Source organism: Salinispora cortesiana (genome assembly GCF_000484695.1).
Lineage (GTDB): Bacteria > Actinomycetota > Actinomycetes > Mycobacteriales > Micromonosporaceae > Micromonospora > Micromonospora cortesiana.
Window position 1 is genome coordinate 57,208 of sequence record NZ_AXVR01000004.1, and the last position, 57,671, is coordinate 114,878.

Annotated in this window: 49 protein-coding genes and 2 pseudogenes (1 of these 51 running past the window's edge); 19 read left to right on the forward strand and 32 right to left on the reverse strand. The window is 71.4% G+C overall.

What is annotated here, in order from left to right; genetic code table 11:
- Window positions 1–91 precede the first annotated feature (91 nt).
- The 3 genes and pseudogenes from K228_RS0103520 to npdG all read left to right on the forward strand — a co-directional run bounded on the left by K228_RS0103520 (window position 92) and on the right by npdG (window position 1,865).
- Window positions 92–511: a VOC family protein gene (locus tag K228_RS0103520; RefSeq protein WP_025617164.1), complete on the forward strand. Its 420-nt coding sequence runs from the start codon at window positions 92–94 to the stop codon at window positions 509–511.
- Between the two features lie 104 nt (window positions 512–615).
- Window positions 616–1,020 (forward strand): annotated as a pseudogene (locus K228_RS0103525) (helix-turn-helix transcriptional regulator); the annotation flags it as partial.
- 146 nt (window positions 1,021–1,166) lie between these two features.
- Window positions 1,167–1,865 (forward strand): NADPH-dependent F420 reductase, encoded by a 699-nt coding sequence (npdG, locus tag K228_RS0103530; protein ID WP_025617166.1) that lies wholly within the window; start codon window positions 1,167–1,169, stop codon window positions 1,863–1,865.
- 159 nt (window positions 1,866–2,024) lie between these two features.
- On the opposite strand, the gene K228_RS0103535 is transcribed toward npdG, so the two are convergent.
- The 3 genes from K228_RS0103535 to K228_RS0103545 form a co-directional block, all read right to left on the reverse strand.
- A complete protein-coding gene (locus K228_RS0103535; protein ID WP_025617167.1) occupies window positions 2,025–2,513 on the reverse strand; it encodes a hypothetical protein in 489 nt (162 codons plus the stop codon).
- A 227-nt stretch (window positions 2,514–2,740) separates the two neighbouring features.
- Entirely contained in the window at window positions 2,741–3,586 is an 846-nt protein-coding gene (panB, locus tag K228_RS0103540) for a 3-methyl-2-oxobutanoate hydroxymethyltransferase (protein ID WP_025617168.1), read from the reverse strand.
- A 155-nt stretch (window positions 3,587–3,741) separates the two neighbouring features.
- Window positions 3,742–5,538 (reverse strand): NAD+ synthase, encoded by a 1,797-nt coding sequence (locus K228_RS0103545; protein ID WP_025617169.1) that lies wholly within the window; start codon window positions 5,536–5,538, stop codon window positions 3,742–3,744.
- A 226-nt stretch (window positions 5,539–5,764) separates the two neighbouring features.
- On the opposite strand from K228_RS0103545, the gene K228_RS0103550 reads away from it, so the two are divergent.
- A complete protein-coding gene (locus tag K228_RS0103550) occupies window positions 5,765–7,114 on the forward strand; it encodes a glutamine synthetase family protein (RefSeq protein ID WP_033776485.1) in 1,350 nt (449 codons plus the stop codon).
- A gap of 184 nt (window positions 7,115–7,298) precedes the next feature.
- Here the strand turns inward: K228_RS0103550 and K228_RS0103555 are convergent, their stop codons facing one another.
- On the reverse strand, window positions 7,299–7,799 hold the full coding sequence (locus K228_RS0103555; protein WP_025617171.1) for a hypothetical protein: 501 nt from the start codon (window positions 7,797–7,799) through the stop codon (window positions 7,299–7,301).
- 164 nt (window positions 7,800–7,963) lie between these two features.
- Window positions 7,964–8,893, reverse strand: coding sequence for a S66 peptidase family protein (locus K228_RS0103560; RefSeq protein ID WP_025617172.1), 930 nt, complete (start codon window positions 8,891–8,893; stop codon window positions 7,964–7,966).
- Window positions 8,894–8,919: 26 nt separating this feature from the next.
- On the opposite strand from K228_RS0103560, the gene K228_RS0103565 reads away from it, so the two are divergent.
- The gene (locus tag K228_RS0103565) at window positions 8,920–9,714 is read left to right on the forward strand and encodes a type 1 glutamine amidotransferase (protein WP_025617173.1); all 795 of its coding nucleotides are present in this window, start codon (window positions 8,920–8,922) and stop codon (window positions 9,712–9,714) included.
- A complete protein-coding gene (locus K228_RS0103570; protein WP_025617174.1) occupies window positions 9,711–12,758 on the forward strand; it encodes a bifunctional [glutamine synthetase] adenylyltransferase/[glutamine synthetase]-adenylyl-L-tyrosine phosphorylase in 3,048 nt (1,015 codons plus the stop codon). The genes K228_RS0103565 and K228_RS0103570 overlap by 4 nt, the downstream gene beginning before the upstream one ends.
- Before the next feature lie 64 nt (window positions 12,759–12,822).
- Here K228_RS0103570 and K228_RS0103575 read toward each other — a convergent pair whose 3' ends face one another.
- Window positions 12,823–14,442, reverse strand: coding sequence for a hypothetical protein (locus K228_RS0103575; protein WP_025617175.1), 1,620 nt, complete (start codon window positions 14,440–14,442; stop codon window positions 12,823–12,825).
- A 105-nt stretch (window positions 14,443–14,547) separates the two neighbouring features.
- Between K228_RS0103575 and mptB the strand changes: the two genes are divergently transcribed.
- Window positions 14,548–16,050, forward strand: a complete 1,503-nt coding sequence (mptB, locus tag K228_RS0103580) for a polyprenol phosphomannose-dependent alpha 1,6 mannosyltransferase MptB (protein WP_025617176.1) — start codon at window positions 14,548–14,550, stop codon at window positions 16,048–16,050.
- Window positions 16,051–16,115: 65 nt separating this feature from the next.
- Here the strand turns inward: mptB and glnA are convergent, their stop codons facing one another.
- Complete coding sequence (glnA, locus tag K228_RS0103585; RefSeq protein WP_025617177.1) at window positions 16,116–17,540, reverse strand: type I glutamate--ammonia ligase; 1,425 nt, start codon at window positions 17,538–17,540, stop codon at window positions 16,116–16,118.
- Window positions 17,541–17,803: 263 nt separating this feature from the next.
- Here glnA and K228_RS0103590 point away from each other — a divergent pair, with 263 nt between their 5' ends.
- A complete protein-coding gene (locus tag K228_RS0103590; protein ID WP_025617178.1) occupies window positions 17,804–18,199 on the forward strand; it encodes an RDD family protein in 396 nt (131 codons plus the stop codon).
- Window positions 18,200–18,273: 74 nt separating this feature from the next.
- Here K228_RS0103590 and K228_RS0103595 read toward each other — a convergent pair whose 3' ends face one another.
- From K228_RS0103595 to K228_RS0103645, 12 genes and pseudogenes are all read right to left on the reverse strand, one after another.
- Complete coding sequence (locus K228_RS0103595) at window positions 18,274–18,963, reverse strand: DUF4191 domain-containing protein (RefSeq protein WP_025617179.1); 690 nt, start codon at window positions 18,961–18,963, stop codon at window positions 18,274–18,276.
- Between the two features lie 95 nt (window positions 18,964–19,058).
- Complete coding sequence (locus K228_RS0103600) at window positions 19,059–20,669, reverse strand: hypothetical protein (protein WP_025617180.1); 1,611 nt, start codon at window positions 20,667–20,669, stop codon at window positions 19,059–19,061.
- Window positions 20,670–20,784: 115 nt separating this feature from the next.
- Window positions 20,785–21,834 (reverse strand): lipoyl synthase, encoded by a 1,050-nt coding sequence (gene lipA, locus K228_RS0103605; RefSeq protein WP_080671529.1) that lies wholly within the window; start codon window positions 21,832–21,834, stop codon window positions 20,785–20,787.
- 107 nt (window positions 21,835–21,941) lie between these two features.
- Window positions 21,942–22,583 carry a lipoyl(octanoyl) transferase LipB gene (gene lipB, locus K228_RS0103610; RefSeq protein ID WP_025617182.1) on the reverse strand — a complete coding sequence of 214 codons (642 nt, stop codon included), beginning with the start codon at window positions 22,581–22,583 and terminating at the stop codon, window positions 21,942–21,944.
- Window positions 22,584–22,658: 75 nt separating this feature from the next.
- Complete coding sequence (locus K228_RS0103615) at window positions 22,659–24,482, reverse strand: DUF6311 domain-containing protein (RefSeq protein ID WP_025617183.1); 1,824 nt, start codon at window positions 24,480–24,482, stop codon at window positions 22,659–22,661.
- Window positions 24,483–24,584: 102 nt separating this feature from the next.
- Window positions 24,585–25,496, reverse strand: coding sequence for a TIGR01777 family oxidoreductase (locus K228_RS0103620; protein WP_025617184.1), 912 nt, complete (start codon window positions 25,494–25,496; stop codon window positions 24,585–24,587).
- 45 nt (window positions 25,497–25,541) lie between these two features.
- Window positions 25,542–25,838: pseudogene (locus K228_RS0103625) on the reverse strand (aldo/keto reductase); the annotation flags it as partial.
- Window positions 25,839–25,865: 27 nt separating this feature from the next.
- Window positions 25,866–28,085 (reverse strand): FUSC family protein, encoded by a 2,220-nt coding sequence (locus K228_RS0103630; RefSeq protein WP_025617186.1) that lies wholly within the window; start codon window positions 28,083–28,085, stop codon window positions 25,866–25,868.
- 105 nt (window positions 28,086–28,190) lie between these two features.
- Window positions 28,191–28,319, reverse strand: coding sequence for a hypothetical protein (locus tag K228_RS30015; RefSeq protein WP_281171552.1), 129 nt, complete (start codon window positions 28,317–28,319; stop codon window positions 28,191–28,193).
- 119 nt (window positions 28,320–28,438) lie between these two features.
- On the reverse strand, window positions 28,439–28,774 hold the full coding sequence (locus tag K228_RS26765) for a hypothetical protein (RefSeq protein WP_155251555.1): 336 nt from the start codon (window positions 28,772–28,774) through the stop codon (window positions 28,439–28,441).
- Between the two features lie 161 nt (window positions 28,775–28,935).
- The gene (locus K228_RS0103640) at window positions 28,936–29,415 is read right to left on the reverse strand and encodes an HAD domain-containing protein (RefSeq protein WP_025617187.1); all 480 of its coding nucleotides are present in this window, start codon (window positions 29,413–29,415) and stop codon (window positions 28,936–28,938) included.
- A gap of 22 nt (window positions 29,416–29,437) precedes the next feature.
- Window positions 29,438–30,640: an IS110 family RNA-guided transposase gene (locus K228_RS0103645; protein WP_025617188.1), complete on the reverse strand. Its 1,203-nt coding sequence runs from the start codon at window positions 30,638–30,640 to the stop codon at window positions 29,438–29,440.
- A gap of 381 nt (window positions 30,641–31,021) precedes the next feature.
- Here K228_RS0103645 and K228_RS0103650 point away from each other — a divergent pair, with 381 nt between their 5' ends.
- A complete protein-coding gene (locus K228_RS0103650) occupies window positions 31,022–31,288 on the forward strand; it encodes a winged helix-turn-helix domain-containing protein (RefSeq protein WP_025617189.1) in 267 nt (88 codons plus the stop codon).
- Between the two features lie 53 nt (window positions 31,289–31,341).
- Window positions 31,342–31,569 (forward strand): GntR family transcriptional regulator, encoded by a 228-nt coding sequence (locus K228_RS0103655; RefSeq protein WP_029723344.1) that lies wholly within the window; start codon window positions 31,342–31,344, stop codon window positions 31,567–31,569.
- A gap of 54 nt (window positions 31,570–31,623) precedes the next feature.
- On the opposite strand, the gene sucB is transcribed toward K228_RS0103655, so the two are convergent.
- On the reverse strand, window positions 31,624–33,417 hold the full coding sequence (gene sucB, locus K228_RS0103660; RefSeq protein WP_025617191.1) for a 2-oxoglutarate dehydrogenase, E2 component, dihydrolipoamide succinyltransferase: 1,794 nt from the start codon (window positions 33,415–33,417) through the stop codon (window positions 31,624–31,626).
- A gap of 66 nt (window positions 33,418–33,483) precedes the next feature.
- Window positions 33,484–34,872, reverse strand: coding sequence for a dihydrolipoyl dehydrogenase (gene lpdA / locus K228_RS0103665; protein WP_025617192.1), 1,389 nt, complete (start codon window positions 34,870–34,872; stop codon window positions 33,484–33,486).
- A gap of 179 nt (window positions 34,873–35,051) precedes the next feature.
- Between lpdA and K228_RS0103670 the strand changes: the two genes are divergently transcribed.
- Window positions 35,052–35,378: a hypothetical protein gene (locus tag K228_RS0103670; RefSeq protein WP_025617193.1), complete on the forward strand. Its 327-nt coding sequence runs from the start codon at window positions 35,052–35,054 to the stop codon at window positions 35,376–35,378.
- A gap of 74 nt (window positions 35,379–35,452) precedes the next feature.
- Here K228_RS0103670 and K228_RS0103675 read toward each other — a convergent pair whose 3' ends face one another.
- Window positions 35,453–37,018, reverse strand: a complete 1,566-nt coding sequence (locus K228_RS0103675) for a leucyl aminopeptidase (RefSeq protein ID WP_025617194.1) — start codon at window positions 37,016–37,018, stop codon at window positions 35,453–35,455.
- 161 nt (window positions 37,019–37,179) lie between these two features.
- On the opposite strand from K228_RS0103675, the gene gcvT reads away from it, so the two are divergent.
- Complete coding sequence (gene gcvT, locus K228_RS0103680) at window positions 37,180–38,304, forward strand: glycine cleavage system aminomethyltransferase GcvT (protein WP_025617195.1); 1,125 nt, start codon at window positions 37,180–37,182, stop codon at window positions 38,302–38,304.
- A 56-nt stretch (window positions 38,305–38,360) separates the two neighbouring features.
- Here gcvT and K228_RS0103685 read toward each other — a convergent pair whose 3' ends face one another.
- The 3 genes from K228_RS0103685 to cobU form a co-directional block, all read right to left on the reverse strand.
- Window positions 38,361–39,656, reverse strand: coding sequence for a DUF2314 domain-containing protein (locus K228_RS0103685; RefSeq protein ID WP_025617196.1), 1,296 nt, complete (start codon window positions 39,654–39,656; stop codon window positions 38,361–38,363).
- 65 nt (window positions 39,657–39,721) lie between these two features.
- Window positions 39,722–40,495: an adenosylcobinamide-GDP ribazoletransferase gene (locus K228_RS0103690; RefSeq protein ID WP_025617197.1), complete on the reverse strand. Its 774-nt coding sequence runs from the start codon at window positions 40,493–40,495 to the stop codon at window positions 39,722–39,724.
- A complete protein-coding gene (gene cobU / locus K228_RS0103695; protein WP_025617198.1) occupies window positions 40,485–42,470 on the reverse strand; it encodes a bifunctional adenosylcobinamide kinase/adenosylcobinamide-phosphate guanylyltransferase in 1,986 nt (661 codons plus the stop codon). The genes K228_RS0103690 and cobU overlap by 11 nt, the downstream gene beginning before the upstream one ends.
- 163 nt (window positions 42,471–42,633) lie before the next feature.
- On the opposite strand from cobU, the gene K228_RS0103700 reads away from it, so the two are divergent.
- Window positions 42,634–42,834 carry a hypothetical protein gene (locus K228_RS0103700; protein WP_018216464.1) on the forward strand — a complete coding sequence of 67 codons (201 nt, stop codon included), beginning with the start codon at window positions 42,634–42,636 and terminating at the stop codon, window positions 42,832–42,834.
- Window positions 42,834–43,631, forward strand: a complete 798-nt coding sequence (locus tag K228_RS0103705; RefSeq protein WP_025617199.1) for a site-2 protease family protein — start codon at window positions 42,834–42,836, stop codon at window positions 43,629–43,631. The genes K228_RS0103700 and K228_RS0103705 overlap by 1 nt, the downstream gene beginning before the upstream one ends.
- A gap of 119 nt (window positions 43,632–43,750) precedes the next feature.
- On the opposite strand, the gene K228_RS0103710 is transcribed toward K228_RS0103705, so the two are convergent.
- From K228_RS0103710 to nadA, 5 genes are all read right to left on the reverse strand, one after another.
- A complete protein-coding gene (locus K228_RS0103710; RefSeq protein ID WP_025617200.1) occupies window positions 43,751–44,749 on the reverse strand; it encodes an aldo/keto reductase family protein in 999 nt (332 codons plus the stop codon).
- A gap of 117 nt (window positions 44,750–44,866) precedes the next feature.
- Window positions 44,867–47,296 carry a WG repeat-containing protein gene (locus K228_RS0103715; RefSeq protein ID WP_080671532.1) on the reverse strand — a complete coding sequence of 810 codons (2,430 nt, stop codon included), beginning with the start codon at window positions 47,294–47,296 and terminating at the stop codon, window positions 44,867–44,869.
- 1,384 nt (window positions 47,297–48,680) lie between these two features.
- Entirely contained in the window at window positions 48,681–49,277 is a 597-nt protein-coding gene (locus K228_RS0103720; protein WP_025617202.1) for a DUF3043 domain-containing protein, read from the reverse strand.
- A gap of 95 nt (window positions 49,278–49,372) precedes the next feature.
- Window positions 49,373–50,821 (reverse strand): UDP-N-acetylglucosamine 1-carboxyvinyltransferase, encoded by a 1,449-nt coding sequence (gene murA, locus K228_RS0103725; protein ID WP_025617203.1) that lies wholly within the window; start codon window positions 50,819–50,821, stop codon window positions 49,373–49,375.
- Between the two features lie 115 nt (window positions 50,822–50,936).
- Complete coding sequence (gene nadA, locus K228_RS0103730; protein ID WP_025617204.1) at window positions 50,937–52,139, reverse strand: quinolinate synthase NadA; 1,203 nt, start codon at window positions 52,137–52,139, stop codon at window positions 50,937–50,939.
- A gap of 66 nt (window positions 52,140–52,205) precedes the next feature.
- Here nadA and K228_RS0103735 point away from each other — a divergent pair, with 66 nt between their 5' ends.
- From K228_RS0103735 to K228_RS0103745, 3 genes are all read left to right on the forward strand, one after another.
- Window positions 52,206–53,342 (forward strand): glycerate kinase family protein, encoded by a 1,137-nt coding sequence (locus K228_RS0103735; RefSeq protein WP_025617205.1) that lies wholly within the window; start codon window positions 52,206–52,208, stop codon window positions 53,340–53,342.
- Between the two features lie 137 nt (window positions 53,343–53,479).
- A complete protein-coding gene (gene erpA, locus K228_RS0103740; protein ID WP_018216456.1) occupies window positions 53,480–53,842 on the forward strand; it encodes an iron-sulfur cluster insertion protein ErpA in 363 nt (120 codons plus the stop codon).
- Between the two features lie 155 nt (window positions 53,843–53,997).
- Window positions 53,998–54,975, forward strand: coding sequence for a carbohydrate kinase family protein (locus K228_RS0103745; protein WP_025617206.1), 978 nt, complete (start codon window positions 53,998–54,000; stop codon window positions 54,973–54,975).
- 34 nt (window positions 54,976–55,009) lie between these two features.
- Here the strand turns inward: K228_RS0103745 and K228_RS0103750 are convergent, their stop codons facing one another.
- Window positions 55,010–55,240: a sulfurtransferase TusA family protein gene (locus tag K228_RS0103750; RefSeq protein WP_025617207.1), complete on the reverse strand. Its 231-nt coding sequence runs from the start codon at window positions 55,238–55,240 to the stop codon at window positions 55,010–55,012.
- Window positions 55,237–56,388 carry a cysteine desulfurase family protein gene (locus K228_RS0103755; RefSeq protein ID WP_025617208.1) on the reverse strand — a complete coding sequence of 384 codons (1,152 nt, stop codon included), beginning with the start codon at window positions 56,386–56,388 and terminating at the stop codon, window positions 55,237–55,239. Before K228_RS0103755 ends, K228_RS0103750 begins: the two co-directional genes overlap by 4 nt.
- Before the next feature lie 192 nt (window positions 56,389–56,580).
- On the opposite strand from K228_RS0103755, the gene ctaC reads away from it, so the two are divergent.
- Window positions 56,581–57,552: an aa3-type cytochrome oxidase subunit II gene (gene ctaC, locus K228_RS0103760; RefSeq protein WP_025617209.1), complete on the forward strand. Its 972-nt coding sequence runs from the start codon at window positions 56,581–56,583 to the stop codon at window positions 57,550–57,552.
- 10 nt (window positions 57,553–57,562) lie between these two features.
- Window positions 57,563–57,671 carry the 5' end (the start) of a cytochrome c oxidase subunit 4 gene (locus tag K228_RS0103765; protein WP_025617210.1) on the forward strand. Its footprint extends 317 nt past the window's final position, so 109 of the gene's 426 nt are visible here — the first part of the coding sequence; the start codon lies at window positions 57,563–57,565; its stop codon lies off the right edge, out of view.

The following is a 57,671-nucleotide window of genomic DNA, read 5'->3' on the forward strand; positions in this document are numbered from 1 at the left end:
ATCTCCGCAATTTCTCCGTACGCTGTACAATGTACAGCGTACGACGTACGACGTACGAGGTATTTCGGATCATCGCGAGAAGGGCTCTTCCATGAAGGTCACCTCCACTGCCGTATCACTCAATGTCGAGGATGTCCCCGCCGCTGCCGCCTTCCTGACCGAGCACTTCGGGTTTCGTCAGGAGATGGCCGCGGACGGGTTTGCCTCGCTGACCCGCGACGACGCCGGTGTCCACGTTGTCTTCCTGCGGCATGGGCTCGCCACCCTCCCCGATGACCAGCGTGACGATCATGCCCGCGGTGTGATCCTGGCGTTCGTGGTTGATGATCTTGAGGGCGAGCTGGCGCGGCTGCAGGCCGAGGGCGTCAAGATCACCATGCCGCTGACCACCGAGGAGTGGGGCGAGCGCGCCTTCCAGGTCCGCGATCCGAACGGTGTCATCGTCCAGCTCGTCGACTGGAACGGTGCGGCGGAGCTTGGTCCCGCACCGCGTGGTGACGCCGACCGGTAGCCACCGCAGCAGTCCGGGATGACCTGATCGAATCTGGCATAGCTTGTCGGGTTGGTGCTGCCCGCGTGGCCCTAGCGTCGTGGGCGCAAGGGAAGGAGGGCCAGGTGCTGAAGCGGCTCAACGATGTCATGGCCCACCTCGAGCAGCAACTCGACCAGCCGGTCGACGTAGCCGAGCTGGCCCGGATCGCCGCGACGTCGGAGTACCACCTGCGGCGGCTGTTCTCCGCGCTGGCAGGGGTCGGTCTGTCCGAGTACGTCCGCCGTCGGCGACTGACCGTCGCTGCGGCGGAGGTGCTGTCGGGGGAGCAGTCGCTGCTCGACATCGCGGTGCGGTACGGCTACGGCTCCACCGAGTCGTTTGGCCGGGCGTTTCAGGCCGTGCACGGCGTCAGCCCAGGCGAGGCCCGCCGTACGGGGACGATTCTGCGCGCCCAGCCCCGGATCTCCTTCCGTCTCACCGTCGATGGGAGTGGCAGTATGGACTACCGAATCATGGACAAGGATGGTCCGGAGATCTCCCGTACCAGTGTCGCGGCGGACGGCGCGACCGCGGAGTCCGAACTGTGGATTCCGGTGGAGCGGGCCTGACCCCAGCGGGGATTGTCACAGCATCGACTGCTGCTCGTGCATCGGTGGTTTGCGAGGATGTTCGCATGGCTTACGACGCGAGCAACCTACCCGATGTGTCCGGGCTAACTGTCGGTATCGTCGGCGGCACGGGCGACCAGGGGCGTGGTCTCGCCTACCGGTTTGCCCGTGCTGGCCAGACCGTGCTGATCGGTTCCCGCTCGGCCGAACGCGCTGCCCAGTCCGCTGCCGAGATCGCCGCCCTGCCCGGGGTGCTCGCCGGCGCGAGCGTCACCGGGGCCGCCAACGAGGAGGTCGCCCGGCGCAGCGATGTGGTGGTCATCGCGGTGCCGTGGGACGGCCACGCCAGCATCGTCGGCGCACTCGCCGAGCCTCTGGCTGGCAAGATCGTGGTCGACTGCGTCAACCCGCTCGGCTTCGACAAGCAGGGCCCGTATGCCCTCACCGTGGCGGAGGGTAGCGCCGTCCAGCAGGCCGCCGCGCTGCTGCCGAAGTCCCGGGTGTGCGCGGCGTTCAACCACGTCAGTGCCCCATTGCTGGCGGATCCGCAGATCGAGCGGATCGAGCTGGACGTGCTGATCTGCACCGAGGAGCGGGAACTGGCCGGCATCGTCGGTGCCCTCGCCGCCCGGATCCCCGGCATGCGTGGCATCTACGCCGGTCGCCTGCGAAACGCCCACCAGATCGAGGCTTTCACGGCGAACCTGATCGCCATCAACAAGCGGTACAAGGCCCACGCCGGCATCCGCGTCACCGACCTCTGACGGTGGTGCGGGTCCGGACACATCCGCCCTCCACCGGGGTGGCGTTCGGAGGTGGGCGAAACGTGATGCGGCCCGCTGGGCTTCCAGCGGGCCGCATCAGTATCCTGCCGCGCCATAGCTAGCCGGCGCGTTCGTCGGTTAGCCCCGGCTGCCGTCGGCTCAGAAATCGACGGGAACACCGACCGCCTGGCAGGCCTCGATGAAGGTGTCGGTGGCCTTGTCGAAGGCGGGGTTGTCGGCGGCCTCCGGGTCCGCGGCGGCAGCCGCCTTGCCGGCCTCCTCGCTGTACGCCGTCAGCGCGGCGACGACCGCACTGTCGTCGGCTCCGGTGGCCGCGATGGTGGCGAACTCCGTCGCCAACCCGGTGAAGACTTCCTGGAACATCTCCGGCGTCGGCTCCTGGCCCGCCGACAAGGCGTCGAGCAGGTTTTGCTGGAGCTCCATACCAACCTTGTTGGCCGCTTCGCAGAGCTCCTTGTCGCCCTCGGCGGCAGCGGCCGCAGGTGGCGCCGAGGATGAGGCCGTCGTGGGGTCGGTGGTCGATGGCGCGGACGCGGTTGGCTCCGCTTCCTCCTCGCCGCCGCAGGCGGTGAGCGCAAGGACGGCGGCAGGGACCAGCAGAGCTCGGAAGAGTGTCTTCTTAAGCACGAAAAGGAATCTTACTCGGTTGGTCGCCAGTGGAGGTCGGCCAGGGGTGTGGGCTTCCCCTTCCAGCTCCTTGGCCGCCAGGATCGCGTGTGGATGGTCCGCCGGGGTTGCGGGTGGTGGTGGGCGTGCATGGCGGCGGTGACCTCGCTGTCGGCGCTGCCGGTGGCGGCGACCGAGTGGCTGGTCGGCGGTGGCCCGGGGTGGACCGGGCCACCGTCAAACCTCGGTCAGAAGGTGTGCTCGGCGGTGGGGAACCCGCCGTCGCGGACCTCGTCGGCGAAGCGCCGGGTCGCCTCGCCCAGGGTGTCGGCGAGGTTGGCGTAGCGCTTCACGAAGCGGGGCATCCGGCCGGTACGGAGGCCCGCCATGTCCTGCCAGACCAGCACCTGGGCGTCGGTGTCCGGGCCGGCGCCGATGCCCACGGTCGGGATGGTCAGCTCGGCGGTTACCTGTTTCGCCACGTCACCGGGGACCATCTCCAGCACCACCGCGAAGGCCCCCGCCTCGGCGACCGCGTGGGCGTCGGCGAGCACCTCCTCGGCGGTGTCGCCTCGGCCCTGGACCCGGTAGCCGCCGAGGGTGTGTTCCCGTTGTGGTGTGAAGCCGATGTGCGCCATCACCGGGATGCCGGCTCGGACGATCGCGGCGATCTGCTCCGCACAGTGCCGGCCACCCTCCAGTTTGACCGCGTGGCAGCCGCCTTCCTTCATGAAGCGTACGGCGGTGCGCAGGGCCGCGGTCGGACCCTCCTCATAGGAGCCGAATGGCAGATCGCCGACGACCAGCGTCTGCCGGGTGGCCCGGACCACGGCCCGGACCAGGGGCAGCAGCTCCTCGGGGGTCACCGGTAGCGTCGTGTCGTAGCCGTAGACGTTGTTCGCGGCCGAGTCACCGACCAGCAGCACCGGGATGCCGGCGGCGTCGAAGATCCCCGCCGTGTACTGGTCGTACGAGGTGAGCATCGCCCACCGCTCGCCACGCTCCTTCGCGGCGAGTAGGTCACGGACGCGGACCCGTCGGGTCGCCGGTCCGCCGTAGAGGGCGGTCACCTCGGCTGGGCTGGATTCCAGCATGGTTCTCTCCTTCCTCGAGGCCGCGTACGCGGTCCCCGGGCTCTGCCGCGATCGTCGCACCACACGGCGGGTCGCGGCAGGGGGCAGTGCAGGATGTCACTCCCCGGGTCTGTCACCCCGCCCCGACCAGGAGGTGTCACCCCGCTCCGAGCCACTCATTCGCTCCCGAGGCGCTCGGCGACTCCGGCCGCTCGGCCGTCCTCGCGCCAGCGGTTGGTGATTGGCAGGCGGCGGTCCCGCCCGAAGGCCTTCATCGAAATTTTGGTGCCGGGAGCGGACTGGCGCCGCTTGTACTCGGCGGTGTCCACCATCCGCAGCACCTGGTCCACGAGCGCCGGGTCGTGGCCAGCCTCGATCAGCCCATCCCGGCCCAGGTCGCCGTCGATGTAGCCGATGAGGATCGGGTCGAGCAGGTCGTACTCCGGCAGCGTGTCGGAGTCCAGCTGGCCGGGGCTCAGCTCGGCCGACGGGGGCTTGTTGATCGAGCTCTCCGGGATCGGTGGGGTCTCGCCGCGGTGGACCGCCTCGGCGTTTCGCCACCGGGCGAGATGCCAGATCAGGGTCTTCCAGACGTCCTTGACCGGGTTGAAGCCGCCGACCGAGTCGCCGTACAGGGTGGAGTAGCCGACCGCGAGTTCGCTCTTGTTGCCGGTGGTCAGCACCAGGTGGCCCTCCTGGTTCGACAGGGCCATCAGGATCACCCCACGGACCCGGGCTTGGAGGTTCTCCACCGAGAGGCCGGAGAGGGAAAGGTTGGCCAGGAACGTGTCGACGATCGGCTGGATCGGCTCGACCCGGTAGTCCAGTCCGGTGCGCTTGGCCAGCTCCGCCGCGTCTTCCCGGGAGTGCTCGGAGGAGTGCTGGCTCGGCAGCGACACCCCGACCACCCGGTCCGCGCCGAGCGCGTCAACGGCCAGTGCCGCCACGACCGATGAGTCGATGCCGCCGGAGAGGCCGAGCACCACTGAGGGAAAGCGGTTCTTGTCGACGTAGTCACGCAGGCCCAGCACGAGCGCCTGCCACACCTCCGCCTCGTCGGCCGCCGGGTCGAGGAGTTCCCCGGCCGCCGAGCTGTCGGTGGGGGCGGCCGGCAGCGATTCGATGCAGCGGTGGAGCACCCGCATCCCGTCGGCCAGTTCGATGTCGGCGGGCGGACCGTCGGCGGCGGCAGGGAGTTCCACGTCGTGCACCAGCAGGTGCTCGACGAACTGCGGCGCCCGGGCGAGCAGTTCCCCCTCCGCCGTCACAATCATGGAGTCGCCTTCGTACACCAGCTCGTCCTGGCCGCCGACCATGTTGACGTACGCGATGGTGGCCCTGGCCTCGGCGGCGCGGCGGCGGACCAGCGGTAGCCGGACGTCGTCCTTCTTCAGCTCGTACGGCGAGCCGTTGATGTTGATCACGAGGCCGACGCCGGCCTGCCGGGCGGCGGCGAACGGGCCCCCGACCTGCCACAGGTCCTCACAGATGGTCAGCGTGACATCCACTCCGCCGACCCGTACCACGGACAGCGTCTCGCCCGGCACGAAGTAGCGGTCCTCGTCGAAGACGCCGTAGTTCGGCAGGTGGTGTTTGAAGTAGGTGGCCACGGTCTTCCCGCCGTGCAGCAGGGCTGCCGCGTTCCGCGCCCCGTGCCCCGGCTCGGCGTCGCCGTTGACCTGTGGTGGGCCGTCCGCGTCCAGGTAGCCGACCACCACCGGCAGGTCGCCCAACCCATCGGCGGCGAGGTCGGCTGCGAGTCGGTCCAGCGCCGCCTTTGACGCTTCCATGAAGGAGCGGCGGAAGACCAGGTCCTCGACCGGGTAGCCGGTCAGGGTCAGCTCCGGGAAGGCGACCAGTTGGGCGCCGGCGTCGGTGGCGCGTCGGGCCCATTCCCGAATGATCGTGGCGTTGCCGACGAGGTCACCGACAATCGGGTTGACCTGGCAGAGTGCGAGACGCAGGGTGGTCATGTCCCTATCTTGCCGCAGCGGTCCGAGCCGGGTGTGGCGCGTGCTGGGAGACGGGTATGGCGCGTGCTGGGAGAGGGGTTCCCGGCCGGTTGTGGTGGGGATGGGACAGGCCGGTGCGGGCGCGAGAAGGTCGCGTAACGTCGGCGTAACGAGGCCGGTGGAGACTGATCGGTCAGGCCGGGTCGTCCGCGGCCGAAAGCGGACAATAGGGCAGTGAGGGGTGGAAGTGGACCGTCAGCAGGAGTTTGTCCTCCGTACGCTGGAAGAGCGGGACATCCGGTTCGTCCGGCTGTGGTTCACCGACGTGTTGGGCACGCTGAAGAGTGTGTCGGTGGCCCCCGCGGAGCTGGAGTCCGCCTTCGCGGAGGGCATCGGGTTCGACGGTTCAGCGATCGAGGGATTCGCCCGGGTCGTCGAGTCTGACATGGTGGCGATGCCGGACCCGACCACCTTCCAGGTCTTCCCCTTCGAAGGCGGGGTCAGCGGCGAGAGCGCCCGGATGTTCTGCGACATCCTGCTCCCCGACGGCAGCCCGTCCTGGGCCGACCCGCGTCACGTGCTGCGTCGGGCGCTGTCCCGGGCAGCGGAGAAGGGCTTCACCTACTACACCCATCCAGAGATCGAGTTCTACCTGCTGGAGGATGGGGTGTCCGACGGCTCGGTGCCGATCCCGGTCGACACCGGTGGCTACTTCGAGCACACCACCCACGCGGTCGCCCGGGACTTCCGCCGACAGGCGGTACTCGCGCTGGAACGAATCGGAATCTCCGTCGAGTTCAGCCACCACGAGGTCGCTCCCGGTCAGCAGGAGATCGACCTGCGTTACGCCGACGCGCTCAACACCGCCGACAACATCATGACGTTCCGGCACGTGGTCAAGGAGGTGGCGCTCTCCACCGGCGTGCAGGCCACCTTCATGCCGAAGCCCTTCACCGACCAGCCGGGCAGTGGCATGCACACCCACCTCTCGCTGTTCGAGGGGGAGCGCAACGCGTTCCACGACGCCGGTGACCCGATGAAGCTTTCCAAGGTGGCCCGCGCGTTCATCGCCGGTCTGCTGGTGCACGCCCGGGAGTACACGGCGGTCACCAACCAGTGGGTCAACTCGTTCAAACGGCTCTTCCCGCAGGCCCTGCCGAACCGGGTCACCGAGAGCCCCGCGTACGTCTGCTGGGGACACCTCAACCGCTCCGCGCTGGTCCGGGTCCCGGCGTACGGAAAGCCGAACTCGGCCCGGGTCGAGGTCCGGTCGCCCGACTCGGCGACCAACCCGTACCTGGCCTTCGCGGTGATGCTCGGCGCCGGCCTCAAGGGCATCGAGGAGGGGTACGAACTGCCGCCGGGCGCCGAGGACGACGTGTGGTCGCTGACCAGCGCCGAGCGCCGGGCAATGGGGTACGAGCCGCTGCCGGAGAACCTCGCCGAGGCGATCGACGTGATGGCCGGCTCCGAACTGGTCGCCGAGGTGCTCGGCGAGCACGTCTTCGACTTCTTCCTGCGCAACAAGCGGTCCGAGTGGGAGCAGTACCGCCGCGAGGTCACGCCGTACGAGCGGCAGCACTACCTCTCGCTCTGATCTCCGGCCCCAGCTGGCCCTGCTCCTGGCGTCGGCCGGCGTGCTGACCCGGCTGATTCGGATCCGACCGGGACTCGACGATGGCCGCGGTGCGGGCGAGGTGGCGCGGCTCGTCGCCGCGAACGGGCGGCGCGCCGGGGTTACCGGCGCGCCGCCCGTGAGATCCGCCGTCGGGCGGGGTGAACTACTTAGCCACGGAGCCGCCCGGCCCGCCGTGCCCGCCCAGGCCCCGGAGAACGCCGGCCTCGGCCGCCGTGGTGATCGCGTCGGCCTGCTCCTGGGTGAGCTCGCCGTCCTCGACCGCCTGCGCCAGACGCTGCGCGAGCGCCTCCTGCCGGTCGGCGGAGTCCGGGCGTTCTCCCCGCTCGGGCCGGTCGCCTCGCTCGGGCCGGTCGGCCGCCCGCTGTTCGTGCAGCTCCTCCAGCGCCGTGGCTACCTCGTCCACGTCAACGCCGAGCTTCTCGGCGAGCGCCTCGGCGAACGCGGCCTGCCGGTCGGAGCGCTTCTGCTCCTTGTCGGTGCCCTTCTCGGCGTCGGCGTCGGCGTCGGCGCTGGCGCTGGCGTTCGGCGAGGGCGAGGTGCTGTCGGCGGCCATGGCCATGGTCGGTGCGGCTACGCCGACGCCGAGCACACCCGCCGCGGCGAGTCCGGCCAGCAGGTGCTTCCTACGAATCGTGCGGGACATGGTGATCCTCCAACTCGTCGGGGTGGTGCGTTACGTGACCGACAGTGACCGCGCCCGCTGGAGGAACCCCGTGGCGAAGCTATGAGCCAGCTGGCAATCTGGGCGACTGCCGGGCGGTCGGTGAACCGACCATCGCGCCGGCGGGTCGGCGGCGGACAGCTGGGTCAGCGGACCGCCGGGGCGACGGTGAGAGTGCCGGCATCCGCGTCCAGGAGCGCCTCGGTGCCGACCGGAACGGTGAGCTGGCCCACCCCGTGCCCGATCGGCAACCCACCGAGGACGGGGACGCCGAGGTCCCCCAGGCGGTCGGTGAGCACGTCGGCGACGTCCACCGCCCACCCGTCGGCGCAGTCGGTGAACTGCCCGACCGCTACCGCGGCCAGCCCGGCCAGCACCCCGGCCCGGCGAAGTTGGGTGAGCATCCGGTCGATCTTGTAGGGGGGCTCCTGTACCTCCTCGAGTAGCAGCACCGCCCCGGTCAGGTCCGGCAGGTCCACCGTGCCGATCGACGCCACGATCAGGCAAAGGTTGCCACCGAGTAGCCGACCACTGGCCCGGCCCGGGACCCGGACGCGGAAGGTCTCCTCCTCCTGCCGGGCGGCCACCGTCACCGGTTCGGTAGTGGTCAGCGCGGCGTGCAGCGACTGCGCGGAGTCCAATGCCGTCCGTTCGTCCCGCCACGCCGCGCCGGGGCCGTGTAGCCCCGCCAGTCGGGCACCCCGCCAGAGCGCGAACTGGAGGGCGGTGATGTCGGAGAAGCCGGCCACCACCTTCGGGTCCCGGCGTACGGCCGCCATGTCGATCGCGTCCACCATGCGCTGCGCACCGTACCCACCCCGGGTGCAGATGATCCCCCGGACGGCGGGGTCAGCGAACGCGGCGTTCAGGTCCGCCGCCCGTAGCTCGTCCGCGCCGGCGAGGTAGCCCCGCCGGGCGTACGCGTTCGGGGCGGGCACCGGCCGCAGACCCCAGCCGGTGAGCAACTCGATGCCGCGGGCGACCCGCTCCGGCCGGGTGGGCCCGGACGGCGACACCAGAAGCACGGTGTCGCCCGGACACAGCGCGGGCGGACGGAGTACCTCGTCGGTGATCACAAGAGTCGAGCCTAACCAGCCTGCTAGTGGTCGCACGGGATAGCCTCGACGGCGTGGCAACCGCGTTGGTGATCGAGAATGACCCGACCGAAGACGCGCGTCGGCTCGGGGAGTGGCTGACCGAAGCCGGGCTGCAGCTGCACCTGGCCCGGCCGCACGCCGGCGACGAGCTCCCCGCCGACCTGGACGGATACGCGGCACTGGTCGTCCTCGGCGGTGGGCAGCAGGCGTACCCACTTCCCGACGGCGAGCCGTCGGCGTCCTGGCTCCCGCAGGTGGAGGCGCTGTCGCGCAAGGCGGTCCGGCACCGGGTGCCGACCCTGGCGATCGGCCTCGGCGCGCAACTGCTCGCGACCGCGCATGCCGGAACGGCCGAGCGCAGTCAGTCCGGGCCGGAGGTCGGCCCCGCGGTGGTGGGCCGCCGGGACGCCGCCGAGACGGATCCGCTCTTCAAGTACGTGCCGCTGATCCCGGACGTCTTCCAGTGGCACGCCGACGAGATCACCGAGCTGCCGGTCGGGGCGACCCTGCTGGCCGCCTCCACCCGCTACCCGCATCAGGCCTTCCGCCTCGGCGACCGGGCCTGGGGCCTGCAGTTCCACATCGAATGCGACACCGCGATGGTCGCCGACTGGGCGGCGGATTCGACCCTGCTCGCCGAGCTGGGCTACGACCCGGAGGTGGTCGTCGCCGCCTGCGCCGCGGTCATGGTTGATGTTGAGGAGGTCTGGCAGCCGTTCGCGGCGCGGTTCGCCGCCCTGGCCCGCGGTGAGTTGGACGTGGGGGCCCGCCGTAGCCTGCCGCTGCTCGGGCACGAATGAATCGGCCGACCCGGGCCGCGGGACGGCTCGCCCGCTACGGCTTCGGCACCAGCGACAACAGCGCCCGCGCCAGCGACCTGCTCGGCCCCACGGGCCTGGCACTCTGGCAGCCGGAGCGGCAGGAACCCGTGGACCAGCGCGCGGCGGAGCTACTCGCCGCGCTGTCGCGGGCCGCCGATCCGGACCTGGCGTTGCGCCAGCTGCACCGGATGGTGGAGGCCGAACACCGGGCCGCGGAAGCCGGTGAGACAGCCAATGGCGCTGACCCGGTGGGGATCGGGGACGCATCCGAGCTCCTCGCCGACCTGTACGACGACCCGGGGCTGCGGCGTCGGTTGGTCGCCGTCCTCGGCGCCTCCTCGGCGCTCGGCGACCACCTGGTCGCCAACCCGGGCCAGTGGGCTGACCTCCGGAGCACCGTGGACGGACTGGCACCCACCGCTGACGGCCGGCTCCAGCTGACCGGCGGGGACGGTTCGATCGCCCAGCTGCGGTCGGCGTACCGGCTGGCGTTGCTCCGGATCGCCGCGGCGGACCTGACCGGCAACCGGGGTGTGGAGCAGACGATGGCCGCGCTCTCCGCGCTGGCCGACGCGACTCTCACCGCTGCCTACGATCTCGCGCAGGATGAGCTGCCGGAGGATACGCCCCGACCACGGCTGGCCGTGGTGGCGATGGGCAAATGCGGCGGCGGCGAGTTGAACTACGTCTCCGACGTCGACGTGATCTTCGTCGCTGCCGAGGACGACGACCTTTCCGCCGCAACCACGATCGCCACCCGCCTGATTCACGTCTGTGGGCTGGTCGCCTGGCCGGTCGACGCCGCGCTGCGCCCAGAGGGGAAGCGGGGCCCGCTGGTGCGCACCCTCGCCAGCCACCTCGCCTACTACCGGCGGTGGGCCCGGACCTGGGAGTTTCAGGCGCTGCTCAAGGCGCGGCCGGCCGCCGGCGACCTCGCGCTGGGCCAGGAGTGGATCGAGCAGCTCGCGCCGCTGCTCTGGCGGGCCGCGGAGCGCCCGGAGGCGGTCGAGGATGTCCGGGCCATGCGGCGCAAAATCATTGATCACATCCCGCCAGCGGAACAGGAGCGTGAGATCAAGCGTGGTCCGGGTGGGCTGCGCGACATCGAGTTCGCGGTGCAGTTGCTGCAACTGGTGCATGGCCGTGGCGACGAGGCGCTGCGGGTGCCGGGCACCATTCCCGCCCTGCGGGCGTTGGTCGACGGCGGATATGTCGGGCGGGTGGATGGGGAGGCGTTGCTGCGCGGCTACCATTTCCTGCGCGCCGTCGAGCACCGGCTGCAGTTGCAGGGGCTGCGTCGTACCCACACCGTACCCATCGACCCGGACGCGTTGCGCTGGTTGGCGGGAGCGCTCGGCTACTCGGCGGCACCGGGGCGCAGCGCCGTCGAGGCGTTCCGAATCGAGCGGGTCACCCACGCCACCGAGGTGCGCCGGCTGCACGCCAAGCTGCTCTACCGGCCGCTGCTGGAGTCGGTCGCCCAGGTGCCCGCCGCCGGGCTGCGACTCACCCCGGCGGCGGCCCGCAACCGGCTGGAGATCCTCGGCTTCGCGGACCCGGCCGGGGCGCTGCGCCACCTGCAGACCCTCACCGGCGGGGTAAGCCGCACCGCGGCCATCCAGCGCACCCTGCTGCCGGTGTTGCTCAGCGAGTTCGCCGACGCTCCCGAGCCGGACCGCGGGCTGCTCAGCTATCGGAAGGTCTCCGAGAAGCTCGGCAGCACCCCCTGGTATCTGCGGCTGCTGCGCGACGAGGGGCCGGTGGCCCGCCGGCTGGCGCGTGTGCTCTCCTCCTCCCGGTACGCAACCGACCTGCTCGCCCGCGAGCCGGAGGCGCTGCGCCTGCTCGCGCAGGAGAGTGAGCTGGCGGCGCGGCCCCGCACGGTGCTCTGCGAGGGCTTCGCGGCGGCGGCGGCCCGACACGCCGGCGACCCGGTGGAGGCGATCCGGGCGGTCCGCGCGCTGCGCCGTCGGGAGCTACTCCGCCTCGCCTGTGCCGACGTGCTGAGCCGGGCCGGCTCGCTGGCCCCGTCGCCGCCCAACGTGCAGGGGCGGGCCGCTCCGGCCCTGACCGACGTGGGCGCGGTCGGTGCCGCGCTGGCGGATGTCACCGACGCCACCCTGGCCGCCGCCCTGCGCGCTGCCCAGGCGTCCCAGCCGCTGATGCCGGGTCTGCGCTTCGCCGTGATCGGCATGGGCCGGCTCGGCGGGTACGAGTCCAACTATCTCTCCGACGCCGACGTGGTCTTCGTCCACGATCCGCCGGCCGGGATGGACGAGAGTGCGGCGAGCGCCGCCGCGCGGGCGATCGCCGAGGAGCTACGTCGACTGCTCGGGATGCCCGCGCCCGACCCGGCGCTCGGCGTTGACGCCGATCTACGCCCCGAGGGGCGGCAGGGACCGCTGGTCCGCAGCCTCGCCGCATACCAGCAGTACTACGCTCGCTGGTCGCGGGTGTGGGAGGCGCAGGCGCTGCTGCGGGCCCGGTTCGTCTGCGGTGACGAGGAGCTGGGCGCTGAGTTCCTGGCGATGGTCGAGCCGCTACGTCATCCGGCGGCGGGTCTGACCTGGGAGCAGGTCGTCGAGATCCGGCGGATCAAGGCACGGGTCGAGACCGAGCGGATGCCCCGGGGCGCCGACCCGGCCACCCATACCAAGCTGGGCCGGGGCGGGCTGGCCGATGTCGAGTGGGCGGTGCAGCTGCTGCAGCTGCGGCACGCCGGGCAGCTGCCGCAGCTGCGGGGCACGCGTACCCTCGATGCCCTCACGGCGGCCCGGGACGCGGGCCTGGTGGACCCGGACGACGCCGCGGCGATGGCGGCCGGCTGGACCCTCGCCGCGCAGGTCCGCAACGCCTTGATGCTGGTGCGCGGCCGGGCTGCTGATCAGCTTCCCCGGCACGGGGTGGACCTGGCGGGGGTGGTTCGGCTCCTCGGCCACGACGATCCGGGTGAGTTCCTCGACGACTATCTGCGTACCGGCCGCCGTTCCCGCGCCGCCATGCAACGCGTCTTCGAGCTCTGAGGACCGTCCCGGGTGCAGCAGACCCGGCGGCGTCGGGCCGGGCAGGTCGGCGCGGCGGCTCTCCTCAGCTGCCGAGGGTCCACACCCCGGCACGCGGGACAGCGACAGCGGTCCACTCGCCGGCTGCCGTGACAGTGCCGCCGGTGGCGGTCAACCAGCGGCTGTATCGGACCCGCACCGGGACAGTGGCTGGCCCGTTGGTCTGGAACGTCACGGTCGCGCCGTCGGCCCGCAGGATCGTGCCGGGGGCGCCGACCAGGGGTGTCGGCTCGACCACCGCCCAGACCCGCCAGTGCGGGTCGGACCACACCTCGCGCAGGTAGGGCAGGCCGCCGCGGACCAGTTCCGCCTCGGCCCGGCCGACCCAGGACAGCGGTGCGTCGGGTACGGCCACGAACTGCACCGCGTTCGCCCGCAGCCAGCTGTGGTAGGTATGGGCGGTCAGCGGAACCCCGGTGCCGGTGGCACCCGGCACCGTGGTGAAGAAGAGCGGATTGCGGTCGATGTCCGCCTGGCGTAGCCACCCCCGCGCCAGTGGGACCTCGCCCAGCGCTGCCGACTCCCGGTAGGCGCGCGTCGGTGGGATCTCCACCCGCCCGATGAGCTGTTGGGTGGCGAGGAAGTCGCGCAGGGGAGCGAAGTAGGCGGGGCGGGTAGCCGGGTCGGTGGCGCTGCGCAGGTCCGCCGGGACGACCGGTGGCTGCCACCAGAACACGGCGGCGAGCAGGACCGCCAGGGTGAGTCCGCCGCTGACCCGCCGCCGGCGCAGCCCGGTGCCGCTGGCGGGAACAGGTCGGGCCGACCGACCGGTTCCCTCGCCGGTGTGCCTCGGCAACCATCGGCCATCACCGATTGTCGCGGCGGCAGCCAGCAGGGGGAGCGCGAACATTGCCGACAGGCGGGTCGCGTTCAGGCCGACCGGGGTGTGCAGCAGCGCCGCCGCGAGCACCCCGGCCGTGGCGAGCAGCGCGCCGATCCGCACCGGCCGGTACGCCACCAGCGCCGCCACCAGCAGGCTGCTCCCCACCGCCCGCACGGTGTCGGTGCGGCTGATGTTCATCCAGCCGCCGTCGCCGAAGAGCAGGGCGGTGAGCCCGAGCGGCAGCGCTGCCGCCAACCCCAGGGCGAGGCCGTCAACGTAGCGGCGGCCGAGCAGCAGCGCGGCACCGGCCAGCCCGACGAAGAGCCCGGCCACCGGGCTGGCCGCGGCGGCCAGCAGTGCTCCCGCCGTGGCCAGCACGAGTCGTCGTCGCCCGGCCGGCAGCGTGAGAGCGAGGAGGGCGGTGAGGCCGAAGGCCACCCCGAGCCCGTACGTGACCCGGCCGGCGACCAGGTTGCCGGCGAAGGTGACCGCCCCCACCAGGGCGCCGGTCAACGGCCGGGGCGCGTCAACGCGGCACAGCAGGGCAGCGAAGGCGACGGTTGACGCCACCAGGGCGAGCACCCCCGTCACCCGGACGCCGAGCAGCGCCATCACCGGCTGGGAGAGCAGGCTGTAGCCGAACTGGTTGACCCCGCCATACCACCGTAGGTCGACCGGGGTGGCGCCGTGGGCGGCGAAGAAGTCGGCCCGCGCCACCTGGGCGGCGAGGTCCGAGCCCATCGGTGGCAGCAGCAGGTACGTCCCACCGAGCACCACGGCCAACGTGGCGGCCGTCGCCACCACCGTCCGTGTGCCCCGCATGCTTACCTCCGTATTCGCGCCCACGGTACTGGCAGCATTTTCTACCGTGCCTATCCACCTCGTCGGCGGGACCGGCGCGACCCTCCCCACCGCCGGGGTGCCCCGGTGACCGGAGCAGGCGTGCCCCCACACGGGGCTGTGCAGACGCCGGTCCGGGCGGGAACGGTCCGCTACCTCGGTCTCGTCGGTGCGGTGCTGCTGGCCGTCGCCGGGTACGTCGGGGGAGCGCTGCCCGATGCGACCCTCGAACGGGTGTGGCACGCCGCCGCCGGTCCGCTGACCGTCCTGCTCTGGCTGGTCGGCACCGGCCTGCTGACCGGCGCGTGGTGGGCGTTGCGGCACGGTACACCGTCAACCGGGTGGGCGTACCGCACCGCCGGGCTGTGGTCGGTGCCGCTGCTCGTCGCGCCGCCGCTGGGTAGCCGGGATGTCTACTCGTACGCCTGCCAGGGCTGGGTGTACGGGCAGGGCGTTGACCCGTACGCGGTCGGGGCGGCGGTGGCGGGCTGTCCCTGGGTGGATGCGGTCGCACCGATCTGGCGGGACACGCCGGCGCCGTACGGGCCGGGCTTCGTGCTGCTTGCCGCGCTGGCGGTGGCGCTCGGTGGTGGGTTGGTCGGCGTGGTGGTGGTCTTGCGGCTGATCGCGGTGGCCGGGGTGCTGCTCATCGCGGTGTGTCTGCCCGGGTTGGCACGGGCGGCGGGGGTGCCGACTCGGCGGGCGGTCTGGTTGGCGCTGGCCGGCCCGTTGGTGGGGGTGCATCTGGTGGCGGGCGCGCACAACGACGCGGTGATGCTCGGGCTGCTGCTGCTCGGCCTGCTGGTGGTGGTGCGGTTCCCGGGCCGACCGCGACCGCTGGTGGTGGCGGGGGCGCTGCTCGGGCTGGCGGTGGGGGTGAAGGCGACGGCGGTGGTGGTGCTGCCGTTCGCGGCGCTCGCCGCGGTGCTCGGTCGGTTCACCGTGCGGGCGGTGCTGCGCGATGGTGGCTGGCTGGCCGTGGGCACTCTGATCGCCCTGGGGGGTGTGTCGGTCCTCTCCGGCCTGGGCCTGGGCTGGGTGGGCGGGTTGCGCCGCAGCGGTGACCTGGAGCAGTGGACGTCGCCGCCCACGGCCGTCGGCATGGTCCTGGACTACGCCGGTGAGCTCTCTGGTGGGCGTCCCGTCGCGGTGCCGGTGGTCCGGGCGTTGGCGTTGGTGTTGCTGGTGTTGGTCCTGGCGGTGCTGTGGTGGCGGGCCTGGTCGGCCCTGCGCGCGCTGAATGACGTCCGGCGGCGGGTGCTCCGGTTGGAGGCGGCTCGACCTCGGGTGGCCCTGCTCGGTGCCGGCCTGGCGCTGGCCGCCACGGTGGTGCTCGCCCCCGTCTTCCACCCCTGGTATGCGACCTGGCCGTTGGTCCTGCTCGCGGCGACCGCGACGCGGACGACCTGGTTTGTGCTGCCCTGCGCGGCGGCGGCCTTTCTCACGTTGCCGGACGGCACCAACCTGGCCCGGCTGGTGAAGGCTCCGGGGGCGCTGGTGATGACCGGGCTGGTGGTGGCGGCTGCCGTGTGGGGTGTGCCGCGGCTGTGGCGGTCCCGGACCAGCCGGGCCCCGTTCTCGTCGCGCTGAACCGAAGCCGGCCCGGGTTGCCGCCGCAACGTTGCGGCGGCAACCCGGGCCGGTCGCTGCAGGGTTCAGCAGTCGAAGTACATCGCGAACTCGTGCGGGGTCGGGCGTAGCCGCACCGGGTCGACCTCGTTGGTCCGCTTCCAGTCGATCCAGGTGGAGATCAGGTCCGGCGTGAAGACACCGCCGTCGAGCAGGTAGTCGTGGTCGGCCTCGAGGGAGTCGAGCACCGCCGACAGCGAGCCCGGCACCTGCTTGACGTCGCCCCACTCCTCCGGCGGCAGGTCGTACAGGTCCTTGTCGATCGGAGTCGGCGGCTCGGTCTTGTTCTTGATGCCGTCGAGGCCAGCCATCAGCATCGCCGAGAAGGCCAGGTAGACGTTGGCCGACGGGTCCGGCACGCGGAACTCGACCCGCTTGGCCTTCGGGTTGCTCCCGGTGACCGGGATACGGGTGCAGGCGGAGCGGTTGCGCTGCGAGTAGACCAGGTTGACCGGCGCCTCGAAGCCTGGCACCAGCCGGCGGTACGAGTTCACCGTCGGGTTGGTGAAGGCCAGCAGCGACGGCGCGTGCTGCAGCAGGCCGCCGATGTACCAGCGCGCGGTGTCGGAGAGGCCGGCGTAGCCGGTCTCGTCGTAGAAGAGCGGATCACCGTTCAACCACAGGCTCTGGTGGGTGTGCATGCCCGAGCCGTTGTCCCCGAAGAGCGGCTTCGGCATGAAGGTGGCGGTCTTGCCGTTGACCCAGGTCTCGTTCTTCACGATGTACTTGAAGAGCTGGAGCTGGTCTGCGGCGTGCAGCAGGGTCGAGAACTTGTAGTTGATCTCAGCCTGGCCGGCGGTGCCGACCTCGTGGTGCGAGCGCTCCACGGTGTAGCCGGCGTCGATCAGCCGACGGACGATCTTGTCACGCAGGTCGGCGTAGTGGTCAACCGGCGGCACCGGGAAGTAGCCGCCCTTGTACGCGGTCTTGTAGCCGCGGTTGCCACCCTCCTCGTCGCGGCCGGTGTTCCACCAGCCCTCGACCGAGTCGATGTAGTAGTACGACTGGTGCGCCGAGGTCTCGTGGCGGATCGAGTCGAAGATGTAGAACTCGGCCTCCGCGCCGAAGTAGGCGGTGTCGGCGATGCCGCTGGCCGCCAGGTATGCCTCGGCCTTCTTCGCCACGTTCCGGGGGTCGCGGGAGTAGGCCTCGCGGGTGAACGGGTCGTGGATGAAGAAGTTGAGCGCGAGGGTCTTCTGCGCGCGGAAGGGGTCGATGAACGCGGTGGCGACGTCCGGGAGCAGGAGCATGTCCGACTCGTGGATCGCCTGGAAGCCGCGGATGGACGACCCGTCGAATGCGAGGCCGTCGGTGAGGAGCTCGTCGTCGATCGACTCGGCGGGCAGGTTGAAGTGCTGCATCACGCCGGGCAGATCACAGAAACGTACGTCGACGAACTTCACGTCCTCGTTCTTGAGGTAACGCAGGAGTTCCTCGGGATTGGCGAACACTCGTCCTCCTGGCTCGTCCACTGAAGTGGCTAGGCTTCTGGCGACGCTATGGCCGAGCGGTTGCCCAGCCATGTCTTCAATGTTTCTGCCGTGTTACGTCCCCCGCTGGGGCTCCCAGGAAGTCTTCGCTGCTTGGAGCGGTCGGTCCTGGTACTCCCGGGAGGGGCCAGTGTGCCAGTGTAGTGAAACTTGCGAGGCTTGGTCCCTTTTTGTGACGTAGGTCGGCGAGTGGCCGTCTGCGGCACTGGCTACTCTTGAGCGCTGTGACGACCTCGGCTGACCAGCCCGTACCGCCCCGCTCCAGCGTCTCCGCCAGTCAGGGCCTGGGTCCACGGTTCGGCGCATTAGTGATCGACTGGGTGCTCTGCATACTGGCTGCCAGTATCTTCGCCGATCCGTTCCACGACGGGTGGGCCCCCGTGCTCGTGCTCGTCGCCGAGTACGGCTTCTTCATCGGTCTCTTCGCCCAGACCCCCGGGATGTACCTCACCCGAATCCGCTGTGTCTCCTGGACCGACGGTGGTCGGATCGGGATGCTCCGCGCGCTGCTTCGCGGTGGCCTGCTCGCGCTCGTGGTACCTGCCCTGATCATGGATGCCGACCGCCGTGGCCTGCACGACCGGGTCGCGGGCTCGGTCATCACACCAGTCGTCCGCTGACCCAACTCGGGGTCAGCGGACGATCCGCCGTGGTTGCGGCAGCCAGCGGACGATCCCGCCGTGGTTGCGGCAGGTCAGCGACCACGGGCCTGGCGGAAGGCGCCCTTCGGCGGACGCATGTTCTTCGGGATGGCGCCCTTGGGCAGCTGTGGGCGGGCACTGAGCGCCTTGAGGCGCTTGTCCAGCGCGTTGACATCCCGGCCACTGAGCTTGCGCGGCAACCGCATCAGCGTCATCCGCAGCTTGCGGACCGGCAGCTCGCCCTCCTCCTGGCCGATCACATAGTCGTAGAGCGGTGCCGAGCCGATCACCTTGGCCAACCGACGCTTCTCCTGGCCGAGTAGGCCGCGCACCCGCTGCGGGTTCCCCTCAGCCAGCAGGACCACTCCGGAACGGCCGATGACCAGGTGCACCATGTCCATCTGCGTGGTCGAGCTCACCGCCGGGGTGACCCGCCAGTCGCCGCGCATGTTCTCGATGATCTGCGCGGCGGCGCCCGGCTGACCCTCGGCGGCATTCATCATCGCCCGGTTGGAGCGCAGGTTGAGCACGATCAGCAGGGAGAGCAGCGTCAACAGGATGCCCAGTGGGATCCAGAGCCAGCCCCAGGCGAAGAACGCCACCACGGTCAGGGCGAGTGGAATGATCACCGCGGCGAAGGCCAGGGGCGCGAACCACCGGTCCTGCTTGGCGGTGAACCGAAACACCATCCCGATCTGCTTCAGCCGCTGGCCGAACGAGACCTTCTCCTGGGGCTTTGCCATGCCCCCGAGTCTAGTGGTCAACGAATCTCGCGCGGCCCGGGCGTACTGGTCCTGCTGGAGGGCAACCGTCCCGGCGGTCTTGAGCAGGTCCGCGCCTACCGGCGGGGTAGGTAGAGGCGCCAGCCGGGGATGTGGCGCAGCGTGAGGGTGGCGGTGCGGACCTGTTCGTCCAGGCGAGCAGCCAGCGGCGAACCGGCTGGTGCGACCCAGGTGGGGCCGGTGGCGGCGGCGACCGCCTTTCGGTAGGCCGGAAAGCGGTCGTGGCCCGGACTCAGGTCGTCGTTCACGACGGCACAGACGATCTCCTCCGAGCTGGCGAAGGTGAGGCGATTGCAGGTCCAGTAGCCGCCGTATACATGCCGTACGTCCAGTGCCCGCAGGGTCGCCACCAACCCGGCGTGCTGGGCCTCGTTGGCCCGGTAGTGGGGTACGGCGGTGATCGTTGCCCCGGTGCCGACGGCAGCGGTCCCAAACGTCCCGGCAAGCACCCCGATCGCGGCGGCGCGAGCCGGACCCGGTAGTCCGGGCGACCGTCGACGGGCCGCGCGCCACACCGGCCAGAGCAGCACCGGTACGGAGATGAGCAGGCAGGACAGATAGCGGGAGCTCTCCACCGGGCTGCGCCCGGCGGCGCTGCTGGTCGCGTAGCTGGCCAGCGTCGCCACCGCCGCAGCGACCAGGGCGAGGGAGAGGGCCGCCGCGATCGGGTCGGCGGATGGCCGGCTGCCGTTCGGGGCGGACGCGGACTGCCGGTACGCCCGGAGCTGCCGCCACGCGATCACGGCGGCGGCGAGCATGAGTAGCGGCAGGGCGGCGGACCACCAGAGCTGCCAGCGTGAACAGGCACTGGGGGAGCAGAAGCCCATCCCCAGCGCCGGGCCGAGTACCAGCCCTCCGAAGAGCCGCTCCGCCCAACTGGTCGACTGCCCGGCGCCGCTGGCGGCGAGCACCGCGGTCCACGGGCTGCGTCCCGTGACGAGGCTGTCCAGCAGCAGCGGTGCCGCCCCGACCAGTGCGCCGACGCCGAGTAGCGCGCCAGCCCGTCCGGTCAGCTCCCGCCACCGGAACGCCACCAGCACCACCCCGGTGCCCACCACGTACGGCAGGACCAGGGGATCCACCCAGACCATCAGCCCGGCGAGGAACCCCCATCCGGTCCAGCGTGCCGCCTGGCGACCGGGTCGGCCGGCCGCCAGGTCGTACGCGAGTAGCGCGAGCGCCACCCCGGCGGCATTCATCTCCGGGTACCCGCCACCGGCGATCAGCTGGTTCTTCACGATTCGGTCGGACCCGTACGCGAGCAGCACGGTGACCAGTAGCGCGTACCAGTGGTCGCCGGTGAGGCGGAGCGTAAGTCGCCAGGCCAGCAGGGCGAAGACGGCGTACAGGGCCAGGGTGGGAAGACGTAACGCCAGTGTGGACGGGCCGGTGAGCGCGACCAGCGGCGCCGCCAGGTACGCCTCCAGCGTCCCCATGTACGCCTGGCCGTAGAACCAGATCGGAAACTCCTGCCCCTGCCCGATGTGCAGGGCGGCGAGCCCCATCGTCGCCTCGTCGCTGTTTGTGGGGGGCGTGTCGGTCAGCAGTAGAAGGAGGCGGTAGCCCACTCCGGCGACGAGGGCCAGGCCGGCGAGCGCGGTGGGCAGTCGGGGCCGGCGGGCGGCCGACAGCGTGACCCGGCTCCGCTCGCCGGCATCAATGGCCATGAGCGGATCATGGCATTTGTCCGACTTTGGGTGATGCGTTTACCGGTTGGCGTCACTCAATGGGGTGACACCCGGCCGAAATGCCGGTGCAGGAGTCGGACTGCCCCCGAACCGGTCACCTGACGACCTCGACCGGGGCGTCGCTACGGGCCGCGAGTGCCTGCCGGTAGAGGCGGCCGGCGCGGTACGACGAGCGGACCAGCGGCCCGCTCATCACGCCGGCGTAGCCGATCTCCTTGGCCTCCTCCTGAAGCTCGACGAACTCCTCCGGCTTGACCCAGCGTTCGACGGGGTGGTGGCGGGGGGAGGGGCGCAGATACTGCGTGATGGTGATCAGCTCGCAGCCCGCCTCGTGCAGGTCCCGGAGAGCTTGGGAGATCTCGGCGCGCTCTTCGCCCATGCCGAGGATCAGGTTGCTCTTGGTGACCAAGCCGGCGGCGCGGGCCTGTCGGATCACGTCCAGGGACCGCTCGTAGCGGAACGCCGGCCGGATCCGCTTGAAGATCCGCGGCACGGTCTCGACGTTGTGTCCGAGCACCTCCGGCCGCGCTCCGAAGACCTCGGCCAGCTGCTCGGGGACGGCGTTGAAGTCGGGGATCAACAGCTCGACACCGCAGCCCGGTCGGAGGGCGTGAATCTGCCGGACGGTCTCCGCGTAGAGCCAGGCGCCGCCGTCGGGCAGGTCATCGCGGGCGACTCCGGTGACAGTCGCGTAGCGCAACCCCATCGAGAGCACCGACTCGCCGACGCGACGGGGTTCGTCGGCGTCGAACTCGGCCGGCTTGCCGGTGTCGATCTGGCAGAAGTCGCAGCGGCGGGTGCACTGGTCGCCGCCGATGAGGAAGGTTGCCTCCCGGTCCTCCCAACATTCGTAGATGTTCGGGCAACCGGCTTCCTGGCAGACGGTGTGCAGCCCCTCCCGCGTGACGAGCCCGCGCAGCTGGGTGTACTCCGGGCCCATCTTGGCCTTGACCTTGATCCACGGTGGCTTCCGCTCGATCGGCGTCTCAGCGTTGCGCGCCTCGATCCGCAGGAGGCGCCGCCCCTCGGGAGCGGGCGTCGCGGTACGCGCTGCCTGGCCGGTCGTCGGGGCGGAGTGCTCGATCGTCACAAAGCCGAGCCTACGCCCGTCGCCCACCGTCGATGCATATTGGGCGACGGGCATCACGCCGTTGGTGCGGTGACCCCGGACACCGTGGAGCCGTGCCGCCGCGACGACGAGGAGCTGTGTTGCGGATCATTCACCAGCCGTGCCCAGTTGGTCGTGGCGGCTCAGGCTTCGATGAGGGTGGGCAAGTGCCGCTCGACCACCGGAAGGGCGTCCGCAACGGTCACCGGTCGGCCCAACTCGGCGGCGAGCGAGGTCACCCCGGCGTCGCTGATGCCGCACGGCACGATCCGGTCGTAGTACGTCAGGTCGCAGTCACAGTTCAAGGAGAAGCCGTGCAGGGTGACGCCGCGGGCGACACGGATGCCGATGGCGGCGACCTTGCGCGCGGGCCCGCGGTCGTCCGCCGGTACCCATACTCCGCTACGCCCCTCGATCCGGCCGGCCGCCAGCCCGAACTCGGCACAGACGTCGATCAGCATCTGCTCCACCCGGCGCACGTACGCGACCACGTCGACCGGGTTGGGTAGGCGCAGGATCGGGTACCCGACGAGCTGCCCCGGGCCATGCCAGGTGATCTTGCCGCCCCGGTCGACGTCGATGACCGGCGTACCGTCCATCGGCCGGTCCCACGGCTCGGTGCGTTTGCCCGCGGTGTAGACGCTGGGGTGCTCCAACAGCAGCACGGCGTCGCCGTGTTCGTCGGCAACCACCGACTCGTGCAGCCGACGCTGCTCCTCCCACGCGGCCTCGTAGCCGAGAGTGCCGGCGCGGACAATGGTCAGATCCGGGGTAGTCGTGGTCACGGGGCCCAGCCTAGTCTCGTACCCGCCAGTCATCCCGGCTCGTGATCCGACTCACCGGCACGTCCGTCCCGCGGCTCAGCCTTGCGGGATCCGCCAGACCCAGACGTCCTCGACCCGCTCCGGCTCACCAAACAGCTCGGTGGCGGTCTGCCGGAGCGCCTCCTCGTCGACGTCCCACTTCGCCCCGTGCACCTGGTCCGCGAGCACCACGGTCTCGATCTGCCAGTGCCGCAGGTCGGCTTCGACATCTTTCCGGGTGCCCTCGGTGACGATCGGCACCACATCCAAGCGGGCGGCCTCGTCGAGGATGGCACTCAGCGGCCGGGGCACCGGACCGATCCGACCGCGCCCGTCCGGACCGCCCGGGCCGAGGAAGAACCCGGACGGGATCCGGAACTCGCCCTGCCGGTCGGCGAGAACGTGCGCCTGCCACCGCTGCCCGTCCGGGTACACGTCCACGGTCAGCGGTATCGGTGTGAGGACTCCGCCCGGTGAGACGTAGTCCCGCCAGATGCCGGAGGTGAAGAAGCGTGGGATCGGCTCCCGCTCGATGGTGATCAGCGGGGTCGGGGTCAGCGGTACCAGCGCCACGGCGAATCCCGCCAGCCAGGCGAGCCGGGCCGGCCGGGACCGCGGTGGCTCGGCCCGGAGCGCATCCACCGTGTACGCGAGCAGCACCCCGATCACCGGTGCCACGACCAGTGCCAACCGGGCGGGCAACGCGGCGTTGACCACCGGTAGATGGGCCAACAGGTCGAAGGGCATCGGCAGGTCGAGGCGGCGGCCGTCAAACTTGGCCTGTGGCCCGAACGACAGCACGGTGAAGACCACCGCCACCGCCCCGAGCGCCCAGAGCGTGGCCCGCTGGGGCGCCTGCTGGACGCGCCGCCACAGCAGCACGAAGGAGGCGATGGCGAGCAGCAGCAGCGGTAGCCCGAAGAACGAGTTCTCCTCGGTGGGGTTCGGGGCGAGACCAGTCCGTAGCCCGACCTCGCCGGCGATCGAGCGCCGAGGGTACGCGCCGTACGCGGCGATGTCCTCGGAGTGGATCACCGCGTCGAAGCCGGTGCCGTCGAAGCGTTGCGGGCCGGCGAAGTGCAGCCACAGTGGGTACGCCAGCAGTACCCCCGCCACCAGCGCGGTCACCGCGAGTCCACCGAGGAAGCCCGGCAACACCGCGCGTGCTTCGGTGCGGCTGGCCGGGTGCAGCGCCCAGACGGCGACGAAGAGGCCGAGGGCGAGCGCGGTGAAGAAGAGCCCTTCGGCGGCGATGGAGAACGCCACCGCGACCAGCACCCCGAGCAGGACGCCGTCGCGGATCCGGTGCCGGCTACGACGTAGTGCGAAGACGCGCCAGATCAGCAGCGGCACCAGCCAACCGGCGGTCCAGTTCAGGTGGGCGTTGGCGTGCGAGACCATGCCGGGGGAGAAGCCGATGAAGAGCCCACCCAGCCCGGCGGCGAGCGGACTGCGGGCGAACTGGCGGTTGAGCAGCCAGTACCAGGCCATCGCGGTGGCGGCGAGGTTGAGCGTGAGGATCACCAGGAAGGTGGCCGGCGGCCCGATCAGGTACGTCAGCGGCGCGAAGAGCGCCGCGTACACGGTGATCGACGTGTTGACCGCGAGGTTGACCCCGTCGGGCACGTTGATCATATAGGTGAAGAGCGGGTTCTGCCCGTGGGTGAGGGCATGCCCGCCAAAGGCCAGCAACCACTCGAACAGCGCCTGGTCGCTGGAGTTGACCATGATCGTGCGACCGTTCGGGTCCCGCCACAGCCCACTGGTCACCCAGACCGCGAGGGCGAGCGCGACGAGCGCCACGATCAGATCTGCCCGGCGGCTGCGATGAACGGGGGCGGGCGGGTTCGGTGTGGACACCACGGACGGCGAGGTCGGCACGCAGCGGACGTTACCAACCGGACCTGGACACGCCGGTCAGACCTGCGCGGAAGAACCCGCCAAAGCCGGTCGCTGTCGTCGCACCCCGCATCGGGGCGCTGTTCAGCGGTCCGGCTCCGCCGCGAGCGCGGCGCGCAGGGCGCTGGCCAGACCCGGGTGGCGGTAGCTGAGTCCCGCCCGGGTCAGCACCCCCGGCAGGACCCGAGCGCTGGTCAGCGCCTCCTGCGCGAAGCCGCCGAGAGCCACCTTCAGCGCCAGCGCCGGGATCGGGAGGATCGCCGGACGGTGCAGCTGCGTGGCCAGTTCCCGGGTGAACTCGGCGTTGGTCACCGGCGCTGGCCCGACCGCGTTGACCGGGCCGGTGAGGTCGGCCCGACCGATGGCGAGGGCGGCAGCGTCCAGCCAGTCCACCATCGAGATCCACGGCAGCCACTGCCGGCCACTGCCCAACCGGCCCGCGATGCCGAGCCGGAACGGCAGCAACATCGGCTTGAGTAGGCCGCCATCGCGATGTAGGGGCAATCCGGTCCGTAGCCGCACCACGCGCACCCCGGCGTCCTCGGCCGGCCGGGTCGCGGCCTCCCACACCCGGCAGACATCGGCCAGGAAGCCCTCGCCGGCCGCCGCCTCCTCGTCAACGGCGCGGTCGCCGGTGTTGCCGTACCACCCCACCGCCGACGAGTTGACCAGCACCTCCGGGCGGTCGGCGGCCGGCATCCCGGCGATTGTGATCGCCAGCGTGGTGGTGGTGTCCACTCGGCTGGAGCGGATGACCCGCCGGTACTCGTCGTTCCACCGGCGGTCACCGACCCCCGCGCCGGCCAGGTTGACCACGGCGTCGGCCTCCGCCACCACCGCCGGGTCGAGCTGTGCGGCGGTCGGGTTCCACTGTCTTTCGTCAGGGCCGTGCGGCGGCCGGCGGACCAGCCGGGTCACGTGGTGCCCGTCCGCGGTGAGCTGGTCGGCCAGCCGGGTGCCGAGGAAGCCGGACGCACCGGCCATCAGAATCCGCATACGCATATTCTCGGATACGGGTAACCAATAGATGCGTTGAGTTGGTCACCTGACCGATTCTGCCGGGGTTTGCCGAAGGTCCGCCAGTAGGCGCTCGACCTCGGCGTACGCGTCCGCCGGCAGCGGACCACGGGCGAGTGTGCCGATGTTCTCCGCAGCCTGGGCGACGGTCCGGCAGCCGGGGATCGGGACGGTCCGTGGACTGCGGGCCAGCAGCCAGCCCAGTGCGCCCTGCGCGAGGGTGCGACCGTCGGCGGTGAGCGCTGCCCGGATCTGGGCCACCCGCCGGGCCCACTCCGGGGTGGGGCGGCCGTCGGTGAACCAGACCAGCCACGGCGGAGCCTTCTACGACCAACACGGGCGTCCGCGCTAACCGGCCGACGGGTTCGAGGGTCCGGACGGACTGCACCTCTCTTCTTGCCGCGCCGGGATCCGGTTGAAGGATCGGCCGAGATCGGCCAGCCAGTGGTCGACCTCGATCAGGTGTAGGACATCGGCCCGGCGGTCACCACCCTGAAAGATCTCGTGGACCTGCTCGACGACACCCATCGTTGGTTGCGCGGCGGGAGTCGCATCCTGCAGGTGACCCTGCGCCAGGCGGCTGGCCAGGCCGGCGTAGTCGGAGCGCAGCCGTTGCGCCCGATGCATGAGCTGGTCTGTGGGCTCGGGCCAGCGGGGCGCCAACGTGCCGGCCCGGTCGCCGGAGCCGAATCGCTCCGCGCCGCGTACGATGCGATGCCCTGCGGCCAGGGCCGCCTCCCAGTCCACGTCGCTGGGGCGCGGATGGCTGCGCTCCAGGTGGTATTGGCAGAACGACGCGTCGGTGAGGATCTGCGCCCGGTGCGCGGCCGCAAGCGCCTGCTCGCCACTCGTCTCACCACGATGGGAGGGGGCTCGGCCGGACGCGTGGTCCCGTCCCGCCAGCCTCATCACGGTCTCCTCGATCGCGCGAGCACCCGCGCCGAGGTAGGCCGACGTGTACCGGCGGAGTTCGCCACCGCCACCCTTGGGCCACATGAGGATTCCGGTGCCGACGCCGATCGCCGCGCCGGTCAGGACGTCCAGCAGACGGACCCCGGCCAGCTGCCAGCCGGCCGGAGTGAGCTGAGCGAAGGCGGTGATCAGCAGTAGCGTGAGAAACGTCTGCGACCAGGCGAGTCCGAGTAGCGGACCCACTCCTAGGGCCAGCAACATCGTCAGTGGCAGGAGCACCGCGTACGTCTCCTGCTGGGGAGCGACCAGCAACAACAGGGCCCCGGCGGCGGCGCCGACGAGGGTGCCGGCCAGGGCCCGGCGGAACGTGGACCAGGTGTCCGCGGCGGAGGTCCGCAGGAGCGTCAGGATGGCCAGGAGCACCCAGAAGCCGTGCTCCAGATTCAGCACACCGGCGATCAGCCGGGCGGCGGCCAGGGCGACGGCGAGTCGAAGGGCGCGCTGGAAGAAGACCGAGCGCGGGGTGAGGTGGATCCGCAGCCGTAGCCAGTACAGCGACGGGATGCTTCGTCGCAGATACCAGAAGCTGTGTGGTCCGGCCGGTTGGTGGGTGGTGTCACGGTGGCCTTCCGCGATCCGGACGGCGGTCGCGACGAAATCCGTGTGCCGCGCCAGCGACCGGGTGATCGCGGCCGCGCGTAGCTGGCCGGTGGTGGCTGACCGCCCGGCGGTCGGCTGTTGGTGCTCCATGGTCACGACCGCCTCGCGGGACGCCTGTTCCGTGCCCAACAGGGCGTCGCCCGAGCGGCTCAGGGACGCGGCGCATCGCCGCAGGGAGGTCGCCACATCCTCGTCGGTGGTCGTCGCGGCGCTCCGCCGGAGCCACTCGGCGAGTCGAACCGTCTGGTGCAGGTCGGTGGCCGCGTCCCGCAGCGCGTGGTCCTGCCGGCTCGGCGACGTGGCCCGCTCGGTCGGCGGCAGCCGCCACATCTGGGTCTGCGTGACGGAGTCGGCCGCGTTGACCTGGCGTCGCCGGGCCTCCGCAGCGGCAGCGGGCCGCCCGGCCAACATGTCCGCGAGCGCGGCGACGAACGAGGCGGTGCTCCGCGCGGCCCAGCCCAGGCGCTGCGCGGTGGTGGCCGGCGCGGGCCCGGGCCAGAGCGTCACCTCGGTTACGGCGACCAGAACGACGGCGAGCGTCACTCCGGCCAGGCGCTCCGGCAGGGTGTCGGGCTGGTACGGGGGGAAGCTGGCCAGGATGTAGGCGAGTTGAAATGCGCTGCCAAGGCCGATCAGGCGAGGGCCACTGACCCCCGCGAAGGCGACGGCGAACCCGATCACGAGCATGCCGGTCGCGGCGGCCCAGGTGCTCGCGGCCAGCAGGGTCCCGGCGGCGATCAGGAGCCAGATGACCGGCAGCGCGGCGAGCAGCGTCCGGGCTCGCTGGGCCGGCCCGCCCGGCAACTGGGCGAACACTCCCGCGGCGAGCGTGCCGAACAGCGCGTACGCCGCCATGAGGGGGCTGCCCAGGCCGTACCGGCAGCCATAGAAGAGCAGGCAGGCGACGAGGGTCAACCGCGTCGCATGTCGGGTGGCGCAGTAGTCCGGATCCCGCTGCTGGAGCCAGTCCCGAGCACGACGGTGTCGCGACCACACGTGCGTAGGGTATCGAATCGACTACTCAATGCGTATATCGTTGGCGAGGTGTTTCGACGGGGCGCCCCGCCACCGTTCGTCACGTTCGCCGGTGGGCTGGTCCCCCTAGCCCCGGCTTTGCCGCCAGCCGAGGAACCGCTCGAAGAGCTGACCCGCGTCCGGCGTCTCCTGCGGGTTGAGCGCGTGCAGTTGTTCGGTCGCCTCGTACAGCAGCCCGCCGAGATAGATGATCAACGCAACCCGATTGTGAGCGTACTCCCGTAGCAGCGTCAAACGCGCGGAGCCGCACGGCCACGGTGCGGCGCATCGTCGGCACAGCCAGAGCGGCCGCAGTGGCGTGTGCGGACGTTCCGTCACCAGTGCCCACCGTTAGCCCGCCAGGCCTGCGCGAGGGTCAACCGCCCAGCCCGCCCCACCTGTGGGTTGGCCTGGGTCGGCTCGTCGTGCCAACGGGTGTTTCGCGGCCTCGGGGTCGGCGGTTCGGTCGGGACGGGTGCGTGCCGGTCCGGGCAGGCGGTCCAGCGTAGGCCGCACGAGCACCAGCGCCGTAGCCCCCGCCAGGTCCGGCGGTGCCGGGGCGCGAGTGGCACCGGCGGGTCGGGTCGCCGCCACCGGGGGAGTACGCGCGGCGTGTTTCGCCTCGGCGAGTTGCGCTCCGCGTCGGCCGGCCGGGGTACGGCTTGTGGCATGGCGTCTCCTCTCGGGTCGCGGCACCGGGGCAGCCGGCGCGCGGAGGCTCCGGCCCGGGACGGTCGAAACCACCCCGGGGGTCTGAGGTCGTTCTCTGGGTCAGCGGCTCGGGCAGGATGTGGCACCCGACCGACCTCCGGGGGGTGTCCCTATGGGTTTGTCAACGCGCATCGAGGGCTTTGGCCCAGACGATGATGTGGTCGATGGCATCGCGGGTCAGGCCAATCGTTGGGTCGGGGGTGATCAGCAGGGTGGGGCTGGTGCGGGTCGCGGCCCAGGTGTGGGCTTGGGGTGTGTGGAGGTCGTCGATCCACGCCGCGGGCCGTTGCTGGGCGTAGGCGGCGATGAGCGGGATTTTGTCGCTGGGGTGGAACGGTGCGGCTGGCATGGTGATCACGGGCAGGGAGGTGATGTGCAGTAGCGGTGCGAGGAGCTGGTTGGCTTCGTCGTTCCAGGCCGTGGCCCAGGCGACGTCCAGGACGGTGTTCGCTTCGGTGATCCAGGCGCCGTGTGCGGAGTTGACACGGACGGGTTCCTCGTCGGGGAACAGGTGGTGCTCGGTGTAGCCGGCCGGTGGTCGAACAGTTCCGTAGGGATTGAGGACACCGTCGACGTCGAGCAGGAGCAGGGGTCGGGTCATCTGCGGATTTTGCCTGATGTGGTCAGCCGGGGGTGACCGCGACGATTGGTCTTGGCTGGTAGGGGATCTTGTCGCGGAGCATGGCGAACAGGACGTCGCAGCGGCGTCGGGCGAGGCAGATGAGGGCGGCGTTGTGGCGTTTGCCTTCGGCGCGTTTGCGGTCGTGGTAGGCGCGGCTGACGGGGTCGGCCAGGGCTGCGAACGCGGCGAGGAAGAACGCGCGTTTGAGGTGTTTGTTGCCGCCTCGGGGTGGGTGTTCGCCGCGGATGCTGCTGCCGGAGCGTCGGGTGACGGGGGCGAGGCCGGCGTAGGCGGCGAGGTGGCCAGGGGTGGCGAAGGCGGTGCCGTCGCCGACTTCGAGCAGGATCCGGGCGGCGGTCCTGACACCGATGCCGGGCATCGAGGTCAGGACCGGGGCAAGAGGGTGTGCATCAAGCATCCCCTCGACCTGTGTGGCGACCTGGTCGCGCTGGCGTAGGACGTCGCGGAGGCTGTCGGCGAGACGAGGCAGGATCGTCTCGGCGGCCTGGGTGCCGGGAACGGTGACGCTCTGTTCGTCGAGGGCGGTCATGATCTGGGCGACGAGCTGTTGGCCGATGCGGGGCGCGTGGGCGACGGCGATGGACAGCAGTTTGCGGCGGCCGGCCTTGCGTAGACCGGCCGGTCCACCGCAGCGCGACAGCAGCTCCAACACGGCCTTGTGGTGCACTTTCGGGCCGAGGACCCGTTCCAGCGCAGGGTGAATCTGTGTCAGCAGACCCCGGATCCGGTTGGACATCCGGGTGGCCTCGCCAGCGAGGTCGTCGTCGAAGCCGACCAGGACTTCCAACTCGGCGAGGGCCTCGTCGCCGGTGTCGACCCGTCGCAGGGTGTGGGGCAGGGTGCGGGCCGCGTCAGCGATGACGTAGGCGTCGCGGGCGTCGGTCTTCGCGCTACCGGGATGCAGGTCAGCGATGCGTCGCATGGCCAGGCCGGGCAGGTAGGCCACCTGATGACCGCACGCCCGAGCCACCGCGACCGGCAGGGCGCCGATCGAGGCGGGCTGGTCAACCACGACCAGCACCCGACCGTGGCGGGCCAGCTTGTCAATCAGCTGCCGCAGCCGGGCCTCGGTGTTCGGCAACGCCGCGTCATGCAGCCGTCTGCCGTCCGGGGCCAACCCGACCGCGTGATGATCACCCTTACCGACGTCCAAGCCCAGGTAGACGCCGTATCCGTCGTTCACCACCCGCCTCCACGTATCGGATCATGGCCTCGGCCGCAGTCAGGGCGTCGGACTGCCGGCAGCCACGTTACGAAGAGACCTACCCCAACACGGGTGGCCGTGTCCCTATCAGCGGTCCACCGACGCCACCCGACCCGGCGACAACACCCCCCGGATCATCCACACGACAGGGGCAGAAAGTCATACCGGGCCGGGCAACCGAGGGTCCCCGGCTGGGGACGATCAAAAGGTAACGGGCGGGCGGCCGGTCGGGCGCGTTTCACGGAGTGGCCAGCCCGGTTGCAGACCAGGGCACCGGCCGAGTCCAGCATCACATAGGCGCTTATATAAAGTAAGGCATCGGTGGGCATCGGTTGCAATCACAAGTGGGTGCGTGATCAAATGGCGGTGCAGACCAGGGAGATTAAGATGCCCGCCAAGCCCAAGTGGGCGAAGCTCGTCGACCACATCCGTGAGCAGGTCGCGTCCGGTGAGCTCGCTCCGGGAGACAAACTCCCATCAACACGGCAACTGTGCGAGGAGCACGGTGTCTCCGCCATCGTAGTGCGTCAGGCCATCTTCGCATTACGAACCGAAGGCTTGGTGGAAGGCGTTCAGGGAGTCGGCGTGTTCGTCGCAGAACCGCCGGAGGGTGACGGCAGCGGCTAGTGCTGCTCGTGGCATCTTCATGGTCGAATGGCGGTGCTGACCTGGGAGTGTGGATGCCCGCCAAAGCGAAGTGGGTGCTCCTCGCGGACCATATCCGTGCGCGGATCGAGTCCGGTGAGTGGGCGCCGGGGGAGAAGTTGCCGTCGACGGCCCAGCTCAAGCAGGAGCATGGCGTGTCGCAGACGGTCGTGCGCCAGGCGATCCTGGTGCTTCAGACGCAAGGGCTCGTCGAGGGTGTCCACGGCGTCGGCGTGTTCGTCGCGGAGCGGCCTGGCCCGTGAGACGACGGTGGGCTGCCCGGGTCACCGGGCAGCCCACCGTCGTCGGGTCGGGTGTTACCGGCCTAGTTCGGCCTCGAAGTTGCCGGCCTCCAGCCGCTCCTTGACCGTGCCAAGGAAACGGGCGGCGTCGGCGCCGTCGATCAGCCGGTGGTCGTACGACAGGGCCAGGTAGATCATCGACCGGACGGCCACGACCTCGCCCAGTTCCGGGTCGTTGACCACGACCGGGCGCTTGACCACGGCACCCGTGCCGAGCATCGCCGACTGCGGCGACGGCACGATCGGGGTGTCGAAGAGGGCACCCCGGCTGCCGGTGTTGGTCAGCGTGAACGTCGCGCCAGCGAGCTCATCCGGGCTGATCTTGTTGGTCCGGGTGCGCTCGGCCAGGTCGGCGACCCGCTTGGCGATGCCGCCCAGGTTGAGGTCACCGGCGTTGTGGATGACCGGCACCATCAGGCCCCGCTCGGTGTCCACGGCGACGCCGAGGTGCTCCGCCTCCGGGTAGGTGATCTTCCCGGCCCCCAGGTCCATCTGGGCGTTGACGATCGGGTACGCCTGCAACGCCTCAACGGCCGCCAGGGCGAAGAACGGCAGGAAGGACAGCTTCACGCCGTGCCGCTGCTGGAAGGCGTCCTTCGCCCGCGCCCGCAGCTTGGCGATCCGGGTGACGTCGACCTCGACCACGGTGGTGAGCTGTGCCATCTCGTGCAGCGACTCGTGCATCCGCTTCGCGATGGTCGTACGGATCCGCGGCAGCTTCTCGGTGGTGCCCCGCTTGCTGCTGGGCGTGGGCCGGGCCGCCGGCTTCGCCGCGGGGGCGGCGGGCTGCGCCGCCGGGGCCGGAGCCGCCTTGGCGGCGCGGGCCTGCTCGGCCGCGTCGAGCACGTCCTGCTTGCGGATCCGGCCACCCACGCCGGTGCCGTTGACCGTGGCGAGGTCAACCCCGTGCTCGCCGGCGAGCTTGCGGACCAGCGGGGTGACGTAGCCGGCGTTCTCCGTGCCGCCGGTCGTCGCCGGCCGGGAGGCGGGCGCGGACGGGGCGGCGGCCCGCTCCGCCTTCGCCGGATCGGCGGCGCTCTCGGCTTCGGCCGCCGGCTCGTTGTAGGAGACGCCCGGGGTCGGCTCGGTGACCTTCGGCTCGGACTTCGCCTCCGGCTTGGGTTCCGGCCTCGGCTCGGGCTTCGCCTCGGGCTCCGGCTTGGGCTCGGGCTTCGCCGTCGCACCGGCCGTACCGACGACCGCCAGCGTCGCGCCGACATCGGCGGTCTCGTCCTCCGCCACGGTGATCTCCAGGACGGTCCCGGCGACCGGCGAGGGGATCTCGGTGTCGACCTTGTCGGTCGACACCTCGAGTAGCGGCTCGTCAACCTCGACGGTGTCGCCGACCTGCTTGAGCCAGCGCGTGACGGTGCCCTCGGTGACGCTCTCGCCGAGGGCCGGCATCGTCACCGGGCTGCCCTCACCCGAGGAGCCGCCCTCGCCCGAGGAGGCAGGAGCCGACTGCTCCTGCTCCGGCTCCGGGCCGGTGCCCTCGGCGGCGGCGGTCGGCTCAGGCGCCGACTGCCGCGACTCGGCCTCGCCGCCGCCCGACGCCCCGTTGTCGCCCGACGCCGCATCGCCGATCGTCGCCAGCTCGCTGCCGACCTCGGCGGTCTCGTCCTCGCCGACCACGATGCGGGTCAGCACACCGGCCGCGGGGGACGGGATCTCGGTGTCCACCTTGTCGGTCGACACCTCGAGTAGCGGCTCGTCAACCTCGACGGTGTCGCCCTCCTGCTTGAGCCAGCGCGTGACGGTGCCCTCGGTGACGCTCTCACCGAGCCGGGGCATGGTGACCGATACCGGCATTTTCTCCAGACTCCTTCATTCCCCTGATGGGATCGTCGCCCGTCGCCGGACGCCGTGGTTGTCGTGTCAGGCGTGCGCGTGCAGCGGCTTGCCGGCGAGGGCCAGGTGCGCCTCACCCAGCGCCTCGTTCTGGGTCGGGTGGGCGTGCACGAGCTGCGCCACCTCGGCGGGGTACGCCTCCCAGTTGTAGATGAGCTGGGCCTCACCGATCAGCTCACCGACCCGGGCACCCACCATGTGTACGCCGACGACCGGGCCGTCCTCGACCCGGACCAGCTTGACGAAGCCGGTCGTCTTGAGGATCTGGCTCTTGCCGTTGCCGCCCAGGTTGTAGTTGTAGGTCTTGACCTTGTCGGCGCCGTACTGCTCCTTGGCCTTCGCCTCGGTCAGACCGACCGACGCCAGCTCGGGGTCGGAGTAGGTGACGCGCGGGATGCCGGCCTCGTCGATGACGGCCGGATTCTCTCCGGCGATCTCCTCAGCGACGAAGATGCCCTGCTGGAAGCCGCGGTGCGCCAGCTGGAGGCCGGGCACGATGTCGCCGACCGCGTAGACGTTCGGCACGCTCGTGCGCTGCCGCTCGTCGGTCAGCACGTAGCCCCGGTCCATCCGGACGCCCTGCTCCTCGTAGCCGAGGCCGGCGGTGTTCGGTCCCCGGCCGACGGCGACCAGCAGCAGCTCGGCCTCGACGGTCTCGCCGCCGGCGATGGTCACGCGAACGCCGCTGCCGGTCTTCTCGACCTTCTCGAACGGCTTGCCGACCTTAAAGTTGATTTTCCGCTTCCGGAACGCCCGCTCCAGCGCCTTCGACGACTCCTCGTCCTCGGCAGCGACCAGCCGGGGCAGCGCCTCGATGATCGTGACATCCACCCCGAAGGACTTCCACACGCTGGCGAACTCGACCCCGATGACACCGCCACCGAGCACGATCACCGACGCTGGGACCCGGTCCATCACCAGCGCATGGTCGCTGGTGATGATCCGCTCGCCGTCAACCTCCAGACCGGGCAGGCTCTTCGCGTACGAGCCGGAGGCCAGGATGATGTTGCGGCCGGTGTAGCGCTTACCGTCGACCTCGACGGTGTTCGGCGCGACCAGCCGGCCGGCGCCGGCCACGATGGTGATGTTCTTCGCGCCACCCAGCAGGCCCTGAAGTCCCTTGTACAGCCGGGCGACCACCCCGTCCTTGTACGAGTTGACCGCCGCCATGTCGATGCCGACCAGCTCGGCCTTGACGCCGAACTGCTCCGACTCGCGGGTCTGGTCGGCGACCTCGGCGGCGTGGAGCAGTGCCTTGGTCGGGATGCACCCGTTGTGCAGGCAGGTGCCGCCGAGCTTGCCCTTCTCGACCAACGCGACGGACAGGCCCAGCTCAGCGGCGCGCAGCGCCGCTGCGTAGCCACCGCTGCCACCTCCGAGGATGACGATGTCGAAGGTCTCGTTCGGCTCGCTCACGTCCAACTCCCAGGTCACCTGGCTGCATCGGGGGGTTACGGTGGGGTAATGCGGACACACCCCACCTCGGTCATCTTGTCACCACCACGCCCGGCGCGGGTAACGAGGTGCCCAACGACACGTCCGAGACACGTACCCTTGGCATCAGCTTCGATGGTGCGGGTGTGGGGAGACGACCGGTGGGACTGTTCCGACGGAAGAAGGCGCGTCCGGTCAGTCAGGACCGCGGGGTTGACCGGGGCGATCTGGGCCACCTGGAGAACTTCGTGCGGACCCGGCGGGGAGTCGAGGCGTACATCGAGCCCCGGACGACCGTCACCGAGACCACGGTCATGCTGATCGCCGACGACGGGGAGTGGACTCGCCGCCGGATCGACGGCCCGGACGGTGCGCGGCGCTTCGCCCACCGGCTGGGCATCCCGGTCTACGACGTGAGCCTGATGGGCTACCCGCAGCGGATGCGGGACTACAACGAACGCCGCAAGCGACGCCCCGAGTTGTTCTGAACCCGCATCGAATCGGCGGGTGGCGCGCCGGGCCCTCGTGCCCGCGCGGCGGGTACGAGGGCCCGGCTGACACGTCAGCCCTGGCTGGCGATGTCCTCAATCAGGTGCAGCAGGGTACGGACGGGCACGCCGGTGCCGCCCTTGGTCCAGTAGCCCGTCGGCTCGCCCGAGTGGTAGCCGGGGCCGGCGATGTCGATGTGCGCCCAGGCGACCTCCTCGGTGATGAACTCACGCAGGAACACACCGCCCTGGAGCATGTGACCCGCCCGGTCCATCCCCGCGTTGACCTGGGAGATGTCGGCGACCTCGGAGTCCATGCCCTTGCGCACGTCCTCCGGCAGCGGCATCGGCCAGGTCGGCTCGCCGACCGCCTCGCCGGCGGTCCGCACCCGCTCGCACAGCTCCGGCGTGCCCATCACACCGGCCACCCGCTTGCCCAGCGCGACCACCTGGCCGCCGGTGAGCGTGGAGGTCTCCAGGAGGTAGTCGCAGCCGTCCGTGCAGGCCCGGGCGATCGCGTCGGCGAGGATCATCCGCCCCTCGGCGTCGGTGTTGAGCACCTCGACGCGCTTGCCGTCGAACATCGTGATGACGTCGCCCGGCCGGTACGCCGTTCCGGAGGGCATGTTCTCCGCCATCGGCACGTAGGCGGTCACCGCCACGGCGGGCGCAAGCTCCGCGACCGCCAGCATCGCGCCGGCGACGGCGCCGGCTCCGGCCATGTCGGCCTTCATCTCCCACATACCCTGCGACGGCTTGATCGAGACACCGCCACTGTCGAAGGTGATGCCCTTGCCGACCAGGGCGACCCGCTTGCCGTTGCCCCCGTCAGCCGGGGTGTAGCTGATCCGCACCAGTCGCGGCGGGGCCTGCGACCCCTGCCCGACGGCGGTGATGCCTCCGTAGCCGCCCTCGCGCAGGGCGACCTCGTCGAGCACCTCCACCTCCAGCCCCGCCACGCGGGCGGCGGTTGCCACCGAGTCGGCGAAGGCGGGCGGGCACAGCTCGTTGGGGGCGGCGTTGACCCAGTCCCGGGAGGACCGGACCGCGTTGGCCACCGCCTGGGCCCGGGCTACCTCGGCCGCGGCGGTGGCGTCCCCCGCGTCCGGGACCGCGACCAGCACCTCCGCGACCGGCTCCCGCCGGGCCGGCTGTGGGCGGGTCTTGTAACCGGCGAACCGGTAGCCGCCCAGCAGGCCGCCCTCGGAGACCGCGCGCAGCGCGGCCGGGGCGTCGGCGTCGTCCGGCAGCGGCAGGGCCAGCGCGACTCGGGCCGAGCCGGCCAGCGCCCGCACTGCGGCACCGGCCGCCCGGCGCAGGGTCTCCGGGGCAGGGGCGGCGCCGGTCGGCTCCGGTCCGAGACCCACCGCGGCGATCACCGGGGCGGTAACCGTGCCGAGCGTGGCGAGCTTGATCACCTCGCCCGGGCCTCCGGTTGCGCCGAGCAACGCCAGCGTCTCGGTCAGTTTTCCGTCGAAGGCCGCGGCGATGCTCTCCGCGCCGCTGGCCAGCAGCAGGGTGCCGACGAGATCGCCGGCCCGCTCTCCGGGCTGGCTGTGCAGGCCGATGACGATCGCGTCAACGGCGAGCTCGGCGGGGTCGGTGTCGACGAGACTGAGGGAAATGGTGGGCGATGTCACTGAAGCTACTCCGGGCGGGCCGGGCCGGTCGCGTCGTCGCGTACCAGCGATGAAGGTCTCCGGCGGACCGTACCCGCCGTTGACCAGGGCTGTCCCGCCAGTGGTGCCGACGGGTCCCGCCGATGCTAACCAGCCGGGGTGGTGCCGGTAAGTTGCCACCCATGACCGACGTGACCTCCGGCTCCGCTGACACCCGGCTGCGCCGCTCTCCGCTACACGACGCGCACGTCGCTGCCGGCGCCAAGTTTGCCCTCTTCGGCGGGTGGGAGATGCCGCTTGAGTACGCCGGGGGCGGGGTGCGTAAGGAGCACGCGGCGGTCCGCGACGCGGTTGGCGTCTTCGACGTGTCGCACCTGGGCAAGGTGCGGGTCACCGGCGCCGGGGCGGCGGAGTTCGTCAACGCCTGCCTCAGCAACGACCTGGCCCGGATCGGGCCGGGTCGGGCGCAGTACACCCTCTGCTGTGACGATGCCAGCGGTGGTGTGGTCGACGACATCATCGCCTACCTGTACGCCGACGATCACGTCTTCCTGATCCCCAATGCCGCGAACACCGCCGAGGTGGTGCGCCGGCTGCGGGCCGCCGCCCCGCCGACGGTCACGATCACGGACGAGCACGAGGCGTACGCGGTCCTCGCTGTACAGGGCCCGCGCTCGGCCGACCTGCTCGGCGCGCTGGGCCTGCCCACGGAGCACGGCTACATGAGCTTCGCGGAGGGCACGTTGGCCGGGGCCAACCTGACCGTGTGCCGCACGGGCTACACCGGCGAACTGGGCTATGAACTGATCCTGCCCGCCGCGGATGCCGGCGGAGTCTGGGACGCGCTCTTCGCCGCCGATGAGCAGCTGCAGGCGTGCGGCCTGGCTGCCCGGGACACCCTGCGTACCGAGATGGGCTACCCGCTGCACGGGCAGGACCTGTCGCTGGAGATCACCCCGGTGCAGGGCCGTTCGAGCTGGGCGGTCGGCTGGGAGAAGCCGGCTTTCTGGGGTCGGGCGGCCCTGCTCGCGGAGAAGGCAGCCGGCCCCCGGCGCCGGCTGCGCGGCCTGGTGGCGGTCGATCGGGCCATCCCGCGCCCCGGCATGGTCGTCTACCACGGTGAGACGCCGGTCGGCACGGTCACCAGCGGCACCTTCAGCCCGACCCGGAAGCAGGGCATCGCCCTGGCCCTGATCGACACCGAGCCGGCCCTGGCCGACGGGGCCGAGCTTGAGGTCGACATCCGGGGACGCCGGGCAGCGGTGAGCCTGGTCCGCCCGCCGTTCGTCAACCCCTCGGTTCGATAGCTCGCCCCGGTCAGCGCCCGCGCCGCCCCTGCCGATCGGCGGGGGCGGGTGGCGGGTCAGACCGGCGGGGCGGGGCGTTCGCCGGCATCCAGGACGGCCTGCGTCCAGCCGCCTTCGCGGACCCCGGTGCCGTCCAGGACCGCCCAGTCGACCACGTCGGTCGCCTCCACCACCACCGCGGAGCCGATCCGTACGGTGGGATCCGTGTTGGCGTCGCTGGCGCTGGCACCCTCGATCTGCTCCGGCGTCGGCCAGGAGATCACCCCGGCCCACACGTACTCCGGGCCGTCCTCCCCGGGAAGTCCGTACTTCACCACCAGCTGTGTCTCCGGTGGTAGCGCCCCGGCGAGGAAGCGGGCGCGGATCTCGCCCAGTGAGGCGCGGGCGGTGGCGACCGCCTGGCTCATCGCGTCGCCGGAGCGGGTGTAGCGCACGTCCGGCGCGATGCCGGTGAAGAGGGTTCCACAGGCCGAGGCGTAGTAGCGGCTGTCCGGCCCGGAGTAGCCGGCCGGCGGCCGCAGGGTGAGGAACGAATCCGCCTCCGGGTCCGTCGCCGGGTCCAGTTCCAGCCGAAGCAGCACCGGGGCGGTGGCCCCGTGCTGTTCTGGGTTGCCGTACGCCACCGCGATGTCTCCTCCGGTGACCGTGGCCAGTACGGGGAGCTGTACGAACGCCGGCAGATCCTCGCCGGCCAGGCCGTCGGTCCACGTCCGCAGCAGCCGCCGTGCCGTGCCGGTCATTACCGCGCCCCAGGCGCGGGTCAGGTGGTCCGGCACGCCCTGTGCCTGTAGCTCCAGCAGCCCGAACCGGCGCAACCCCTTGGTGGTGAACCAGAGCCCGTCGGCGTCGGACGAGTACGGCACCAGTACCCAGTCGACCAGCCGGATCCGGCCCTGCTCATCCGGCAGGGACCGCAGCGCGGTCGTCGGGTCGAGGAACTGGAGTCCGAAGACATCCACCACGTCGCCGCCGGCTGTGTCGGCGACCGCCGCCGCCACCGCCCGCGCCGCCCACTCGTGCGCCGGCGGCCAACCGGGCCGGTACTCGGCCTGCACCACGACCAGGTGGGTCGCCGCCGCCAGCCGGGACAGCTGGGCCTCGGTTGCGCCGAAGGCGGTGAGCAGGTCCGGCGGCAACTCGGGGAACTCGTGGATCGGCCGGGTGTCCACGCTCATCAGCGGGCTGTCCAGCATCTGTCGGGCGAGTGCGTGCACCGGCTCGGCGAGCCGCCCGGTGAGCTGCTGTAGCGCGGTCTTCGTGCCCACCGTCGGCAGCCCAGTCATCGGCACCAGGTAGGTCGCGTTCAGTGTTTCCGGGACCGGTACGGGCAGGAAGTCGTCCGTGATGAGCATGGGGTCTCCCGGATGGCCGTGCCGGTGTTGTCGTGCGCAACGCTACCCGCCGGTGTGGGCGGAGCTCAGCCGGACAAGACCAGTCCCAGGTAGACAAGGGTGGTGACCACCTCGACGGTGGCACCGAGCACGTCGCCGGTGATCCCACCGAGCCGGCGTACCACGTGTCGGAGCAGCCAGACCGCGGTGGCGAGGGCGGCGATGACGACGACTGGTCCCTGCCACGGACGGTCCGGCACGGCGGCGAGCGCCAGCAGCGCCACTGCGGTGGTCCCGGTGGCGAGGGCGCCCCGCCCGACGGTCCCGGCGACCAGGGCTCCCAGCCCGTCCGGTCGGGCTGCCGGCAGCCCTCGCCGGCAGGCCAGTGCGACTCCGAGCCGACCGGCGGCGGTGGCGGTCACCACCGCCGCCAGCACGGTCGGCGTTGACCACTCGGCCAACTCCGCGAGCACCGCCGCCTGCACCAGGAGGACGACCACCAGCGCGGTGACCCCGAACGGGCCGACATCCGGCTTCTTCATGATCTCTAACGCGGCCGGACCGCGCCGGTATGAGCCGAGCGCGTCCACGGTGTCGGCGAGCCCGTCGAGGTGCAGCCCCCGGGTCAGCAGCGCGCCGGCGCCGACCGTGACGCCAGCAGCTACCAGTGGCGGCGCGAAGCCGCCGGTGAGTAGCAGCACTCCAGTGAGGAGGGCGCCGAGCAGCGCGCCGACGGCCGGGGCCAGGGCCATCGCGGTGCCGGCCACGGCCCGGTCGATCCGGCCGGCCGGCACCGGCAACGTGGTAAACGTGGTCAGCGCCAGCCGGGCCCCGGCGGCGAGCCGCGGTTCAGCCGGCACGCCGGCCGGACGAATCCAGCGGTGTGGAATCCGGATCGGTACTGGTGGGCCCTGGTCCGGCCGGTTCTGGCTCGCGGAAGTCCGGCTCATCCTCCGTCGGCGTCGCCGGCTCCGACTCCTCCGTCGGCTTGGCCGGCTCCGACTCCTCCGTCGACGGCTTCGCCTCGTCTGGTTCGTTCGTCGTCGACCCGACGGCCACCGGCTCCGTCGTCGACTCGGCCTCCTCCGGCGCGGCCTCGTCCGACTCGATCCGTAGCGACGGGTGCACCGGCAGCGCCGCGGCCAAGGCCAGCGCCGACCGCAGCAGCGGTAGCGCCACCAGCGCGTTCGCGCCCTCGCCCACGTCCAGCCGCAGATCAAGCAGGGGAGTGAGGCCGAGCACGTCGGCGGCGAGTTGGACACCGGGGTGCCCGCCGTGGTCGGCGAGCAGGCACCAGTGCCGGGCCGGCCCGGCCAGGTCGCGGCTGACCAGACCGGCCGCGACCCCGACCGGTCCGTCCAGGAGCACCGGCAGCCGCCGCGCGGCAGCGCCGAGCAGCACGCCGGTGGCGACCGTGATGTCGCCGCCACCCACCTCGGCGAGGATCTCCTTGGGCTCGCGGGACGAGTGGCGGCTGCGGTGCAGCCCATCCCGGACCGCCGCGCAGCGGACCATCCACGCGGCGTCGTCGTACTCGCCGGCATCGGTGCGCACCCGGGCGAGTACGGCGGGTGGTTCGGCGCCGGCCGTGGCGGCGAGCACCGCTGCCGCGGCGGCGTCGGTGCCGGCGCCGCAGGCCCCCAGCACCAGCAGCCGCACACCCGCGTCGGCGGCCTGGTCGGCGAGCCGCCAGCCGAGCTGCAACGCCGCCTCGACCTGGTTGAGGGGGAGCGCCGGGTCGGTCTCGATCGGGTCTGCGGCGGGAGCCTCAACCACCTGCAGCTCGGCCCCGGCCTCCGCGGCGAGGCGGGCCCACGCACCCCGGCCGTCCCGGGCCTCCTGGGCCCGGCGGGCGGAGTCGCCGGGGGTGGTGCCGGCGGCGGCGCCGCCCGCGTGGTCACCATGCACCAGCAACATCCGGGTGCTGCTCCAGGGGGCGGGCTGCGGAGTGCCCTGGGTGGCGGCGGCGAACTCGACCAGTCGGGTGAGCCCGCCGAAGCCCGCGCCGGGCAGGTCCCGGGTGGCCGCCCGCTCCACGGCCTGCGAGCCGGCGTCCTCGTCGGGCATGGGTAGCTCCAGGCCCGGCTCGATGGCCAGGCCGGTCGCGGCCACCGGCGGCGTCAACCAGGGGGCGCCGTCACCGGTGGCGAGTTCGGCCGGTGCGGCCGGGACGCTCGGGGTCAGCACCTTCGGTAGCGACGTCGGTGCGAGGGCCGGACCGGTAGCGGTTCTGCTGCCGGCGGCGGCCGGCGTGACCTGAGCCGGGACGGCGGCCGGGCGGGTCGGTGGGGGTGGTTTGAGCCAGCTGGGCTGGCCGGCAACCACCAGCACGACCGCGTCAACCGCGTCGGCGATCGCCCGGTTGGCGGTGCCGAGCGCGTCGGTGAAGGCACGGCCGAGCGGGGTCGTCGGCACCAGCGAGAGGCCGACCTCGGCGCTCACCAACACTAGCCGGGCGGGGCAGGAGCGGACCGCCGCAGCCAGCTCGGCGATGGTTGTCGTGGCGTCGGCGGGTTGATGGGCGGGGCTCAGGAGAGCCGTCACCCAACCACCGACATCGTCAACGAGCAGCGTCTCGGCGGGCTGAGCGGCGGCTAGCATCTCCGCCAGCTGGCGTGGTTCCCCCGCGGTCTCCTCCGTGGTCCACCTCGCCGGCCGGCGGGCGCGGTGAGCTTCGAGGCGGGTCGCCCACTCCTCGTCGTCGGCGCTGGTGTCGGCGGCGGTGGCCACGTACCGGACCGTCGGCGCGTCGGCCACCAGGGCCTCGGCGAACTCGGACTTTCCCGACCGGATTCCGCCGAGCACCAGGACCGTGTTCCACCCGTCAATGGACATGCCCGTACTTTAAGGCCGCCCGGTGCCCGCCCGCCTCCCGCCCCGCTCCTCCCGGAGCTGCTCACATCTGCCTGGTAACGATCATGATCGGGCCGGACGTGCAGCCGCCGGCGGCGCGGCGGACTAGGCTGACGGGAGATCAGCGGCGAGGGGAGACACGCAGATGGCGTGGAGCTGGCAGTACGAGGGCGAGAACGGCGAACCGGCGTCGGGGCCGGCCGAGTCGTTCAGTAGCCAGGCGGACGCCGAGTCCTGGATCGGCCAGACCTGGCGGGAACTCGCGGCGGCCGGCGTGATCGCGGTCCTGCTTGTCGAGGACGACCGCGTGGAGTACCGGATGAGTCTGCAGCCCCCGGCGGAGTGATGGCCGGAGACCGGGCTGGGGGCGGGCCGCTGGTGCTGGGCGTGCCCCGGGCCGCGTTCCGCCCCAGCCCGGTCTTCCTCGGGCTGGTGGCGCTCTTCGTGCTCAGCGGAGTCCTGACCTGGCAGGAAAGCGGCAACATCCGGGTCAACGTGTTCCTCTTCGTCGTATCCGGATGGCTGGTCTCACTCTGCCTGCACGAGTACGCGCACGCGCTGGTGGCCTTCCGGGCCGGTGACCGCAGCGTCGCGCACCAGGGCTACCTCACCCTCAACCCACTGAAGTACAGCCATCCGCTGTTGTCGATCGCGCTACCGGTGCTGGTGGTGCTGCTCGGTGGTATCGGCCTGCCCGGCGGCGCGGTCTGGGTGGACCGGCACGCCATCCCGGGGCGGCTACGGCACACCCTGGTCAGCCTCGCCGGTCCGGCCACGAACGTGGTGTTCACACTGGTGCTGGTCATCGCGGTGCGGCTGGCGGCGAGCGGCGGTGGGCCGGTGCAGTTCTGGGCTGCGGTGGCGCTGCTCGCCTTCCTCCAACTCACGGCGAGCCTGCTCAACCTGCTTCCGGTGCCGGGCCTGGACGGAGGCAACATGATCCAGCCATGGCTCTCCCCGCCCTACCGGCGGGTGTACGACCTCTTCGCGCCGTACGGCTTTCTTCTGCTCTTCGCGCTGCTGTGGAACCCCCGGATCAACGGCTGGTTCTTTGGGACGGTCTTCGCCGTCGGCGACGCGCTGGGCCTACCGCCGAGCCTGTACGGGCTCGGCCTGGATCTGGTCCGCTTCTGGCAGGGCTGAGCCCGCACGGTACCGCCGGTAATTCCGGTTGGCGGTGGACCGGTCATCCCGCACGGGGGGTACCGCTGGTCGTCCCGCACTGCGGTGGGCCGGTCATCCCGGCCCACCGCATGGGCGGGTCAGGGCCGCTGCGCGGGGGACTCGGTCCGGGCCGGGTCCCGCTCGACAATCGGCTCGATGATGTCGTCGATCGCCTTGAGCAGGTCGGCGTCGAGCCGTACCCCGGCCGCCTTGACGTTGTCGTGCACCTGCTCGGGGCGGGAGGCGCCGATGATCGCAGAGGAGACGTTCGGGTTCTGCAGCACCCAGGCGATGGCGAGCTGGGCCATGCTCAGCCCCGCCTGCTCGGCGAGCGGCTTGAGCTGCTGCACCCGGGTCAGCACGTCGTCGCTGAGCCACTTGGAGATGAAGTGCGCGCCGGACTTCTCGTCGGTGGCCCGGGAGCCCGCGGGTGGGGGGTGACCCGGCTGGTACTTGCCGGTCAGCACACCCTGGGCCATCGGGGACCAGACGATCTGGCCGATGCCCAACTCCTCGCTGGCCGGCACCACCTCGGCCTCGATGACCCGCCATAGCATCGAGTACTGCGGTTGGTTGGAGATCAGTGGAATCCGCAGTTCACGGGCGAGCGGGTGGGCCTGGCGCAGCTGCGTCGCCGTCCATTCGGAGACCCCGATGTAGAGGGCCTTCCCAGCGCGGACAACGTCGGCGAACGCCTCCATTGTTTCTTCGATCGGGGTGCTGTGGTCATACCGGTGCGCCTGGTAGAGGTCGACGTAGTCGGTGCCCAGCCGGCGCAGCGAGCCGTCGATCGACTCCATGATGTGCTTGCGGGACAGGCCCCGGTTGTTGTGACTCGGCCCGGTCGGCCAGAACACCTTCGTGAACAGCTCGAACTCGGAACGCCGTTCATTCTGCAGCGCCCGGCCGAGGACCTCTTCCGCGCGGGTGCCCGCGTACGCGTCCGCGGTGTCGAAGGTGGTGATACCGGCGTCCAGGGCGGCCCGGACACAGGCGAAGGCCGACTCCTCCTCAACCTGGGAGCCGTGGGTGATCCAGTTTCCGTATGAGATCTCGCTGACCATCAGGCCGGAACGGCCCAGGTGTCGGAATTCCATCCCCTGACCTTAGCTCGGTGATACGTCGCCCACGAGGGACACAGTTCTGCTCGCCGAACCCGGTGCACCACGGGCCGGTCGCCGAGCCGTTGCCGGCCGACTTCCTGTCCGAACAGGTCAGAGCAGTGGTACCGCATCGGTGAGCAACTGCTCGATCTCGGCGAGCACCCCGGCCTGGTCGGGATGCGTCGGTTCGATCAGCGGTCTGCCCTGCCGATCCAACGCCCCCCATCGGCCGGCGGCGGTGGCTACCAGGTAGGCCACGGGGTGCACCACCAACGCCGGGTGTACCGGCGGCACGACCACCCGGCCGGTCCGGTCCACCACGCCATACCGTCCGGCCTGGTCAACGACGGCCAACCCATCCTCGGTGAAGCCATCCACCTGCCCGCCGGCAACGAGCATGGTGGCGAATCCGTGGTAGCGGGTCGGTACCACCAGCCGGCCGGCGCGGTCCACCGCGCCCCACCCCTCCCGCCGGACCACGGCGATACCGCGTCGGAACGGGCGCACGTCGGCGAAGCCCGGTGGCACCACGACCTCGCCCTGCGGGTCAATCGCACGCCAACCACCGGGCTCGCCCTGGGACACCCAGGCCAGCCCGTCGGCGAACGGGCGGACCACCAGCCAGGACGGGGTCAACACGGAGCTGCCAGCTCGATCGAGGAGCGACCACCGTTGGTCGTCCGGCCGGCGAACCCAGGCCAGGTCCTCTCGGAACGGCTGCGCCTCCGCGTACTCCGCAGCGATGACCAGGTCACCGTCCGGGTTGGCGTACCCCCAGAGATCGCCGTCGCGCGCCGGCACCGGCGGTTGTTCCGGCTCCAGCAACTCCGCCCTGCTGCGAGGGTACGGCCCGAAGCCGGTCTTGGCGGCTCGATCGGCGACCGCGTCCAGACTCATCCGTACCCGCTCCAGCAGCTCCGCATCGGCGGTGCCGCGTAGGTCCAACGCCCGCTCGAAGTGCAGGCAGGCCTCGATCAGCCGACCTTGGTCAACGCAGCACCGTCCAGCATGTTCGTGCAGCGCCGCCCGGAGTCGGTCGGGCAGTTCCGGTGAGTTCGCCCGGGCGAAGAGGCGGTCGGCTTCGTCGTACTCGCCCCGCCACCGCAGCACGTGTGCCAGCCGGGCCTGCGCGAGAGCGGAGCGTCGCAACTCGCCGGTGGCCTCCGCGTAGGTAAGGGCCAGCCGGCCGTCTGCCAGCGCGTCATCCAGATCACCAGCCGCCCGGGACGCCACGGCCCGCAGACTGAGCAGCCGGGCCCGGGATCGGTTGTCCATGGCCGTGTCGAGCTTCTCGGTCAGCCGGTGTCGGATACTCCGGAACTGCTCGGGGTCGGGGATGACCTCGCGGAGGGTGGCCGGGTCCAGTCGCCAGGGAAGGTTGGCCAGCACCCGTTCGGGGTCGCCCGGCGGAGCGGTGTCGTCGGCGTTCGCGGCATCCGGTGGGGGAGTGGCCGCCACCTCCGGTGCGGGGCCTTCCCTCGTGGCCGTCGTGGGCGCCGCTGTCTCCGCTGCCGCTTCCGCTGTCTCCGCCGCTTCCGCTGGGTCGGCCTCCGGCCGCGGCGCGGGTGCGGATGGCGCGGGGAGCACCGGGACCGGCTCCGGCGTGGCCGCCGCCGTGGTTGCCGCGGCCGGATCCGCCGGCACCGACGTCGCCGCGGTCTCCGGTCCCGGCTCTGGCTCCGGTCCGGGTTCCGGCTCCTGGTGTGCGTCCGGCTCCGGTCCCGGCTCTGTCTCCTGGGGTGTTTCCGGTCCCGGCTCTGGATTCTGGTGTTCGTCCGGTTCCGCGTCCGGTTCCGGCTCCCGGTCCGCCGTGACCGGTGGCGTCGTGGTCTCCGAATCCGACGAGGCGGGCTCGGTGGTGGGAGCGGGCCCCGCCGCTGGTGCCCGTTCCCGGCCCGCGTCGGCTTGTGCCGGGTCTGGGTCTTCCGCCGGGGCGGTGTCGGCTATCGGGGCTGAATCCTCGTCCGGGGCTTCGTCGTCGCTGTCGAGGACGCCAGCAGCGGCGGCCGGTGTGGCCCCGGTTGGCTCGGTCTTCTCCGGTGCGATGGTGGCGGGCTCCGCCTCCTCTTCCTCGGGTGTGCCGGCGGTGTCCACGTACTCAGGGGTGGCGCTGGCTGGCTCCGCCGAGGGCGGTGACGCGGCGGTTGGCGCGTCGTCGGGCTGGTCGGGTGCGGCGGCCGGAGACGGTGCGTCGGGGCTGGACGGGGCAGGCTCGGCGGCGGGCACGAGCGGTTCGGCGGGTGGGGTTGGCTCGGCGGCGGTGGTGGCCGGCCCGAACCAGGCGTTTGGCCCGCTCGGGCCCGGCCCCGGACCGACGGGGTCGGTGGTGGTGGGGGGTGGCGGAACGTACCGCCGCGGCTGCGGTGCACTGGTGGCGGGGGCTGGTCCGGCCGCCTCGGGAGGCGGCGGCGTCGGTCCGGGAGGTGCGCCGGTGACCGGGCGGTCCGGGTGCGGATGGGTTGGCGGGGCCGTCCCGGCGCCGCCGGACACCGGTCGGCTGGGGGCGCCGGACACCGGTCGGCCGTACGGTGGCGCCGACATGCTCGTCGGGGGACCGCCCTGCGGCGGTCGGTGGGGTGGCGGGAGGTGCGGTCCGTGTGGCTCGCCGCGCCGGGGGCCCTCCTGGTTCGGGCCCGGCTGGGGTGGGGGCCAGGGGCGTCCGGAGCTGGGCCGACGGTTGGGGTACGGCTGCTGGTCTGGGTGCCGGTCGGGGCGGCGTATCGCCCCGGGCGCTCCGTCGTGGTGCGGGTGGACGGAGCGGTCACCGGGCCCATCCCGGTTCGCCCGGAGCCCGTCCGGCCTCAGGTGCCCACCGTCGCTCTCCGGCGGTACGCCGGGCCGGCCATGATCGGTGTCGGCGGACCGCCCCCACGGGTAGCGGGTCCGCGGTGGCGGCCCTCCGGCCTCCCGACCGAGGGCGTAGCGGTCGCGTCCCTGGGGTCGCTCCTCATCAGGTTCGGGAATCCAGCCCGGTTCTGGGTGCCGGGCGGGGGAGACCGGCTGATTCCGCCCCCCGGGCTCGTGCCACGAACTCCGGTCGTCGTACCGGTCCGGGCGGGCGTACTGACCGCGCCCGGAGCCGGTGCGGTGGCTGTCCCGTTCCCAGCCGGGGTCGCCGTCACGTATATCGGGCGGCGCTGGCCGCGGGCCTCGGTCGGCCCCCCGCGGCACCTCGCTGGGCCGTCGGCGGCGCAGCTCCCCGTCGTGGCGGGCATGGCGGTCGTCCGGTTCATTCCAGGAGCGGCCGATGTAGGTCCCGTCGGGGCGGGTCGGTGCCAGCGGGGGCACCATGGCCCGGCCGATAACGGCAGCTCGCCCGTGCGCGGCGGGCGGTTGGGTGTGCTCGATTCCGATATCGCCGGGGTAGCGCTGGCCGGGGAACTGCGGATGCCACTCGCTCGTCGGCTCGACCATCCAGGATGGCTCGGCGGGGTGGTGCCACGGGTCGCCGTACCCGCCGCGGCTCATCCGCGCGCCCTGTCGCTGGCCTGGACGAGGGGGTTGCCTCGGAGCGCGCGCAGGGGTTGGGCGGGATCTGGCGGGGGCGTCTGTCTGTGTTCGGACGCGCCCCGATGACCGGCTCGCGTCCGCTCGCTCACGGCGATTGTCACCTCGTTGCACCTTGTCGCGCTGGGCACCCGCCGGCCGGTGGCTTCTTCCGTTCAGCAAGGTGTAGCTGCGGAAGGAGGGTAGCGGCGTGGGCTCGGTCGCCGCCACTGTGGCGCCCGCGCGGGACCCAAACGTTATCCCATGTTCCGGAAATTTGGGCTAAATCCGGACCAGGGTTTCGGCATCCGGACAGCTGACCACAGGTCTTCGTAGCTGCCGGGGCCAGTTCCGGTGGCGTCGGCGCCCCGCCGGGCGCCGTGCGACGTTGGGTCGAGGTGTCGGAAGGGGGGAGCGGCTACCTGGCGGCGGGGTGCCGTCAGACCGGGTCGCCGATGGCGACGCGGGGTACGGGGGCCCGCATCCGGCGGAAGGTGATCGACCGCATGATCGCGTAGAGGTAGAGCGAGCCCATCCGTTGCCCGGAGTTCGGGAAACGCTCTCGGACCAGCTTCTTGATCTTCCGGGAGATCAGGACCGAGTCGATGATCAAGGCGAACGCGAGCACCACCCACAGGATGTTGGAGCCGAGCCGGACCTCCGGCGGCATCGCCTGGTTCGAGCCGAGCAGCACGATCAGTGCGCCACCGAAGAACCAGGTGCCCACCGTGCGTCGGGAGTCGACCACGTTGCGGGCGAGCAGCCGCTCCGGCCCTCGGTCTCGGGGGCCGCCCTCGCGTCGGAACTCCGCGGCCGACTCGGCGCGCAGCCGGCGGCGCTCCGCGCGGCGCTCTTCTTTGCTCAGCGACTTGACCGCCGTGGTGGGGCGCCGCCCGATGCTGGGCCGCTTGGGCGTCTCGCGCCCCTTCGCCGGCGTGTAGCCCCGGGGTTGGGCGGCGGCGGGCTCCTCCTCGGACGTCACCAGCTTGGTGGACTCGTCGAGCAGGTCAGTGGCTTTGCGACGAAACAGGGGCACGTGGCAAGCGTAGCCAAATGTCCGCGCCCGGTGCACATCGCGGTGCGCCGGGCGCGGGCGTCAGGGGCGGGCATCGCCGCCCGGGGTGGTACGGGTCACGGTCGCTCGACGTGCGCGCCCAGATCGGCGAGCTTCGCCTCGAAGTCCTCGTAACCACGGTTGATGAGGTCGACGCCGTACACCCGGGAGGTGCCCTCGGCGGCGAGTGCCGCGATCAGGTGGCTGAACCCGGCCCGCAGGTCGGGGATAACCAGATCGGCGGCGTGCAGCTTGCTCGGCCCGGCGATGACCGCCGAGTGCTTGAAGTTGCGCCGGCCGAAGCGACACGGCGTGCCGCCCAGGCAGTCGCGGTAGACCTGGATGTTCGCACCCATCGAGTTCAGTGCCGAGGTGTAACCAAGTCGCTGTTCGTACACCGTTTCGTGAACGATCGAGAGGCCGCGGGCCTGGGTCAGCGCCACGACCAGTGGCTGCTGCCAGTCGGTCATGAAACCCGGGTGTACGTCGGTCTCCAACGCCACCGACTTCAGCTCCCCGCCCGGGTGCCAGAAGCGGATGCCGCCCTCCTGGCCAGGGTCGTTCAGCCGGGGTGGGCGGGCGTCGGTGACCTCGTACTCGCCGCCAACCGAGCGGAAGATGTTCAGGAACGTCATCATGTCGGCCTGCTCCGCGCCCAGCACCTCGACGTGGCCGCGGGTGGCCAGCGCGGCGGCGGCCCAGCTGGCTGCCTCGATCCGGTCCGAGATCGGGCGGTGCGAGTAGCCGTGGAGTTTCGGCACGCCCTGGATCTCGATCACCCGGTCGGTGTGCACCTTGATGATCGCGCCCATCTTCTGGAGGACGCAGATCAGGTCGACGATCTCCGGCTCGACCGCCGCGTTGCGCAGCTCGGTGACGCCCTCGGCCATCACCGCGGTCAGCAGCACCTGCTCGGTGGCGCCGACGCTCGGGTAGGGCAGGGCGAACTTCGTGCCGTGCAGGCCGTTCGGTGCCGACAGGTGTAGGCCCTCCGGCTGCTTGTCGACGGTCGCCCCGAACTCGCGCAGCGCCTGGAGGTGGAAGTCGATCGGGCGGGGGCCGATGTGGCAACCGCCGAGGTCGGGGATGAAGGCGTGGCCAAGTCGGTGCAGCAGTGGCCCGCAGAACAGGATCGGGATCCGGCTCGAACCGGCGTGCACGTTGATTTGGTCGGTGCTGGCGCTCTCCACGTTGGCGGGGTCGAGGACCAGCGCGCCGTCCTCGTCGCCATCGGTGACCTTGACCCCGTGTACGCCGAGCAGGCCACGGACGACCTCGACGTCACGGATCTTCGGTAGGTCGTAGAGCCGGCTCGGGCTGTCTCCGAGCAGCGCGGCGACCATCGCCTTGGAGACGAGGTTCTTCGCGCCGCGTACGCGAATTCGCCCTTCCAGCGGAGTGCCTCCGTGTACGACCAGGACGTCATCGGTCAACGCAACCTCCAGCGCGTCGAGTGGTGCCGGGTATCGGTGGGGTTGGATGTCCTGCGATCCGTGGTGGCAGGGGTCGGTGACCGGGACACCCACGTGTCGTCGCCCAGGGCAGCATAGCCCTCTGTGACGAAGGCGGACTCGGTCAGATCGCCCTTGGCGGTATTTATCGGCGTCCTGGCACTTCTTGCACCAGAGTCACTACTGACAGTTAACGCGCTCCGCTTGGTGGCCGGTTCTCCGCTCCCGGCAGGGCGAGCATCTGGTCCAGCGCCACCCGGGCCTGGTGCGCCGTCTCCGCACCCACCGTGATCTGGTTCACCACCCGGCCGGCGACCAGCTCCTCCAGCGCCCACACCAGATGGGGCAGGTCGATGCGGTTCATCGTCGAGCAGTAGCAGACCGCTCGGTCCAGGAACATGATCTGCTTGTCCGGGTTGGCCAGCGCCAGCCGGCGGACCAGGTTCAGCTCCGTGCCCACCGCCCACGCCGAGCCGGCCGGTGCCGCCTCGATCGTCTTGATGATGTACTCCGTGGATCCGACGAAGTCAGCAGCGCGGACCACCTCGTGCCGGCACTCGGGGTGCACCAGCACGTTGACGCCCGGAACCCGCTCGCGTACGTCGTTGACGCTGTCGAGGGTGAACCGGCCGTGGACTGAGCAGTGCCCCCGCCAAAGAATCATCCGAGCGTCGCGTAGCTGCCCAGCGGTGAGCCCACCGTTCGGCTTGTGCGGGTCGTACAGTACGCAGTCGTCCAGCGAGAAACCCAGCTCCAGAACGGCGGTGTTCCGGCCCAGGTGCTGGTCGGGGAGGAAGAGTACCCGCTGGCCCTGCTGATACGCCCACTCCAGCGCCCGTTTGGCGTTCGACGAGGTGCAGACGACGCCGCCGTTACGTCCGACGAAGCCCTTGATGTCCGCCGAGGAGTTCATGTAGGTGACCGGGACGGTGCCTTCGGTGAGGCCGAGGTCGGCCAGGGTCTCCCAGGCGGCCTCGACCTGCCCAAGCGCCGCCATGTCCGCCATCGAACAACCGGCGGCCAGGTCGGGCAGGACAACCTGCTGCTGGTTTGTGGTGAGGATGTCGGCGCTCTCGGCCATGAAGTGCACGCCGCAGAAGACGACGTACTCCGCGTTCGGCCGGGCCGCGGCCTCCCGGGCCAGCTTGAACGAGTCGCCGGTCACGTCGGCGAACTGGATTACCTCGTCGCGTTGGTAGTGGTGGCCCAGCACGAAGACCCGGTCACCCAGCTGTGCCTTCGCCGCCGCCGCGCGGGCCACCAGCTCGGGGTCGCTCGGTGCCGGCAGTTCGCCAGGACACTCGACTCCCCGTTCGGAAGCCGGATCGCTGCCCCGACCGAGCAGCAGGAGCGCGGTGGCGGTGGCGGAAGGTTCAACCCAGGTCGACGTCACGCCCCTATGGTTCCACAGCACCGCCGCGTTGCGACCGCTGCCGGTGTGTGCTGCCACACTGCTCGGATGCGTGTGCTGATCTGCCCGGACAAGTTCGCCGGCACCCTGTCGGCGCCGGCGGTGGCCGCCGCCGTGGCCGCCGGCTGGCGATCGGTGGCACCAGGCGACGACCTGCTCGTGCACCCCCTCGCCGACGGTGGCCCCGGGTTTCTGGACGTGTTGGCCGGGGCGCTGGACGCCCATCGGGTGCCGGTACCGACCGTCGACCCCCTTGGCCGTCCAGCGGCCGCTGAGATCCTGCTCACCCGGGCCGGCACCGGGTACGTGGAGAGCGCTCAGGCCTGCGGTCTGCACCTGCTCGCCCCGACCGAGCGCGACCCGAGGCACACCACCTCGTACGGAGTGGGGCTGCTGGTGGCCGCCGCCGTCGAGTGCGGCGCCTCCGAGGTGGTGATCGGGCTCGGGGGCTCGGCCACCAATGACGGCGGTGCGGGCCTGCTCGCCGCCCTCGGCGTACCACCGCTGGATGGCGTCGGCGCGGCCCTGCCGTACGGGGGAGCGGCGCTGGCCGCCGTCGCGGCGCTGGACGGGGCGCCCCGGCTGCGGGACGCCCGGCTGGTCGCTGCCACGGACGTGGACAACCCGCTACTCGGGGTGCATGGTGCGAGCAACGTCTTCGGCCCGCAGAAAGGCGCCGACCGGGCGGACGTGCTGCTGCTCGACGCGGCGCTGGAGCGGTTCGCCGCGGTCCTCGAACGGGACTTGGCCGGCTGCCCCGGTGGCCTGGGCACTCTGCCCGGTGGCGGGGCGGCCGGTGGGCTGGGTGCGGCGGTGCTCGCCCTCGGCGGCCGGTGCGAGTCGGGGATCGGCCGTGTCGCCCGCGCGGTCGGGCTGGACACCGCGCTGGACACCGTCGATCTGGTGATCACCGGCGAGGGTTCGTTTGATCAGCAGTCCCTGCGCGGCAAGGTGGTCGCTGGGGTGGCCGGGGCGGCTCGGGACCGGGGCGTGCCGTGCGTGGTGCTGGCGGGGCGGGTGGGCGCGGGCCGGCGGGAGGCGGCCGCGGCGGGCGTCACCGAGGCGCACAGCCTTGTCGAGCACTACGGCGGGGCGGAACACGGCGGGGTGGAGGCGGCGATCGGCCAGCCGGCCGACGGGCTGCGGGCCCTGGCGGCCCGGTTGGCCCGGCAGTGGAGTCGCTGACCGGCCCGGTGCGGCCCCCGTCACCTGGGTGACCCGGTAGCGAGCGGCCTACAATCGAAAGCCGGACCGCAGTGGGAATCGTTGACCGACGGTGTTGGCCACGACGACCACACCTTACGTGTGCAGGGAGATTCCACGTGACCACGCCAGCGCAGACCGAGTCGACCGAGGCCCCCACGACCGTCATCCTCACCGACGTCGCGGCCCAGAAGGTCAAGGCTCTGATCGAGCAGGAGGGCCGTGACGACCTGCGGCTCCGGGTCGCGGTGCAGCCGGGCGGCTGCTCCGGCCTGCGGTACCAGCTCTTCTTCGACGAGCGGTCCCTCGACGGCGACGTCGTCACCGACTTCGACGGCGTGGAGGTCGTCGTCGACCGGATGAGCGCCCCCTACCTGGGCGGCGCCACCATCGACTTCGCCGACCGTATTGACGCGCAGGGCTTCACGATCGACAACCCGAACGCGGGGAACTCCTGCGCCTGCGGCGACTCGTTCAGCTGACCGCCGACCGGCGGGCCGGCCCCGGTTTTCCAGCATGGGACCGGCCCCCCGGTGGGTGGTACGGGAGTTGCCGATGGTTCAACTGAACGGTTACCTCGGGGTAGCCGGAGCGGTAGGCTGACCGACGCCCCGCTCCCGACACCCCAAGGGATGACATGAAGATCGCCGTGACCGGCTCGATCGCGACTGACCACCTGATGAGCTTCCCCGGCCGATTCGCCGAGCAGTTCATCGCCGACCAGCTCGACAAGGTGTCGCTCTCCTTCCTGGTGGACGACCTTGTGCTACGACGGGGCGGGGTGGCCGCCAACATCGCCTTCGGCATGGGCCAGCTCGGCCTGCGCCCGGTTCTGGTGGGCGCGGTGGGTGCCGACTTCGCCGACTACCGTTCCTGGCTGGATCGGCACGGCGTTGACTGCGATTCCGTGCACGTGAGCGAGATCGCCCACACCGCCCGCTTCGTCTGCACCACCGACACCGAGATGTGTCAGATCGCCTCCTTCTACGCGGGGGCGATGAGCGAGGCGCGCAACATCGAGCTGGAGCCGATCGCCCAGCGGGCCGGCGGCCTCGACCTGGTGTTGGTCGGCGCCAACGACCCGGAGGCGATGCTGCGTCACTCCGCCGAGTGCCGGGAGCGGGGGTACGCGTTCGCGGCCGACCCCTCGCAGCAGCTTGCCCGGATGCCGGGTGAGGAGGTCGTCGCGCTGGTTGAGGGCGCCGAGTACCTGATGACCAACGAGTACGAGAAGTCGCTGCTGCAGAGCAAGGCCGGCCTTAGCGACGAGCAGCTGCTCGATCTGGTCAAGGTGCGGGTAACCACCCTGGGCAAGCAGGGTGTGGAGATCGCCGGACGGGACATCGACCCGATCCACGTGCCGATTGCCCGGGAAATGCGCGCCGTTGACCCGACCGGAGTCGGCGACGGGTTCCGGGCCGGCTTCTTTGCCGCGCTCTCCTGGGATCTTGGGCTGGAGCGGGCCGCCCAGGTCGGCTCGTTGCTGGCCACCCTTGTGCTGGAGACGGTCGGCACCCAGGAGTACCAGCTCCGCAGGGACCTTTTCATCAAGCGGCTCGCCGAGTCCTACGGCGACGCGGCAGCCGAAGAGGTCCGCCCGCACCTGGTGCCGTGATCTCACGCCGGCACTGACCTCCGGGCCCCGGGGGTCAGTGCCGGCGGCGAACGTCGAATCCCGGGCCGTCGGGACCGTCCACCCGGCCCACGAACTCCTGACCTCGAAGCCGACACCAGGCGGGCAGGTCCACCGCGGCGGCCGGATCGTCGGCCAGCACCCGGACGAGGGCGCCCACCGGCAGCTCGGGCAGGCGGCGGGCCAGTGCGATCACCGGTAGCGGGCAGCGCTGCCCCCGGCAGTCGAGTACCTCGGGCGCGATCACAGCCCCACCACCCCCGCCTCGGCCCGCAACGCGCTCACGATCCCCGGCAGCTCGGTCAGGAACCGCTCCACGTCGGCCTCGGTCGTGTCCTGGTGCAGCGAGACCCGAACATTGCCGTGTGACAACACTCCCATCGCCGCCAGCACGTGCGACGGGCGCAGCGTTGACGAGGTGCACGACGAGCCGGAGGAGACGGCGAAGCCGCGCCGGTCCAACGCGTGTAGCAGCGCCTCACCATCGACGTACAGGCAGGAGAAGGTCACCAGGTGCGGAAGTCGATCTTCTGGATCACCGACCACCTCCACATCCGGCACCTCGGTCGCCACCCGGACTCGGATCCGGTCCACCAGGCGGGCGAGTCGGTCCCCCCGCGCCGCCGCGTCGGCCGCCGCCGCGCGCAGACTCGCCGCCGCGGCGACGACCGCCGGTAGGTTCACCACCCCCGGGGTCCGCCCTGCCTCGCGTTCGTCCATCGGCCACGGCGACTCCCAGCGGGTGCCCTTGCGGACCACCAGCAGTCCGACCCCCGGCGGTCCGCCCCACTTGTGGGCGCTCGCGGTCAGCACCGACCAGCCTGCCGGCACCGGTGCGTGCCCGACCACCTGCGCCGCGTCAACGTAGAGCGGCACTCCGGCGGCGGCGCAGGCGGCACCGGCTTCGGCAACCGGCTGTACGGTGCCCACCTCGTGACTCGCGGCGATCAGGGCGGCGAGCGCGGTGCCGGGCGTCCTGACCGCCACTGACCAGGCGTCCAGATCGATCCGGCCGAGCCGGTCGACCGGGATCGATGTCGCCGTACCGCCGCCAGCCACGTGTCGCTCGGCGGAGTGCAGCACCGCCGAGTGTTCGATCGCGGAGTGCACCAGGCCGGACCCGAACCGGCGTCGTCCGGCGAGCCCGCCGAGGACGGCTGAGTGCGCGGCTGCGGTGCCGCTCGGGGTGAAGGAGAGCTCGTCCGGTCGGACGCCGAGCGTGGCCGCGGCGGCCTCCCGCGCCGCGTCCAGGAGCTGACGCGCACGCCGCGCCGGGGCGTAGAGCCGTTCTGGGTCTGCCCAGCCGTCGTCGAGGGCGGCCAGCAGCGCCTGTCGGGCGACGGGGTGCAGCGGCGCGGCGGAGGCGGCGTCCAGGTAGACCGGAGAGGCGTTCACGGAACTCCACGATATCGTCTCCCCTGTCCCGTGATCACCCCGATGGGGGCGGACAACCACCCCAATCGGGTCCAGCCGGTCCTGGTCGAGTAATCTGCGACCGTCGGTGACCCCTTTGCCGCCGGTGTTGTAGCTCCACCGGCGGAGGCCGGCAGAACAGATGACGGCGGCGCGCTAGGGAGGCAGGACCAGGTGGTCGCAAGGAGTTCGGAGGTACGGCCGTCGGCCGTACGGCACAGCCCTTACTCGGGAGCCGGTGGGCGCCGGGTGCGGGGTGCCGGCCGGCTGGCTGGGCTCGGTCTCGGCGGAGCGGCACTGCTGGTCCTGCTCACGGGCTGCGATGTCGGCGCCGCGTTCGGCGGCTTCGGCTGGCCGCAGGGCGGCATCACCCCCGAGGCGAACCGGATGTACGACCTGTGGATCGCCTCGTGCATCGCGGCGCTCGCGGTCGGCGTGTTCGTGTGGGGCCTCATCTTCTGGTGCGTGGTGCGCTACCGGAAGCGGGGTAACGAGCTGCCGGTGCAGACTCGCTACAACCTGCCGATGGAGTTCCTCTACACCATCGCCCCGATTCTGATCGTCTCCGTGCTCTTCTACTACACGGCGATCGTGCAGACCGATGTGGGGAAGACCTCCCGGGACCCGGACGTCACCGTCGAGGTGGTCGCCTTCAAGTGGAACTGGCAGTTCAACTACCGCGACGGCCAGGGCGTGGAGGCCAACACGGTCGCTTCGGTCCTCGGCACCAGCGAGGTCATCCCGATCCTGGTGTTGCCCTCGGACCGGTCGATCCGCTTCGAGGAGACCAGCCGCGACGTCATCCACTCGTTCTGGGTGCCGGAGATGTTGTTCAAGCGTGATGTCTTCCCCGGCAGCATTCGCAATGTCTTCGAGGTCTCCAAGCTCGAGGGCGAGGGTGCGTACGTGGGCCGCTGCGCCGAGCTGTGCGGCACCTACCACGCCTTCATGAACTTCGAGCTGCGGGTTGTCACGCCGGAGAAGTACGACCAGTTCCTCGCCGCCAAGCAGGATGGACGGTCTACGCAGGAGGCGTTGACCGCGATCGGTGAAGATCCGTACGCGACGACCACCGAGCCGTTCGACACGCGACGCACCGAGGCGAACTTCAACCCCGACAAGTCGGCTAGCGGTTCGGGTAACTGAGGGAGCAGGCATGAAGACCGAGTGGCGCATCTTCCTCCTCATCGCCGGGTTCCTGCTCTTTGCCACGGCGCTCTACGGGGGCTGGACCTACGGCGACGGCGGCCAGATTGAATGGGTCG

Bases quoted from the DNA above. Each gene is read 5' to 3' on its own strand.
- K228_RS0103685 (WP_025617196.1), bottom strand. From the start codon at position 39,656: ATGCTCATCACGGACGACTTCCTGCCCGTACCGGTCCCGGAAACACTG.
- K228_RS0103545 (WP_025617169.1), bottom strand. From the start codon at position 5,538: ATGACCACCCTGCGTCTCGCACTCTGCCAGGTCAACCCGATTGTCGGT.
- K228_RS0103705 (WP_025617199.1), top strand. From the start codon at position 42,834: ATGGCCGGAGACCGGGCTGGGGGCGGGCCGCTGGTGCTGGGCGTGCCC.
- K228_RS0103655 (WP_029723344.1), top strand. From the start codon at position 31,342: ATGCCCGCCAAAGCGAAGTGGGTGCTCCTCGCGGACCATATCCGTGCG.
- K228_RS0103570 (WP_025617174.1), top strand. From the start codon at position 9,711: ATGAATCGGCCGACCCGGGCCGCGGGACGGCTCGCCCGCTACGGCTTC.
- K228_RS0103650 (WP_025617189.1), top strand. From the start codon at position 31,022: ATGGCGGTGCAGACCAGGGAGATTAAGATGCCCGCCAAGCCCAAGTGG.
- K228_RS0103640 (WP_025617187.1), bottom strand. From the start codon at position 29,415: ATGACCCGACCCCTGCTCCTGCTCGACGTCGACGGTGTCCTCAATCCC.
- K228_RS26765 (WP_155251555.1), bottom strand. From the start codon at position 28,774: ATGCCACAAGCCGTACCCCGGCCGGCCGACGCGGAGCGCAACTCGCCG.
- cobU (WP_025617198.1), bottom strand. From the start codon at position 42,470: ATGTCCATTGACGGGTGGAACACGGTCCTGGTGCTCGGCGGAATCCGG.
- lipA (WP_080671529.1), bottom strand. From the start codon at position 21,834: ATGCCCGTCGCCCAATATGCATCGACGGTGGGCGACGGGCGTAGGCTC.
- K228_RS0103710 (WP_025617200.1), bottom strand. From the start codon at position 44,749: ATGGAATTCCGACACCTGGGCCGTTCCGGCCTGATGGTCAGCGAGATC.
- npdG (WP_025617166.1), top strand. From the start codon at position 1,167: ATGGCTTACGACGCGAGCAACCTACCCGATGTGTCCGGGCTAACTGTC.
- K228_RS0103595 (WP_025617179.1), bottom strand. From the start codon at position 18,963: ATGGCAAAGCCCCAGGAGAAGGTCTCGTTCGGCCAGCGGCTGAAGCAG.
- K228_RS0103620 (WP_025617184.1), bottom strand. From the start codon at position 25,496: ATGCGGATTCTGATGGCCGGTGCGTCCGGCTTCCTCGGCACCCGGCTG.
- K228_RS0103700 (WP_018216464.1), top strand. From the start codon at position 42,634: ATGGCGTGGAGCTGGCAGTACGAGGGCGAGAACGGCGAACCGGCGTCG.
- K228_RS0103555 (WP_025617171.1), bottom strand. From the start codon at position 7,799: ATGTCCCGCACGATTCGTAGGAAGCACCTGCTGGCCGGACTCGCCGCG.
- K228_RS0103715 (WP_080671532.1), bottom strand. From the start codon at position 47,296: ATGTCGGCGCCACCGTACGGCCGACCGGTGTCCGGCGCCCCCAGCCGA.
- gcvT (WP_025617195.1), top strand. From the start codon at position 37,180: ATGACCGACGTGACCTCCGGCTCCGCTGACACCCGGCTGCGCCGCTCT.
- sucB (WP_025617191.1), bottom strand. From the start codon at position 33,417: ATGCCGGTATCGGTCACCATGCCCCGGCTCGGTGAGAGCGTCACCGAG.
- K228_RS0103745 (WP_025617206.1), top strand. From the start codon at position 53,998: ATGAAGATCGCCGTGACCGGCTCGATCGCGACTGACCACCTGATGAGC.
- K228_RS0103735 (WP_025617205.1), top strand. From the start codon at position 52,206: ATGCGTGTGCTGATCTGCCCGGACAAGTTCGCCGGCACCCTGTCGGCG.
- K228_RS0103520 (WP_025617164.1), top strand. From the start codon at position 92: ATGAAGGTCACCTCCACTGCCGTATCACTCAATGTCGAGGATGTCCCC.
- K228_RS0103575 (WP_025617175.1), bottom strand. From the start codon at position 14,442: ATGCGGGGCACACGGACGGTGGTGGCGACGGCCGCCACGTTGGCCGTG.
- K228_RS0103600 (WP_025617180.1), bottom strand. From the start codon at position 20,669: ATGGCCATTGATGCCGGCGAGCGGAGCCGGGTCACGCTGTCGGCCGCC.
- panB (WP_025617168.1), bottom strand. From the start codon at position 3,586: ATGCTGGAATCCAGCCCAGCCGAGGTGACCGCCCTCTACGGCGGACCG.